Source organism: Caballeronia sp. GAWG2-1, from assembly GCF_023631405.1.
GTDB lineage: Bacteria > Pseudomonadota > Gammaproteobacteria > Burkholderiales > Burkholderiaceae > Caballeronia.
Genome location: NZ_JALQDD010000031.1, coordinates 346,030 through 403,429, shown reverse-complemented (window position 1 = coordinate 403,429; position 57,400 = coordinate 346,030). Strand labels below are relative to the sequence as shown.

Here is a 57,400-nt window from a genome sequence, read left to right as displayed (position 1 = left end):
TTGGAAAGCCATGTCGCGATGATCACGACCAGCAAGTTCACGCCGACCAGAAAATTCAGCTGGCGATCGGCGAGCCACTTCGATCCCTTCATCGCACCTCGCTCCTTTCGCCGAGCACAGCGTTGATTTCATCGAGACGCGGCATCGACGGAGCGGTGCCCGCGCGCGTCACCGAAAGGCTCGCCAGCGCGCAACCGAAGCGCACGGCAGCCAGCGCCGAATCGCCGCGTGCAAGCGCCGCTGCGAAGCCGCCTGTGAAGCCGTCGCCCGCGCCTGCGGTCTCGACTACACGGCCGCAGTCGAAGGCCGGCACGAGTTCGGATTTGCCGCCCGACGTATGCAGCAATGCGCCCTTTTCTCCGAGCGTGACGATCACCGCACGCGCGCCCTTCTTGAGCAAGACATCCGCTGCCCGGCGAGCGTCATCGACCGATTCGATCGCCACGCCCGTGAGCGCGGTTGCTTCCGTTTCATTGGGCGTGATGTAGTCGCAGAGCGGATAGATGTCGTCGGTGAGCGGAAGCGCTGGAGCGGGATTGAACACCGTTGTCACGCCATGCTTGCGCGCGAGTTCGAGACCACGACGCGCAGCGGGCAGCGGCTGTTCGAGTTGCGTGACGAACACGGATGCACGTGCGATATCCGCTTCGATCGCCTCGACGTCTTCGGGTCCAAGCGTGCCCGCAGCGCCGGCCGCCACGATGATCGCGTTGCCGCCCGTGTTTTCGTCGACGTAAATATGCGCGGCACCCGTGGCGATGTCGTCCAGCACGGTCGCACGCGATGCGATTCCTTCAGCCGCCCACGTTGCCTGTGCGATTTGGCCGAACGCGTCGTTGCCAATGCGCGTGCAGAAGATCACGTCAGCGCCCGCACGCGCGGCCGCCACGGCTTGATTCGAGCCCTTGCCACCCGGACCCATTGCAAACGCCGAGCCTGCCACGGTTTCGCCAAGCAAGGGCATGCGTTGTGCACGGAACGCGAGGTCGGTGACGTAGATGCCGAGAATGACCACGCTCATCGCGCTTCTCCTTCAGACGCGTCGGCAGCGAGCTGCACGCCCTTCTTGAAGATGAAGCAGCCATAACCGCGCGCTTCGCCCGTGGCTATCACGCAATACGCATTCTTGGCGCGTTCGTAGAACGCAAAACGTTCGATCGGCGCGAAAGCCTGTGCACGCCCTTCTGCGTCGTCCACTTCGCGTTGCGCCTCGCGTTGCACGGCAGGCAAAGTAGTTGCATTGCCAACTACTTCCATGCGGCCTGCCGGATCTTCGACGAACGTATCGAGCGGCAACACCGAAAGCACGGCACGCACCGCACGTGGCGCGCTCGCGCCATCCATGCGCAGCACCTTGCCTAACACCGTTTTCCGGGCCACCGAGTCAGCGGGAAAATGAGCATCGCAGATCACCACTTCGTCGCCATGTCCCATCGCGGCAAGCGCGTACAGGATGTCGGCATTCAATAGTGGATCGATATTCTTCAGCACAGCGTCTCCTCCATGCATGGGCGCGCTTCGTCCCGAAGTCTTCGCCCTTCAATTCTCACATGCGTACCGTCGATCAATCGCCGTACGGCACCCAGATATTCTTCACCTGCACGGCCTGCCGCAAGAACGGCAAGCCTTCGCTCGATGCATCGTGCCAGTCGAACACGCGACCGTTGTCGACGAACGTGCGTTTCAGATTACCCACCGACTCACGTTCGGCCAGCGTCGAAAGGGCCGCGCCGTGGAAGCACCAGAGCGCGTCGACATCGTCGTGCTGCGCGAGCGTTTGAGCTAGCGAGCGTACATCGCCCGTGACGATATTGAGCGCACCGCCTGGCACATCCGACGTTTCCGCGATCTGATAGAAGTCCGTCGCCATCAGCGGACACGTCTCGCTCGGCACCGCGACCACGCGATTACCCAGCGCAAGCGCAGGCGCCACCAGCGACACGAAGCCGAGCAACGGCGCTTCGTCGGGGCACACCACGCCGATCACGCCGAGCGCTTCGTGCATGGCGAGCGCCACACCGTGCAAAGGCGGCGCATGCACCGCTCCGTCGAATTTGTCGGACCATGCCGCATACGTAAAGAAACGCGCAATGGATGCTTCGACTTCGCGCTTCGCATCGCGGTCGCTGGACCCGGCACGCGTGACGAGTTGCCTTGCGAACTCATCGGCGCGCGCACTGAGATTCTCGGCCATGTAATACAGCACCTGCGCGCGATTATGCGCGCTTGCGGCCGTCCACTTCGTCATGCTGCGCGCAGCGGCCACCGCGTTGCGAATGTCCTTGCGATTGCCCTCGCCCACTTCGCCGACAATCTCGCCCGAAGGCGAACGCACGAGCCGCGAATAGCCGCTATCGGGCCGCGCTTGCTTGCCGCCGATAAAGAGCTTCGCCGTGCGGTCGATGGTGCTGACATTGCCCGTATCGAGCAACGCATCGGGCTGTGCCGGAATTGCCTTCGTTTCACCGCGAACCGGCAGCTTCGCCCAGGCACGCGGTTTCAGGTACTCGTAGATGCCTTCGCGTCCACCTTCGCGGCCAAAGCCCGACTCGCGATATCCGCCGAAGCCCACGGCTGCGTCGAAGAGATTGGTTGCATTGATCCACACGACGCCGCATTGCAGGCGCGGCGCAACGTCCAGCGCGCGGCTGATGTTCTCGCTCCACACGCTGGCCGCGAGACCATAGCGCGTGTTGTTGGCCAGTGCGACGGCTTCCTCGGGCGTGCGAAAGCTCATCGTCACGAGCACCGGACCGAAGATCTCCTCCTGTGCAAGCGTGCTTGCAGGCGCCACGTTGGTCACGAGCGTCGGCGGAAAAAACGCGCCGCCTTCGGGCAACGTGAGACGCGACGGTTGGAAGATGGCGCAGCCTTCGCTTTCGCCCTTGGCGACGAGCGAACGAATACGTTCGAGTTGCACGTCATCGACGATAGCGCTCATGTCGATGCCTTTATCGAGCGACGTCCCGACCCGCAGCGTCTCCATGCGGCGCTTGAGCTTGTCGACGAAAGCCGCTTCGATGCCTTCCTGCACGAGCAAACGCGAACCCGCGCAGCACACTTGTCCTTGATTGAACCAGATGGCGTCGACCACGCCTTCGACCGCGCTATCGAGATCGGCATCGTCGAATACGATGAAGGGCGACTTGCCGCCCAGTTCGAGCGTGAGCGATTTTCCCGAGCCCGCCGTCGTCGCGCGAATCTGCCGACCCACTTCGGTCGATCCCGTGAACGCAATCTTCGCGACACGTGGATGCTCGACGAGCGCCGCACCCGTGCGGCCATCGCCCGTCACGACATTGAGCACGCCTGCCGGCAAGCCCGCGCGATGCGCCAGTTCGGCGAAGAGCAACGCGGTAAGCGGCGTGTATTCGGCCGGCTTGAGCACCACGCAATTGCCGAGCGCGATAGCCGGCGCGATCTTCCAGGCAAGCATCAGCAGCGGAAAATTCCACGGCACGATTTGCCCGATGACACCGAGCGGCGCCCAGTCGGCGAACTCGCGATCCTGCAACTGCGCCCAACCCGCGTGATGCAGAAAATGCCTTGAAACAAGGGGGATATCGATGTCGCGCGACTCGCGAATCGGCTTGCCGTTGTCCAGCGATTCGAGCACGGCGAAGAGCCGCGCATGTCGCTGCACCATGCGCGAAAGCGCATAGAGATGCCGCGCGCGTCCCGCACCGCCAATCGCTTGCCAGCCTTCGAGCGCGGCTTGCGCGGCTGCCACGGCAGCCGCAACATCGGCATCGGTGCCTTGCGCGATGGATGCAAGTACGCGCCCTGTCGCCGGCTCGCGCGATTCGAAACGCTCGGCGTTGTCGTCATCGCGCCATGCGCCGTTGATGAAATGACCGAAACGGCCGGCGTGTTGATCGAGCCACGCGCGCACGGCGCGATCGTCTTCCGGTGCGGGTCCGTATTCCATCGAAGAAAAATATTCGGCTACGCTCATGAGGGCTGTCTGTTGGATGCGTGATGCGTGATTCAGGCGACGGGATGGCGATTGAACGACGAATACCGTCCGCTCACGTGATGTTCGAGTTGCCGCTCGATATCGGCGAGAAGGCTCGACGCGCCGATGCGGAACAACTCCGGTTCGAGCCATTCACGCCCGAGTTCTTCCTTCATGAGGATCTGATATTCGAGCGCGGTCTTGGCCGTCGAAACGCCGCCAGCAGGCTTGAAGCCGATGGCAACGCCGGTGCGTGCCAGATATTCGCGGATCATGCGCACCATGACGAGCGAGACGTCGAGCGTGGCGTTGACGCTTTCCTTCCCCGTCGATGTCTTGATGAAATCCGCGCCGGCCATCATGCAGATCATCGATGCCTTGGCGATGTTCGACAGCGTGCGGATGTCGCCCGTGCCGAGAATCGCCTTGACGTGCGCATTGCCGCAAGCGGCGCGGAAGTCGCGCATCTCGTCGTAGAGCGCCTTCCAGTTACCGGTCAACACGTACTCGCGGGTGACGACGATATCGATCTCTGCCGCGCCGTCCTTCACCGAGGCCTCTATCTCGCGCAACTTGAGTTCGTGCGGATTGAGACCAGCGGGAAAACCCGTGGAGACGGCCGCGACCGGAATGCCGCTGCCGTCCAGCGCGTTCACGGCGGCTTTGACATAGCGGTGATACACGCAAACCGCGCCTGTCCTGATCGATCCAGGCATCATGCCGAGCGCTTCGAGCAAATCGTCTCGCACCGGGCGACGCGCCTTTGCGCAAAGACGTTCGACGCGCGCGGTGGTGTCGTCGCCGCTCAACGTGGTGAGGTCGATGCAGGTGATCGCCTTGAGCAGCCACGCGGCCTGCGCGTCCTTCTTGACCGCGCGACGCGTGCCAAGCGTGGACGCGCGGCGCAGCACGGCGGACTGATTCACGCGCAGGCCATCGAGCCACGAGAGGTCGAAGGGCACGCCAGAATTACGATCGCTCACATGCCCGGCTTGGACTTTCCCGGGCCATGCGACGACGGACTTCGTTGCAGTTTCCAGCATGAGATCGAGGTGCTGCGGTCTTGTGCGACGCACAACATGTTTTGATAGATTGATCTCATTCTAAATCACATTTGTGAAGATCGTAACATAGGGAAAGTTCGGAGGCGCTACAGGAGGATTTAGGGCATGGGGCTTGCGGACGGTTTGCTTTCTCGTACGCTGGAGCCCCCATGCATATCATTTGCCACATGATGTCCTCGCTCGATGGCCGCAGCCTTACCGACGGCTGGCATCTCGACTTTGCATCGCCGTGTTATGAAGAAACCGCCGCGACCTTCAAGGCCGATGCCTGGGCGTGCGGCCGCGTCACCATGCAGGAAATCTCGCACGGCAAGGCCAAGGATTATCCGCGTGGCCTCGCCAAAGGTCCTATCGAACGCACGGACCATTTCGCCAAACGCGACGCAAGCCAGTACGCAATTTCAATCGACCCCAAGGGCCGCGTGACATGGAAGACGAACACGGCACTTGACTCGCATATCGTCGAAGTGCTCGCGGAAGACGTCGATGACGACTACCTCGCCTATCTGCAATCCATCGGCGCGTCCTACGTGTTCGGCGGAAAGAAGGATATCGAGCTCGCGCGCGTCGTGGAAACGCTCGAGCGTGAGTTGAAGATCGGCACGTTGATAGTCGAAGGCGGCGGGCATGTATCGGGCGCGTTCGTCAATGCGCAACTCGTCGATGAAGTCAGCGTGCTGATCGTGCCGCTCGTCGACGGCCGCGAGGCGCATCCCTCTTCATTCGAAGTGGCGATGGACAAATGGCAAAAGCCCGCTTATCTCAAGCTCGATTCGGCGAAGACGCTCGATAACGACATGGTGTGGCTGCGTTATAAGCGCAAGGACTAGGCTAGCGCATCCACGCGCGCGAGGAACGCCAGCAATTCGCCGACAATCGCTTCGGGCGCATCTTCCTGCATGAGATGCCCCGAGCACGCCACTCGCGTGAACCGCGCGCCCGGAATGCGCGAAGCTAATTCGACGCCGCGTTTCGCTGGAATCCACTGGTCTTCCTCGCCCCAAAGAACCGTCACGGGGCAACGCAAATCGCCAAAGCGTGCTTCGATTTCATCGGTATAACGCTGGTCCATCTGCGCGATCTGTCTGTAGAAAGCCGCCTGTCCCGGTTCGCCGATCCACGGCCGCGTGTAGATGCGCAGCACGTCTTCCGAAAGCGGCCGATGCGCCGCGCCTTGCACATAAGCATCGACCATGGCCCGATGTATGTAGGGCGGCACGCCCGCGAACGCACTCTCATGTTCACGAACGTGCAGCACGAAGGGCGATCCCCACGGCGACAGCGCGACAGGGTCGATCAGCATCAAGGAACGATAAACGCAGCCGTTCAGTAGCGCGGCCCGCAACGAAGTGGCGCCACCAAAGTCGTGCGCGAGCACGTCGGGCAACGCGCCCTTCCAGTCACGCTTCCAGTGATCGAGCAATGCCGCGAGCACGCGATTCTGCACGCCGAGCGATACGTCCTGCCCCTCGCGCTTGTCCGACTCACCGTATCCCAGAAGATCGAAGTAATGCACGCGATGCGTCCGCGCCATCACCGGCGCAATCCGCCGCCACACCTGCGATGAGAACGGCGTGCCGTGCACCATCACGAGCGGCGCGCCCTCGCCTATCGCGCCATAACGGATAGCCTGACCTTCAAAGTCGAAAACCTGGTCGAGCGGCAATGCGCCCGCTGATGAATCGCTCATGGCTCGCTGTCCGCGTTGGATGTGGTCCGACAGCATAAACCACGAACGCGAAATCGGCCGCAACTCTGTTTGCAACTCGTTTTGATGATACGAGTCGCGGCCGGTTAGTTTGCTTAACGCAGATTCGTGCGCGCCAGCTCGACGATTTCGTCGCCACGGCCGCTCAAGATAGCGCGCAGCATGTAGAGACTGAAGCCCTTCGCTTGCGATAGCTCGATGGTCGGCGGCATCGCCAATTCATGTTTGGCGGTGACGACATCGACGAGCGCGGGGCCGTCGTGCGCGAAGGCATCGCGCAATGCGCCCTCCAGTTGCTCCGACTCTTCCACGCGCACCGACCATATGCCCGCGCCCTTCGCAATCTGCGAGAAGTCGGTCTTGCTGAGATCGACATTGGTGTCGAGATAACCGCCCGCCTTGAGCTCCATCGACACGAAACCGAGCAAGCTGTTATTGAACACGACGACCTTGATCGGCAGCTTCAACTGAATGGCGCTCAAGAGATCGCCTAGCAGCATGGACAAACCGCCATCGCCCGACAGTGAGACCACTTGCCGTTGCGGATGCGCCGCTTGCACGCCGAGCGACTGCGGCATTGCGTTCGCCATGGAACCGTGATTGAACGAGCCATGCAACTGACGCTTGCCATTCATCGTGAGATAGCGCGCGGCCCACAACGTGGGCGTGCCGACATCGACGGTAAAGATGGCATCCTCGGCGGCGATGTCGTCGACGAGCTTCGTGAGATATTGCGGATGAATCGGACGGCCAGGCGCCGAAGGTGTCGCGTAGTGATCGAGATCCTTGCGTGCATCTGCATAGTGCTTGAGCGCGTTGTCGAGGAAGCGTCGTTCCGTCTTGCGCGTGAGCTTGGGCAAGAGCGCCGTGAGCGTCTCCTTGATGGTGCCGACAATACCCATGTCGAGCGGCGTGCGCTTGCCGAGCTGCGCCCCGCGCCAGTCTATCTGCACGACCTTCGCGTGCGGCGGATAGAACGGCCGATAAGGGAAGTCGCAACCGAGCAGCACGAGCGTATCGCAGGACATCATGGCGTGATAGCCCGAGCTGAAGCCGATCAAGCCCGTCATGCCGACATCGAAAGGATTGTCGTATTCGATGAATTGCTTGCCGCGCAACGCATGCACGACCGGCGCTCCGAGTGTATCGGCAAGCGCGACCACTTCGTCGTGCGAGCCCGCTACACCGCTGCCGCACATGATGGTCACGGCTTCGCAGCCGTTGAGCATGGCCGCGAGTGTGTCGAGTTGCGATTCGGCTGGAACGATTGCGCTCGGTTCGCTTGCGGTCCACCGTGGTTCGACTCCGGGTCCGTCGCTCAAGGCAACATCGCCCGGCAGCACGATTACCGCGACGCCACGTTGATCGAGCGCCGCGCGCATCGCACGTTCGAGCACGCGCGGGAACTGCGATGCGTTCGACACCAGTTCGACGAAGTGACTGCATTCCTTGAAGAGCTCTTGCGGATGCGTTTCCTGAAAGTATCCGAGGCCGATTTCCGTCGATGGAATATGCGCGGCAATGGCCAGCACGGGCTGTTGGTTACGATGACAGTCGTAAAGCCCGTTGATGAGATGCAGATTGCCGGGACCGCAACTGCCCGCGCAGACGGCGAGCTTGCCGGAAGAAGCTGCGTCCGCGCCCGCGGCAAAGGCCGCGGCTTCTTCGTGGCGAGTATGCATCCAACGAATAGACCCGACTTTATCGAGGCTGTAGGCAAGCCCGTTGAGGCTGTCGCCCGTCACGCCCCAGATGCGTTCGACGCCCGCAGCGGCAAGCGTCTTTGCCAGATAGTCGGCGATGGTGCTTTTGGCCATGTTCACTCCAATGACATACAGGGTTCGTTGGACGGTTGCACGTGTACTTAGACAGAAGAAATATCACAGTGCACGCTAACGCGTCGTAAACCGTGCTGTCATACCAAGGGCCCGGTCCGAAGACCAGGCCCCTGGTGAAGCGTTTTCCAAGGTCGTCGAGCGTTATTTCATCGACATCAGATGCGGCAGAAACTGCGGAATATGCGGGAAGAAAATGATCAACAGTAAGTCGATCACGAGCGCGAGAATGAAAGGCAGAATCGCACGCGTCGCCTTTTCGACCGATACACCACCAATGGACGCCGCCGTGAAGAGGCAGAAGCCAATAGGTGGAAGATTGATGCCGATAGCCGAATTGATCAGCACGATCACGCCGAATACGACGGGATCGATATGCATCTGCACGACGAGCGGCAGGAACACCGGGATTATCACCGCGATACTCGAAATGGTTTCGAGCACCGTATGCGCCGCGATCAGAAACAGGTTGATGAGAATGAGCAGGATGATCGCGCTCGTCGTGATAGCAAGGAAACTGTTCGCCACATGCAAGGGAATTTGCGCTTCGATCAGATACCGGCCGAGCACGAACGCAAGACCCAACAGGAACGACACGCGCGTCGTGTTCACCGACGTCTTGACGAGAATCTCCTTGAAATGCGAGAGCTTCAAGGTGCGAAAGATGAACGCGCTCACCAGCGTGACGTACACCGCCGCAACCACGCCTGCCTCGACCGGCGTGAAGATGCCGCCAAGAATGCCGCCCAGAATGATGATCGGCGTGAGCAAGGCCCAGAATGCTTCGCGAAACGTAGTCCACAACTTGCGTGCGCTGAACGGCTCGACCGCGCTGTAGTCGTTGCGCACGGCGGTCACGTAGTTCACGATCATGAACGAAGCGACCACTAGGAGCATCGGCAAAATACCGGCAATAAACATTGTGCCTACCGATACATTCGCCGTGTAAGCATAGACGAGCATGCTCATCGATACCGGCGAAAGCAGCCCGAGCGATCCCGCCGCCGATTGCAATGCCACCGCGAACGCACGCGAATAGCCCTTCTTCACCATGCCCGGAATCATCACGGAGCCGATCGCCGCCGTATCCGCCGTGGCCGATCCCGAGAGGTCCGCGAAGAACATGCTCGCGACAATCGTGACCTGGCCGATACCGCCACGCATGAAGCCGACGAGCGCTTGCGAAAACTCGATGATGCGTCGCGAAACGCCGCCCGAATCCATGATCGCGCCCGTGAGCATGAAGAACGGAATCGCGAGCAGACCCACGTTATTGAGGTTCGAGAAGAGCTGTTGCGGAATGACGAGCAGCGGCGTGCCATTGATCGACAACGCCAGCGTCGCCGCGATACCAATACAGATGGCCACCGGTACACCGAGGCCAAGCAGCCCTGCGCCTAGAGCGATTGCCCACATGATGTCTTTATCCTAGAGATGGTCGGACACGCCTTCGATCAAAGTGGCGTTGGTCTGCGTCTGCGGCGCGAGGTGCGACACGACGATGCGCACCAGCGAATGAAACACGAGCAACGCGCCGCACACGGGAATGGAAAGATACGGATAGACCATCGAGATGGGAATCGATGCGGCTGTCTCCGTGCCCATCAACGCGAGCATGTCCGAGCCATACGCGACGAACACGGCGCCGAGCGCGAGAATCGCGCAGTCCGTGAAGTCCTTGAGCAAGGGCGCGATCGCCGCCGGCACGCGATCGGCCAGCACGCGCACTTCGGGATGTGCGCGCAACTTGACGCCTGCCGCCGCACCCAGGCACGTGAGCCAGACGAAGAGATACGCCGCGGCTTCGTCGGACCACGAAAGCGAGTCGTGCAGCACGAAGCGGAACACGACCCCGAGACCGGCGACGATCACCGCTGCCAGCAAGAGGCAACTGCTGACGAACAGGTTCAGCTTCAGAACCATGTCGTCGATGAACATCAAGCCACGCGCGAGCTTTTCCATACGGGTTTCCTCCGGCACTTCCGGTGACAAAGACGTCATTTGGATGCCACGGACGAGGCCTGCTTGGCCGCGTTCATCTCGGCGTAGAGCGCGGCGCCATCCGGAATCTTCGCAACGAGTTCGTCACGCGCGGACTTCGTGGCTTCGGCCCACGGCGCAGTGTCGACCATCGTCACTTGAATGCCCTTGGCCTTCATCGTCGCGAGTGCGGCGTCGTATTCGCGCTTGTACTCCTTCAGGTCGAAATCGGCGGCGACCGCGGCTGACTCTTGAAAAGCCTTCTGGTCAGCAGGCGACAGCTTGGTCCAGGCGCTCTTGCTCATCGCGAGCACGACGGGCAGGTAGTTCACGTGCGTCACATAGAAATGCTTGGCGACGTCGGAGAACTTGTCCTGCACGAATTGCTCGGGCGATGTGTCCGCGCCATCGACGAGGCCTTGCGACAGCGCGAGGAACAACTGGTTATAGGCGAGCGGCGTGGGGTTCGCGCCGAGCGCCTTATAGCCCGCGATATAGCCGGGGCTTTGCATCACGCGCACCTTCAGGTCCTTCATGTCGGCAAGCGACGTGACTGGACGTTTGGTCGTGAAGAGATTGCGTTCGCCGACAGCAAGCCACGTGAGACCGACCATGTTGACCGGCTGCATCATGTCGAGATACTTGCGGCCGACGGGTCCTTGCAGCACCTTGTTCGCCTCATCCATGCTGCTGAAGAGATAAGGCATGTCGAAAATCTGCCATTGCTTGATCGTATTGTCGATCGGCGCTTGCGCGGAGATCATGAGTTCCTGCGTGCCAGTGCGCAACGCCTGCGCCATCTGCACTTCGCCCCCGAGTTGCGATTGGGGAAAGAGCTGAATCTCGACATGGCCATGCGTGCGTTGCGCGACTTCCTTGGCGAAGACCTGCGCGGTCAGTTGATAGTGATTGTCCGGTGCGAGCGTATGCCCAAGCTTCATCACGACCTTGTCCTGCGCCATCGCACTGCCTGTTGCGGCGACGCACAATGCGGCGAGCACGGCGCTCATCGTCACGCGCAACGAGCGATGCGCCTTGAAAAGCGAATTCATGTTGTCTCCTTCCCACGTTCTTTCACGATATGGACACCGCCTTCTGCCTCTTCTTATGCCTCATGTGTCGTGCATGTCGAAGAGCGACGGGTTGACGCAAGTATTTGTGATCGCGTCAACGGTGCGTTAGGACCAGGCTCCAGATTTCTTGTACTTTTTAACGCTGGTTTCCATGCAAACGCGACGTGACGCTAAAAAGTCCAAAAGATCGCGCGAACCGTCCTACCGCGTGAACCAAGCGCATCTTTAAAGTGACTTCCACGTTGACGGTGTGTCGCTCGCAAGCGATACGCCGTGTTTACCCCACCTAATACACTGGTTCGTCAACATGGCCAAACGCCCGCACATGGACTGTTATGCAATCGGCGATACCGCCGATTTCGCAAAGACCGTATCCGAATACGACATCTATGGATTTGCCGGGATAGTCGGCGACTTCTACGCCGTGCATCTGAACGAGGAGTTCGCCAAGACCACGCGCTTCGAGAAGCGCATTGCGCAAGGCTGTCTCTCGGTCGGCTTTCTTTCGACAGTGATGGGCCATATGGCGGCGAAGGCGCCGAGTCCGGGCGCGGTGTCGTATCGCTATGACATCACGTTCAATGCGCCGGTGTTTATAGGCGATACGGTCACTGCGCGTCTCACGCTCGAAGAGAAGGATGAAGAGCGCAACGTGTGCGTATTCGTCGCCGATGTCACGCGGCAAGACGGCGTAGTCGTGGCATCGGGCAAGACTTACCTCAAGGTGCTGTGACACGATGCTGATGAACACCTCGCCCGTCATAGCGGAACAGCACGGCGCGCTGCGTCTCCTGACGCTCAACCGCGCCGATAAACTCAATGCCTTCACGCCGGAAATGCTCGCGGCGCTCGAAGCAGGACTCGACGATGCACTCGCCGACGATGCAACGCGCGTTATCGCCATCACGGGTAGCGGTCCCAAGGCCTTCGCTGCCGGCAACGATATCGAGCGACTGGTCACGCTCGACAGCGCGGGCGCGTATCGTGACATGGTAGCCGGGCAGCGCGCGTTGTTGCGCCTGCATGAAAGCGCCAAGCCGACCATCGCAATGGTCAATGGCTTCGCGCTAGGCGGCGGTTTCGAATTGGCGCTTGCCTGCGACTTCGTGATTGCATCGACGAAAGCGAGCTTCGGGTTTCCCGAGATCACGCTCAATACCATGCCAGGCTGGGGTGGCACGCAACTCGCCGTCGCCAAGATGGGGCTCGCCTGCGCCAAGCGATTCGTGTTGAGCGGGCGGCGTCATACGGCTCAGGAATGCGCGTCGTTCGGCTTTCTGCACGAGATCGTCGAACACGATGCATTGTTCGATACAGTGCGCGAGTTCGCCGAAACACTCGCCGTCTACGACCCCTTCGCAATGGAAATGGCGAAGCGCGCGCTCAATCGCGCGAACGAAATGCCCTTGTCCGCAGGACTCGACTTTGAAGCAGCGCAATACGCGGTGAATTTCACGAGTGAAGGCGCGCGCGCGGGCTTGAGGCAGTTCATGGAAAAGCGCCTTGCACGGCGCGCCTCGACCGTGACGGTGACTGAATGAGCACGATACATCGTTTGCCTCACTGGCTCGGCGAAGAGCACGCCATGATTCGTGAAGCCGTTCGCCGCTTTGCCGACAAAGAGATTGCACCGCATTCCGAGGAGCTCTGGGAGCAAGAAGCCTTTCCCTACGATATCTGGCGTCAAGCCGGCGAGCTTGGCTTCACCGGCCTGCCTTATGCGGAGCAATGGGGCGGTGGCGGTGGCGACTGGCTTTCGTTTGTCATCGTGCTAGAAGAACTGGCGCGCGTGGATTGCGCGGTCGCGAACGCCTTGATGGCCAATTCGACTGTCGCGAGTCTCTTGTCGAACTACGGCACCTCGACGCAAAAGGACCTTTATTTAAGGCCTATTCTCGAAGGCCGCCAGATCGGTTCGATCGGTTTGTCCGAGCCCGATGCGGGATCGGATGCGGCCAACATCGCCACACGTGCGCGCTTCGATGGCGAGCGCTGGGTCATCGATGGCGCGAAGACTTTCATCAGCAACTCGGGCACTGAACTCGGCGGGCCGGTGGTAATCGCGGCTGTGACCGGTACGCGTGCCGATGGCAAGAAAGAGATTTCGAACTTCATCGTGCCTTCGGACACTACTGGCTATCAAACGGGCCGCAAGCTGCGCAAGATCGGCTGGCGCGCTTCGATCACGCACGAGTTGTTCTTCGAAAACTGCGCGATTCCCGCAGAGAATTTGCTTGGTGAACGCGGCGCGGGTTTGCGTCAGACGCTCGCGCAGATCAGCACAGGCCGCATTTTAATCGGCGCGCTTGCGCTTGGCATCTTGCAAGGCTCGCTCGAACGGTCCGTCGAATACATGAAGACGCGCCGCGCGTTCGGCCGCGCGATAGCGGAGTTTCAAGGCCTGCAATTCAAGGTCGCCGACATGGCGACGCATGCGCATGCCGCACGTCTCATGCTTTACGACGCCGCCACATTGAAGGACAGCGGCGCGCCGTTCGACATGCAGGCATCGCAAGCCAAGCTCTTCGCCTCGGAACAGGCGATGCACGCGGCGCATCAGGCATTGCAGATACACGGCGGTTACGGCGTGATGGCGGAGTATCCGGTAGCGCGTGCATTCGGCGACGCCAAGGTGCTCGAGATCGTCGAAGGGACATCCGAAATACAACGCATGATCATCGCGCGTGCGGCGCTTGCCTGATAACGCGCGGACGAAGGGGGAGTTTATGCTGGAAGGCATCAAGGTACTGAGTTTCACCCATTTTCTGCAAGGGCCCGCCGCCGTGCAGATGCTCGCCGATGTCGGCGCGGATGTCATCAAGATCGAGCCACCGGGCGGCGCATTCGAGCGAAGCTGGACCGGCGCGGACGCTTTCGTCGAAGGCGTGAGCGTGTTCTTTCTGCTGGGCAATCGCAATCAGCGCAGCATCTCGCTCGACTTGCGTGAGGAAGCCGCGCGTGAAATCGTGTGGCGTCTGATCCGCGAAGCCGACGTATTGATAGAGAACTACCGCCCCGGTGTGCTCGACAAGATGGGCTTCGGCTATGCGCAAGTGCACGAGGTCAACCCGCGTCTCGTGTATTGCTCGTGCACGGGTTATGGATCGTCGGGTCCCTATCTCAAGCGCCCGGGACAAGACCTGCTATTACAAGCGATGAGCGGCATGACCATGCTTTCAGGTGAAGCCGATTCGCCGCCGACGCCTGTAGGCTCCGCTATCGTCGATCAACATGCAGCGGTGCTGGCAGCGTTTGGCGTGGTTGCTGCACTTCAGTCGCGCGAACGCACGGGTGTGGGTACGCGTGTCGAGAGCAATTTGCTGAACGCGGCACTGGATTTGCAGATCGAGCCTTTCACGTACTACATGAACAAGGGACCGCTCTGGCAGCGCACCCAGCCGCCAACGGGTAGCCGCTTTCATCCTGCGCCCTATGGCGTCTATAAAACGCTCGACGGTTATATCGCGATCTCGCTTACACCGACGCAGAAGCTCTCCAATGCGCTCGATGTCCCCGCGCTCGCCGAGTTCACGCATCCGAAAGACAACGTGCGACGTCGCGATGAAATCAATCGACTGGTCTATGACGCGTTGACCAGGCGCACGACAGAAACATGGATGCGCGTCTTCGAGGAGCACGATATCTGGTTCGCGCCGGTCAACGACTACGAGCAGGTCGAGGTCGACCCTCAAGTCGCGCATAACCAGATGATCATGTCGTTCGAACACGAAGAGGCGGGACCGATACGCGTACTTGCGCATCCGGTGCGCTATGACGGCGAGGCGCCGCCCATGCGACGGCATCCGCCGCGACAGGGCGAGCACACACGTGAGGTGCTGGCCGAACTGGGTTATGACACTACGCGGATCGACGAACTAGTCGATGCCGGCATCGCGCTGACTTCGAGGAGAAATGCATGAGCGCCCAACTACACGCTGCTCCCGCAGCACCCGAACTGCTGCGCTTCGACGATGTGGAAATCGGCCGCTCGCAGGTGGACGTCCACACCGTGGTCGAATCGGCGGTCAATGCGTTCGGTCATCTGTCGGGCGATCTGAATCCCCTGCACATGGAGCAAGCGTTTGCGGAGCGCTCACCGTTCGGAAGACGCGTCGTGCACGGCCTGTTGACGGCCTCGCTCGTCTCGGCCGCACACACGCGACTGACCGGTCCGGGCTTCGCTTATGTCGGACAAGAACTGCGTTTTCTGGGGCCAGTGTTCATCGACGACACCATCACCATCAACGTGACTGTGGTGGAGAAGAAGGACGCCAAGCGAATTCTCGTGATGGACACCATGGTTCGCAATCAACGCGGCAAGGTCGTGCTGAGCGGGCTTTCCGCGCTAAAAGAACTCAAGTTCGAATGAGACGCGTCGGGGAATCCGCCAGTTACGGGCGGCGCATGCATTCGTTAGACTTCGATGCAGCGCCGCGAAAACGAGCGCAGCACGAATGAAGCGCCGCCCGCAGGAGACGAAAGTTGAGTACCGCATGTGGTTGCCACGTTCCGGTCATCAAGATCGAGAACTACGAATATGGCGCGCACGTCAAGTCGATGGACTTCCACTTTGCGCCACTCGAAGTCATGAAGTCGACACTGCCTTATCCGCATCGGCATGACTTCTATCACATCGCCTGGGTGGTGACGGGCACGGGTCATCATGTCATCGACTCGGTGCGTTACGAGGTGCGTCCGCAGTCGCTGTTTTTCATGGCACCAGGCCAGATACACGATTTCGTTCTATCCCCCGATACGGTCGGCTGGTCGATCAGCTTCTCATCCGAGTTCTTTTCGTTTCGCGTGCAGAACCGGCATTCGGAAACCGAAGTGCCGGTGCACGACTTCGATCAGCTTGCCGCAGCGGTCTATCTGAACGACGCGCAAGCGCATGAAATGATGCGTCTCATCGACGGCATGATGGACGAGTATCGCTCGGAACTGCACGGCCATCAGGATGCAATCTGGGCTTATCTGCGTATCTTTTTGCTCAAGGCCGCGCGCATGAGCAGCGCGGCGGCGGTCACGGAGTCGGGCACGTCGCGTAACGTGTTGTTGTCGCGCCGCTTCAAGAGCCTTCTGGAGAAGCATTTTCGCTCGATGAACGATGCCGCCGACTATGCGCGTCTGCTCAACGTGACCGAGCGCGCGCTCAACGAAGCCACGCGCGCGGCGCTCGGCAGCACGGCTGCAAAGCTGATACGCGAACGCGTCATGCTCGAAGCCAAGCGCTTGCTGCTGCATTCCGAAGTGAACGTCGCGGAGATCGCATCGCAACTCTCTTTCGACGACCCCGCTTATTTCAGCCGGTGCTTTCGCAAGCACACAGGCCGCTCACCGATCGACTATCGCCGCAGCCTCGACAAGTTGCATATTTGAACGCGCATTCGGTATTCCATGCAGAAATGTCCAACAGATCCCGCGTTTCATCCTAACGTCGCGTGAGCATGGGTTTTTAGAATCGACGTGCGTGTTCAACGTATTCTGCAACCCACTTGCATGAGACAAGCGCGATGCATTAAGCGCGTCCGCTCTTGTCCACAGGAGACAAAGTGTCGAACGCTACAACCCCGCTTTCCGATATCTATTCACTCACGCAGGACCAGACGCGGCTCTTTCGCGAAACGCTCGACCGCACGGCTGTAAAAGTCGCGGCCGATGAATTGAGTTTCGGTGTCGATTTTCCGCAAGTCACGGGTCCCGATGGCGAATGGGTGCGTCTGCCCGCTTCGCTATCCGCCGGCTATGACGGCGACGCCTGGAGTCACGGCAACTGGTTCTGTGGCTTCTGGGTAGGCCTTTTGCTCACGTCGCATCTTCATACCGGTGACGCGAAATTTCTCGAATGGGCGCGTGCGCGCATGCTGCTCGTCGAACAACGCGCGGACGATCCGAACACGCATGACATCGGCTTCATCTTCGACAGCAGCGCGGTGCCCGGTCATCACATCACGGGCGATGCACGCTTTGCCGATATCGCGTTGAAGGCGGCGGACAAACTGCGCGCCCGCCTCGTCACCACGCGCGATGGCGCTTATCTCGCGTCATGGGGACCGCTCGCCGATCCGCGCGGCAGAAGTGCATCCGCAATCGATACGATGGCCAATCTCTCGCTGCTCTACTGGGCGGCGAATCATGCCGATGACGGCAGCTATCGGCATGCAGCGGACGCGCATGCCGCGATGACTGCACGCGCCTTCGTGCGTCCCGACGACTCGACGTATCACGCCGTCGAATACGATCTCGAAACGGGCGCGCGCAAACGTGGCTACACTTTTCAAGGCGCATTCGACGAGTCTGCATGGAGCCGCGGTCAGGCCTGGGCGATCTACGGGTATGCGAATTCCGCGCGCGAAACGGGCAAGCTCGCGTACATTGAACTCGCCGAGCGTCTGGCCGAATACTATCTGCGCCGTCTCGATGGCCGTCAGATTCCCCCTTGGGACTTCGACGCAACCGGCAGCGATGCCGACATCAAGGACACGGCCGCCGCCGCTATCGTCGCATCGGCTTTGCTCGAACTGGCGCGCATTCATCCATCGGCGGATGCCGCGGCAAAATGGAGCCGTCACGGAGTCGCGATGCTCGAAGCGTTGTGCCGCGATGAGTTCACCAAGGACGGCGAACACGGCCTGCTGCACAACTCCTGCTATTCGAAGCCGCACAACATTGGCGTGGATGGCGCGACCATGTTCGGCGACTTCTTCTTTGTCGAAGCCTTGTGTCGTGTCGTGCATCCGGGCAAGCTGCGCCCGCTCGACGCACCGCGCATTCCTCTAGCGTAAAGAACAATGCCGGCGACATACGCATGTCGCCGGCATTCGTTCAGCCCTTGCGGACGGCGTCGGGCAGATCGCGTCCGTGGAACTTCTTGTAGATCGCGTTGAGGTTGCCGTTCTTCTGGTTCGTGCTGACCCACTTGTCCACCCACTCTTTCAGAGCCGGTTGATCCTTGTTCATCGCAATGCCGAGATCGAAGTTCTTCTGTTCGAACTTGAGTTCGATATTGCGTGCGGGCGCACGTTTCTGCATTTCCTGAAGGTTCGACGGCGTGCTGGAGAAGATGTCGATCTGACCCGCGACCATCGACGTGATGAGCGTGGCGTCGTCTTCATAGCGCTGAATTTGCGCGCCCTTCGCTTGCTGCGTCGTCAGCGTGTCGTTGACCGTTGCACGCGTGAGCCCGATGGTCTTGCCATCGAGGTCCGCATAGTCCTTCACCTTGATGCTCTTAAGCCCACCCACGATGATGGTGATCACCGCATAGGGAATCGAGAAATCGACGACCTTTGCGCGCTCCGGCGTGATCGACAAGTCGGCGATCACGAGGTCGGCGCGCTTTGCCTGCAAGGTCGGAATGCGCGCGGCGTTAGTGATCTGCACGAGTTCGAGCTTGACGCCGAGATCTTTTGCGAGCGCGGCGGCGGTATCGACATCCGAGCCTGCGGGCTTGAGGTTCTCGTCGGCGTAGCTGAAGAGCGGCGTGCCCATTGCGATGGCAACGCGCACGACGCCGGCCTTCTTGATGTCATCAAGCTGATCGGCCATTGCGCTGTGAATGGCGCCTGCCATCATCAATGCCGCCACGCATGCGCGTGCAATGTGTTTCTGTGCTTTCAAGTGATGTCTCCGTCTTCTTGGATTGAAAAAATGCCGTTCAAAGGCCGTTGTTCAAAAACGCTCGCAATTCGGTCGTGCGTGGCGCATCGAGCATGCTGCCATCGCCCACTTCCCACACCTTGCCCTGATGCATATAGATGATGCGGTCCGCCACGCGCTTGGCGAACGCCATTTCATGCGTGACGAGCAGCATGGTCATGCCATCGGCCGCGAGGTCTTCCATGACACGTAGCACTTCTCCCGTGAGTTGCGGATCGAGCGCGGAAGTCACTTCGTCGAACAACATGACCTTGGGGTTCATCGCAAGCGAGCGTGCGATCGCCACGCGTTGCTGTTGTCCGCCCGACAATTGCTCGGGATAGGCATCGGCCTTCTGCCCAAGCCCGACTTGTTCGAGCACGTTGAGCGCGACGCGTCTCGCTTCGTCACGCGATAACTTCTTCACGTGCCGCAATGCGAGCATGATGTTTTCTTCGACCGTTAGGTGCGGAAAGAGGTTATAGCTTTGAAACACGATGCCGACTTCGCGCCTCAAGAGATGCAGATCCACCTTCGGATCGTCCACGCGAATGCCGCATACCTCTATCTGCCCTTGGTCGATAGTTTCCAACCGATCGATACAGCGTAACGCCGTGCTCTTGCCGGAACCGCTCGCACCGATCACGGCGATCATCTCGCCCTTGTTGACATCGAACGAGACGCCTTTCAGCACCTGATTGGAGCCGAAGCTCTTGTAGACCTCGTCGACCTTAACGATTGCTGACATTGAGCTTATTCTCCATCGATTGGCTCCAGCGCGAAAGCGGATAGCACAGGACGAAATAGAAAGCGCCGACCAGTCCGAAGATGAGGAACGGCTGAAAGATCGAGTTGTTGATGATCTGCCCTGCGCGCGTGAGTTCGATAAAGCCGATCACGGAGGCGAGCGAAGTCATCTTGATGATCTGCACGAGAAAGCCCACCGTGGGCGGCAAGGCAAGCCGCATCGCCTGCGGGATGATGACGAGCCTCAGACTCTGCCAGCGCGACAGCGACAGGCACTCGGCGGCTTCCCATTGCGGCTTGGGCATGGCTTCGACGCAGCCGCGCCAGATGTCGCCGAGATAAGCGCTCGAATAAACCATCAGCGCAAGACCCGCCGCAACGAGCGCGGGTACCTGATAGCCATACACGGATAACCCGAAGTACACGATGAAGAGCAGGATCAGCAACGGAATGCCCTGAATCGCCTCGATAAACACGATGGCTGTGCGCGCGAGCCAGAGGCGCGGCGAGATGCGCGCCAGCATGACGAGGAATCCGCCGATACCGCCGAGCACGAACGCAAGCATGGAGAGCACCAGCGTCCAGCCGATCGATTGCACGAGGTACACAAAATGCGATGCCGTGAATCCGCCGCTCATGCCGCACCTCCGGGAATGACGGTATCGATGCGCGGGGAGTCCGGCGGCGTCTTGCCCGCGCGTTTTGCGGCAAGACGGATGGCGCGGCGCCGCTTGAACAGATGCTCACCGACAGCCCATGCAATGAGCTTGATGATGAGCGACAGCCCGAGATAGAGCAGCGCGACGACGATATAGGTTTCGAGCGAGCGGAAGGTATCCGACTGCACGGTGTTGGCAACGGCGGTCAGTTCCTCGGCGGAGATTTGCGAAGCGATTGCCGAGGCTTGCATCATCAACAGGAACTGGCTCGTGAGCGCCGGATAAACCTTCTCGATAGAGGGCTGCAACATCACATTCCAGCCGATGCGCCAGCGCGAAAGACCCAGGCACTCTGCTGCTTCGATCTGCCCGCGTGGCACCGATTCCAGACCCGCGCGAATGATCTCGGCGGCATAAGCGCCGATGTTGATGGTCATGGCGAGCGCAGCCGCGGCAAAGGTCGGCATGCGCAAGCCTATACTCGCCAGCCCGAAATACAGCAGGAAGATCTGCACGAGAAACGGCGTGTTGCGCACCGCCTCGATATAGATGATGCAAAGGCGCGTCAGCACCGGCACCTTCGCGCGCTTGGCAAATGCCACGAGCATGCCGAGGATGAGGCCAAAGAACACCGCCACGCACGTCATCTTGAGCGTGAGCCACGCGCCTAAAAGGAACGTCGGCCAGTACGGCAACAACGGAGCAAAGTCGAGAGAGAACATGGCGGTCGTGCCTCAGTTCGAAGGAGCGAGTCAGACACTTCTGGATGTATGACGACTGACTACGCGAGTTCGGCATTCTGTATGCCGCATGCATTACACCGAATCGAAAGGACCCGTCACCGTGAACACGCCGCCCTGATACACCGCAACTGGATCGGTCGGTGCGGGCGCCGGCGTGGCTTCGACCTTGTCGCGAAACCGCTCGGACGAGTCGCGCGGCTCGAAGCCGAGTACCGACGCGTCACGGTTGTCCCACCAGGTATGCGCATTTGCCGACATGCCGAAAACGATCGTGTGTCCGACGCCCGGCGTGAACAGCGCGCGGCGCAGCAGATCATGGAAGTCGTCGTAGCTCATCCAGCTCGCCATCATGCGGCGGTCCTTGGCCTCGGGAAAAACGGAGCCGATGCGGATGCTCACCGTCTCGATGCCATAGCGGTCGAAGTACAACTGCGCCATGTCCTCGCCGAACGACTTCGACAAGCCGTAGTAGCCATCGGGACGCTTGCGCGCGCTGGCATCGATTCGTTCGTCTTGCCGATAAAAGCCTGTGACGTGATTCGAGCTCGCGAATACGATGCGCTTTACGCCGTTGAGCCGCGCCGCTTCGTAGAGGTTGAAGACGCCCTTGATGTTGGCTTCGAGGATCTCTTCGAACGGACGCTCCACCGATACGCCGCCGAGATGGACAATGGCGTCGCAATCGGCGGCGAGTGCATCGACTGCTTGACGGTCTGCCAGATCGCACGGCGCGATTTCTTCGTGAGGCGCTGCATCGCCCGACAATACGCCGGGCAGATCCGACACTCGCACATGCTCTGCAAACTCTGCGACACGATGCCGAATGGCTTTACCGATACCGCCCGCCGCACCCGTGAGCAGCAAGCGGTCGAAGCGCAATTCGGGTTCGAGGGTGCCCTGCAACGGCAATGCGTCCGTCTGTGATTCCATGAGTTTTGTCTCCTGCGTGCAATGCTAGGGATTACCCTGCGCGCATTTCTTGTACGTTGTCATATCACTCTATGCCGCATATCATCATTTGCAGAATGATTTGTCAACGTGTTGAAAGACCGATTCCCAGAACCTCTGGAAAACACTAAGAGAGCGCTGTGACACTAACGCCCGAACCTTCCGTCGACGTGTTCAATGTATCCGCATCCATGGATGTCGCCGCCCCTTCTCACGGCACACGCCGCAGTCTGACCACACAGCTCGTCGATGCACTGCGCGCACAGATCGACGCGCGGGAATTGCGAGCAGGTTGCCGAATCGCGACCGAGGCGGAGATGGTGCAACGCTTCGGCGTGAGCCGCACCGTGGTGCGCGAGGCGTTATCGCGACTGCAGGCCGCGGGCCTCGTCGAGACGCGTCATGGCATCGGTACGTTCGTGTGCGAAGCGAGTACCTCGTCGCTATTGCAGCTCGATCCCGCCGACGTCGCCGGCTCCATGGATGCACTCGCGATCCTCGAATTGCGTATCAGTCTGGAAACCGAATCGGCGGGCCTTGCTGCCATGCGTTGCGATGCCGGCAGACTAGCGACCATGCGCGCGGCGCTCGCGGAGTTTGCGCGCGGCGTGGGTCAGGAAGATGGCACCGTATCGCCGGACTTTCGCTTTCATCTAGAAATCGCGCATGCCACGGGAAATCGCTATTTCGTCGAGATCATGGAGCATCTTGGTTTAAGGATGTTTCCAAGGACACGGCTAACCGCGACCGCCATTCCACACGACCATTACGCCGATTATCTGGTTCGCGTGAATCGCGAGCACGAGCAGATTGCCGATGCGATCGAACGCGGCGATGCGGACTCGGCGCGCACGGCAATGCGCTTGCACTTGATCAACAGCAGGGAGAGATTGCGAAGAGCTCAGGCCACGGCGTGAATCCAGCCGCAAAATTAAAAAGGGCCGCCGAAAATTCAGGCGGCCCTTAAGCGTTTTACCTTGCCAGATTCGGCTCGGCATCGACTTCGTCGTGCGGATCGATACTCTCAAGCGCCGGGTCGTGATGCAGCAGCAATACCGCCGCGACGCCCACCATCCCCGCGCCGGCCAGGCAAAGCAGACCTGCACCAAAGCCGCCCGTGCTGTCCTTGATCCAGCCCATTGCATAGGGCCCGAAGAAGCCCGCGAGATTGCCAAGCGAGTTGATTGCGGCAATACCGCCAGCCGCCGCCGCGCCCGAAAGGAACGAAGCGGGCAAGGTCCAGATAATCGGCAGACAGCCGAAGATACCGAAGCCGGCGATGGAAAGCGCAATCATCTTTGCTACCGGATTATCCAGGCCAGCTGAAGCCGCGATACCGCCTGCCGCTACCATCAATGCAATGGCCACGTGCCAGCGACGCTCGAGCTTGCGGTCCGAGTGGCGACCCCACAGCACCATGCTGATCACACCGACCGCGTAAGGCATGGCCGTGACAAAGCCAGTCTGCAAATTCGTCAAGCCGAATGCCTTGACGATCTGCGGCAAGAAGAAGCTCAAGCCGTAATTGGTTGCGTTGGCGCCGAAGTAAATCAAGGCAATGGCAAGCACGCGCGGATTAAAGATCGCTTCCTTCACGCTAAACGCATGAACCGACTCGCGATGCGCGCGCTCATGCGCCTGACGTTCGACGAGCCACTTGCGTTCGTCTTCAGCGAGCCAATGAGCGTCGGAGGGCTTGTCGGTCAGATAAAAGAACACCACGAATGCAAGCACCAATGCGGGCAGCGCTTCGATCAGATAAAGCCATTGCCAGCCTTGCATGCCGGCCAAGCCATCCATTTGCAGCAAGGCGCCGGAGATAGGCCCGCCGATCACGGTCGAAAGCGGAATCGCGGCCATGAAGTAGCCCACTACTCGCCCGCGATACTTAGCCGGAAACCAAAGCGTTAGCAGGAAAATAATGCCGGGGAAAAAGCCCGCTTCGGCGATGCCAAGCAAAATGCGCAAGCCATAGAACACATAAGCGTTCGACAAGCCCGTTGCTTGAGCGATGTGCGGAATCCACGCCATCAAGGCCGCAAGAATGCCCCACGTGAACATGATGCGCGCGATCCAGCGGCGTGCGCCGAAACGTTCAAGCAGCAGGTTGGAAGGGACCTCGAAGAAAAAATAGGCAATGAAAAAGATACCGGCGCCAAAGCCAAACATACTCGCCGAAAAGCCGAGCGCCTTGTTCATCTGCAAGGCGGCAAAACCGACATTGACGCGATCGAGGTAAGCGATGAAGTAACACAGAATCAGGAACGGCACGAGACGAAACATCACGCGCTTCATGGTGCGAGTTTCAAGCTCCATCTATGTCTCCTCCGAATTGAATAATCGGTAGTTGGCTGGCATACGTTGGGATACTCGCGCAGCCTACTCTTTAAGCGGAGACGACAGAAGTGGTGTTTAGCCTGCCTCACGAACTTTCGTTCGCTTTAGCGCTAAATATTTGCGCGCCATTGCGGTGCGGCGCGCATTGCTAAAGGTGCGGAGCGGACTTGCCGCTCCTTGAGGCCGTCGTTATGCGACCGGTAACATCGCACCGTATGCCGGTTCGGGCAGGCCTTTGACGCCGGGATTCAGCGCGAAGACGCAGCCGTCGTTTTCGGTGGCGTTCGCACCGGGGCGAATCGACGTTACGTAGAGCGTCGAGAGGTCGCTGCCGCCGAACGCGCACATCGACGGCTTGCTGGCCGGCAACGCGATTTCACGGTCAAGTTCGCCTCGCGGCGTGAAACGCAAAAGGCGGCCGGCGTCGTTGGCGCAAGTCCAGTAACAGCCGTCGGCGTCCACGGCCGCGCCGTCGGGACGGCCCGCATAGTCATGCAGATCGGCGAAGACGCGGCGGTTACGCGGTGTGCCCGTGTCGAGATCGAAATCGAATGCCCAGATCACACGCTTGGTTGGATGCGAATCCGACAGATACATCGTGCGGCCATCCGGCGACCAGGCGAGACCATTCTGGGTGACGAGGCCATCGACGATAGGCTCCGACAGCACGCCGTCCGTATCGAACCGGAACAGCGCGCCAGCCGGACTTGCGAGCGACATGTCCTGCACCATCGTGCCGGCCCAGAAGCGGCCCTGACGGTCGCAGCGGCCGTCGTTGAAGCGCATGCCCGGCGCGGGAAAACTCGGTGCGGCCAGCTTCGATGGTCGAATGTCTTTTGTCGACTGCATGCCGAATGCAAACAGGCCGCTCTCCATGCCCGCCACGACAGTTCCCGTCGGATCGAATGCAAAACACGCGATCTGCTCGGGCAACGTCCACTCGCTGCGCTCGCCGCTCGCGACGACGAGACGCACGAACTTGCGCGCCGGAATATCCACCCAGTAGAGCGCGCCCTCTTCCGCGCGCCACACCGGGCACTCGCCGACCGCCGCGTGTCCCGCCGCTTCGAGGCGCTCCACGCTCGCCATTACTTGCGCTCCAGCGGTTCGCCGAGGACGTATGGACCGCCTTGAAAGCGTTGTGCAGGGTCGTCGCGGTCGGCTGTCGGCGCGGTTGTGGGGAAGAGTCCGTTGAACTGTTCCGAACTGTCTTGCGGACGGAAGCCCAAAAACGCCGCGCCCGAGTTGTCCCACCACTTCACCGGATTGTTGGATGCGCCGTACACCACCGCATGGCCGACGCGGTTGGCGAAGAGCGAGCAACGCACGAGCTCGATGAAGTCGCGGTAGCTCAGATAAGTCACCAGCATGCGCGGATTCTTCGGCTCCTCGAACGACGAGCCAATGCGCAAGTTGACCGTCTCGATGCCGAAGCGATCGAAGTAGTAGCGCGACAGCGACTCGCCGAAACACTTCGTCACGCCATAGAGACTGTCCGGGCGATGCGGCGAATCCGTGTCGAGCACCTCGGTGACCGGATGAAAACCGATCGCATGATTCGAACTCGCGAACACGACGCGCTTCACGCCATGCCGGCGCGCCGCTTCGTAGATGTTGTAAGTGCCGCGAATGTTCGCTTCGATCAGATCGTCGAAGGGCGCGTCGATGGAGATGCCGCCGAGATGCACGATCGCATCGACGCCTTCCACCATGCGCATTACCGCGTCGCGGTCCGCGAGATCGACCGCGCTGACTTCCTCGTGGGAGGCTGCGTCATCGAGCGGTGCGATGTCCGAAACGCGCACGACATCGGCCCATTGCGCGAGCGCGGGCCGCAACTGGCGCCCGAGATTGCCGGCCCCGCCGGTCAGAAGCAGACGCTTGAACGGTTTGCCCGTTGCGGATGGCTGGTTCATCGAAACTCCTTGAGATACGTGAGATAAATTGAAAGCTCTATGGAAGAAAACGTTTTCGGCTTTATAGTGATGCCGATACGGCCACAGCGAAGGCGCTCCTCATCGATTTTATCGATGCGATGTTTCCCGAACCGACGTCAAAATCCGTTAACATTGGAAAAAGCCAAAGTAAACGTTACCCTCCGAATGAAGAAAACTTCTACGACCATTCGCGATGTCGCCGCCGCAGCGGGCGTCTCGGTCGCGACGGTGTCCAAATACATCAACGGCGCGCAGCGCTTTTCGGCACCCGTCGAGGCCAAGCTCAAGGCGGCGATCGAAACGCTTGGCTATCGTTCGAACCCGCTTGCGCGCTCGATGATCACCGGCCGCACGCGCACTATCGGCCTCACGATTCTCGACATCAGCAACCCGCACTTCACCAACGTCGTGAAAGGCGCGAACCGCATTGCGCTCCGGCACGACTACACGCTCTTGCTCGTCGATATCGACGAAACCCAGGCCCGCGAACGTCCGCTGATCGAAGCCCTCGCGCAACGCGTGGACGGTCTGATCGTCAGTTCGCGGCTACCCGACGAAGAAGCACACTGGATGCTCGATCTCGGCAAGCCCGTCGTGCTTCTGCGCAACGCGGAAGCGCTGCCGATTCCAAGCGTCGGTATCGACAACCGCCTCGCCGCCCATATGCTCGCGCGGCACCTGCTCAACCTCGGGCACCGGCGCATTGCATACCTCGGCTTCGGCCAGGCGCGCATCAACGACGAGCGGATTCGCGGCGTGCGCGAGTGTCTCGAAGACGTGGGCCTCGAACTCGATGTCCACGACGCCCACGCGCCCACTTCGCTTGCCGGCGAACACGCCTGCTCGCGCGTGATGCTCGGCCCGAGGCGTCCCCAGGCGGTCATCTGCTACAACGACCTGATCGCGCTCGGCTTCATGAAGGAAGCCGCAACCCTCGGCATTCGCGTGCCAGAGGACGTCTCCGTCACCGGCATCGACAACGTGCCGTACGGCGCTTACGCCGCGCCCGGACTCACCACCGTCGATATCCAGAGCGAGAAGATGGGCGAACTCGCAATGCAGAAGCTCATCGATTCCCTCGCCGGTCATCCCGACCCCGGTAATTCCATGTTCGAGCCGCGCCTGATCGTGCGTGAATCGACGGCTGCGGTGACTGCTACTGCATGATGTATTCATAACGCAATATGCCGCCGGCATCTTTCGAGTGTCGGCGGCATTTTGCATGCGATCAGGATTCCAGCTTGGCCGGCGTCATTTTTGGCGTGAGCACGTGCATGATGGCGAACGCGATCAGGTAAGCCGATGCGCCGATGGCGAACAGCGCCCAATACTGACCGGTGCGTTGGAGCACTTGGCCGATCACTTCCGAGAACAGCACGCCGCCGATCGAGCCGGCCATGCCGCCGATACCGACCACTGCACCGACCGCGCGCTTCGGGAACAGGTCCGACGCCGTGGTGAACAGGTTTGCCGACCAGCCCTGGTGCGCCGCTGCAGCGAGACCGACGATAGCGACCGCGACCCACAGATTCTGCGCCAGCGAAACGAATGCAATCGGCAAAACACAACATGCACAGATGAACATGGCCGTCTTGCGCGCCGCGTTCACGCTCCAGCCCGCGCGCATCAGCGCCGATGAAATCCAGCCGCCGCCGATACTGCCCACCGTAGTGATCGCATAGATCACGACGAGCGGCAGACCGATATGCTGCATGTCCATGCCACGCGATTCGTTGAGCCACTTCGGCAGCCAGAACAGGTAGAACCACCACACCGGATCGGTCAGGAACTTGCCGATCAGAAACGCCCAGGTTTCACGCTTCTTGATGAGCACCTTGAAGCCGGGAGCGCCTGCGTGAGCGTTGGCGGCATCGGCGATTTCGGTGTCGTCGCGTTCGATATCGTCGTCATGCGCGCTCGCGTCCGGTTGGCGATACATCACGAACCACACCACGAGCCACACGAGACCGATCGCACCGATCATCACGAACGCCGCGCGCCAGCCGAAGGCAACGGCGAGCGCCGGGATGATCGCCGGTGCGAACACCGCACCGATGTTCGCGCCGGAATTAAAAATACCAGTAGCGAGCGCGCGTTCGCGACGCGGGAACCATTCGGCCGTCGTCTTGATGGCCGCCGGGAAGTTGCCGCCTTCGCCGATACCGAGCAGCGCGCGCACCATGGCAAAGCCCATGACCGAGCCGACCGCCGCGTGCAGCATGGCGGCGATGCTCCAGACGAACATGGCGAGGCCGTAGGAGATGCGCGTACCGAGCCAGTCGACGATACGCCCGAAGCACAACAGTCCGATTGCATAGAACGCCGAGAACGCGATCACGATGCGCCCGTACTGAACCTGCGTCCAGCCGATGTCATGCTGCAGAACCGGTGCGAGCAGACCGAGAATCTGCCGGTCCATGTAGTTGATGACGGTGGCGAAGAAGAGCAGCGCACACACGGTCCAGCGATAACGGCTGGCTGCGCGCACGACGCCTACGACGGCTGTTTGCATGAATGTCTCCGTACGCGGCGGCGCTCGTCGTGCCGCGTGACTTGTTGCATTGACGGCGACGAGCGCCGTGGGCTTCGGCTTATCGCGTGACTAGAACGCGCTTGCCGGCCAGGTTTTGGAAAACGTTTTTTGAAGAATAATGGCTTCAGTGCGTGTTGCCTATCCCTGTACTTTCCCTAATCCCGCCAGAGCCGCTCCACATAAGGCCCCGCTGCTAAACGAAATGTAGTTGAAAGATTGAGTTAATCGTTTTCTGCGTTGTTTCCAACAAAGCTTGGCTCCCACGCCGGTTGAATCTGGTGTTTTGCATTCAGTCATGCGGCATCTTGTCTTTTGCATGCCAAACGCGCCGCGAAACGCTAAAGGCAGGTGGCTTCGCTGCCGATAACCGTCACTTACGTCTTTCACATCGCCCAGTGCTCTCCATGCTTCGTATTCGTCTAGCCCGCTTGAACGTCGGCACCAAATTCGCCGCGCTGGCGTGTTCTCTCGCGGCCGTCGTCGTCGCCACCCTCACACTTGTCGTCACCCGCTCGGCCGGCGAGCAAGTCGATGCGCACGCGCTCGCACGCGTCGAAAGTGAGAATCGCTCGATCGCATCGATGATCGGCCTCTACAACACGGCCGTGAGCGCCGAAGTCTCGCGCTTCATGACGATGTTCTCGAATCGCCTGCCTGCTGCCTTCTCGCTCGACGAATCGCATACGGTCGACATCGGCGGCGTTGCGACGCCTGCGATCAACGCGGGCGACAAGCCACTCAACGGCGATTTCGCCATTCCCGATGCGTTTCTCGCGGAAAGCGGCGCAATCGCGACCGTTTTTGCGCGCACCGGCGACGACTTCGTGCGTGTGACGACCTCGCTCAAGAAGCAGGACGGCACGCGCGCCATCGGCACGCTGCTGGATCGCAAGGGACCGGCTTATGCACCGATTCTCGCGGGCAAGTCGTACATAGGCGTGGCGGCGCTGTTCGGCAAGCAGTACATCACCGAATACAAGCCCGTGACGGATACATCGGGCCGCGTCGTCGGTGCGCTGTTCGTGGGCGTCGATGTTTCCGCGGAAATCGCGGCGTTGCAGGACAACATCCGCAAGCTCACGATCGGTGCGACCGGCTATCACTTCGTCGTCGACGCTTCGAATGGTGCGAACCGCGGCAAGCTTCTGGTGCATCCGGACGCGCAAGGCGAGATGGCCGATGAACGCGTTGCGCCGTTCAAGGCGATGCTCGACAAGCTGGAAGGCCAGCGCGATTTCGAAGGCGCCACAATCGCGGGCGCGGATGCGCGCGTGCATGGCGGCGCGAAGGAAATCGTCTTTATGACCGTGCCGCAATGGAACTGGATGATCGGTGGCATTGCATATCGCGATGAACTGCTCGCCGATGTGCACGCAAGTCGCAACCGCTTCTTGCTGATCGGCCTCGTGGTGATCGCGGCGCTAGTCGGCGTCTTGCTCTATGCCGTGGCGAAGCTCGTCAGCCGGCCGCTCGACGACGTCACGCATGCCTCGGAACGTATCGCCGCTGGCGATCTGACCGTTCGTATCGATACTACGCGCGAAGACGATATCGGCCGCCTGATGCGCGCCATCGACGGCGTTGCGCGCGGACTGGCGGGCATCGTCGCGCAGGTTCGCAGCGCATCATCCGACATGAGCGATGGCACCGCTCGCATCGCATCCGGCAGCACGGATATCGCATCGCGCATCGCGACGCAGGCTGCAAGCGTCGAGGAAACGGCCGCGAGCATGGAACAGATCACCTCGACCGTGCAGCAGAACGCGGCAAATACGGCGCAGGCGGGCACGCTGGTCGCGTCGGCATCCGAAGCTGCACGTGCGGGCGGCGAAGCCGTGGGCCGCGTGGTTTCGACGATGGGCGAGATCGATGCATCGTCACGACGTATCGCCGATATCACGGCGACCATCGAAGGCATCGCCTTTCAGACGAATATCCTTGCGCTCAATGCTGCCGTCGAAGCGGCGCGCGCGGGTGAGCATGGCAGAGGCTTCGCCGTGGTGGCATCGGAAGTGCGCGCGCTTGCGCAACGCAGTGCGGGCGCGGTGAAGGAAATCGAAGTGTTGATCAGCGAATCGGCGGGCAAGGTATCGCACGGCTACAGAATCGCCGAGGAAGCCAGCAGCACGATGAACGGCATCGTCGAACAGGTGACGCGCGTAAACGCTATCGTCGATGAGATCGGCGTGGCATCGCGGGAACAGGCGAGCGGCATCGAGCAGGTGAACATGGCCGTCATGCAGATTGGCGAAGCCACACAGCAGAATGCGGCGCTCGTCAGCGAAGCGGAACACTCGACCGTCGAGTTGCGCGATCAGGCCGAGCGCCTTGCACGCGTGGTCAGCATGTTCCGCGTTTGAGGCATCGGCGCTTCAGATCTCCACGAAGATGCGTCCGTCCTGCACTTTCGCGGGGTAAGTCTGCAAGTTGATGCACACGGGCGCACCGAGCGCGCGGCCGTCGCGAATATCGAATTGCCCGTTGTGCTTCGGGCATTCGATCACATGGTCGAACAAGAAGCCCTCGCTCAGATGAACCTGTTCGTGCGTGCAGAGGCCGTCGCTTGCAAACACCTCGTCGTTCACTCGATAGATCGCGAACGTGCGGCCATCGTGATCGAAGCGTTTGACGTCTTCATCGTCGATGTCGTCCAACGCGGCGGCGTCGATCCATTGCGTCATGGGGCATGTCTCCTTTTTATACTCAGCTTTGCGTGGCGGTGGGCACCGGCCTCTCGACGTGATACGACGGGTCCCGCGTCTGCCGCATGAGCGCCGGGATGATCTCGGCATAAGCCGCGATGGAACTCGTGTAAGGCGGCGGCATGTCGTGCTTGACGGCATCGTGCAGATCCGGCAGCGCGTGATACGGCACCATCGGGAACATGTGATGTTCGACGTGATAGTTCATGTTCAGATAAAGAAAACGAAGCACGGGATTCATCATCACGGTGCGGCAATTCTTGCGATGATCGAGCACGTTCTCCGGCATGCCCGCATGTTGCGTGAGCCCGAAGTACAGATAAAGCCATGCGCCGTAAAGACTCGGCAAGCCGATATAAAGCAGCGGCAACACACTGCGAAACGCAATGCATGTCACGATCACTGCTGCATAGATCGCGAGCCAGATGCGCGCCTCGCGCACGACCTTCGGCCATTCCGTCTCAGGCACGAAGGTCTTTTCTTCTTCACCGATATTGCCGAACGCAGACGCCACGACCTTGGGCAATTCGTTCGCCACGTGCTTCAGCGCGAAGACGTTCAGCACCAGCGCAAGCCAGTCCGTCGGCAATTGCACACCGATTTCGGGATCGCGGCCCACTACCAAGGTATCGGTGTGATGGCGCGCATGACTCCAGCGCCATACGGTCGGTCGCCGAAACACCTGAAAGGACGCCACTTGATAAAGCGCCTTGTTCATCCACGCGGTCTTGAATGCGGTGCCATGTCCGCTCTCATGCCAGCGCGAATCGGCGGGGCCGCAGTAAAGCGTCCCGTAGAGCAGAAACGCGGGGATGGCCCATAGCGAATGCGCCTGCCATGCGAACCAGGCAAGGACGCCGCTCGCGACGATGGCTGCGTACCAAAGAACGGTGTCGCGAATGGCTCGCGCATCACTGCGTTGCGTGAGTTGCTTGAGCACGGGGCGCGGCAAAGGGCATCTATACCAAGTGCCATTGGCAAGGCCCGCGGCTTTCGCCTCTTCGCCTGCCCCGCCTATCAGCCGATAGCGCCGCCGCTGCGTCTCCTCCAATTCCATCATGTCACCTCATCCGATGATTGGAATACATCATTTATTTTTATTGAAGTCGATGATATGAGCGAGCCCGTGCGTGCGCAAGGAACGCATGAATTTGCTATCTTTAAGCATCATTGCGTGCCCTCGCAAATCCATCATTTCCATCAAAATGACCAAGCGTCCCACGCTTCAGTCGGTGGCGGAAGCCGCTGGCGTCAGTTCGGCCACGGTGGATCGCGTGTTCAACGGACGCCTGACCGTGCGCGAAGGCACCGCGTTGCGCGTGATAGAAGCGGCAGAGCGCATCGGCTATCACGGTGCTCAACTGATGCGCGAACGCATGCGCGCTCAACTAGGAGCCATCGATGCCCCGCGCACGCTCGGCTTCTGTCTGCAGAAACGCGCCGACCCGTTTTATCAGGCGTTCGCGCGCATTCTGACGGAGACGGTCACGCGTCACGAACCCGAACGTTGCAAGGCAGTGATCGCGTATATGGACGAACTCGATCCCGCGTCCATCGCGCGTACGTTGCTGTCGCTTGGAGAAGAAGCGGATGCGCTCGGCGTCGTGGCGGTCGATCATCCGCATGTGACCGCGGCCATCGAAACCTTGCATGCAGCGGGCAAGCCAACGGTCACGCTATTGTCCGACCTGAGCGCGCCATTGCGTGCAGGTTATATCGGCGTGGACCCACGCAAGAGCGGCCGCACTGCCGCGTGGGCCGTGAGCAGGCTCACGCATCGCAAGGCAGGTACGGTTGGCGTATTCGTCGGCACGCCCCGCTATCTGGGACAAGAAAGCTGCGAAATCAGTTTTCGCTCTTACCTGCGTGAACATGCACCCCGGCTGCGAGTGCTCGACACGCAAATCAACCTGGAAGACAAGCAACTGGCCTATGAAGCGACGCTTGCCATGCTTGCGCGGCATGACGATCTCGCTGGTCTTTACATTCCAGGCGGCGGCGTGGGTGGCGTGATACGCGCACTGCGCGAGGAAGCAATAGAACGACGCATCGTCACCGTTTGCTCCGATCTCATGCCCGACCGTCACGACGCGCTCGTGGACGGCATCATCGATCTGGTCATCGATACGCCATTGCAACAGATCGCTCAGACCGCAGTGCTTGCCATGCTTCGCGCGTTGAATAGCTTGCCTGGAGAGACAGCGCAAGCAAGCCAATATCCACTTCCGGCGCAACTTTTTACGTCCGAGAACGTCTGACCGTCCTTGCATGGCATTCGCCTTGCTGAAGAGGTCATGCTTAGTGAGCTTCTCAGAGCGTTCGCCAAGCACCGAATCTTTCAATCTGCTTTAGGTTACTTAAACAAGCGGTATCGCATGGGCGCATACGCGTTTCATAGACGCATCAACTTATATTTTGATGTGCTTAAGCGCACGGAGCGCAGCAATATGAAGGACAAACATCGATGAGATTGCAAACGAATGAGATGACTAGCGCTAAAGCGCCTGAACAAAACCGACAGGTAATCGCTGCAGCTTCTTTGAAGAATGCATCGCAAGTCTGTTGGAGTCACTGCGTCGACTAACCGACATGTCATTGTCATTACATTGTTTTTTTGACCCGGTAATATGCAGCAGAACCCGGTCCGAAACTTGGGCCTTCCTCTCTGCCCAAGCCGACAATCACAGCTTGCGGGAACCTGCTTCAATCAATCTGATCTACTGCGATTGCTCTTCGCATCGCGCACAGCAAGCCGAAGCCAATGAGCCTCGGGAGTCCGGCCAAACAGGCGTGCAAATCGACACGCCGGCCGCCAGAAGGAGACCGCGTAATCAGGCCAGTGCATTGGCATGCACGGCCACGCCCCTGAGCCCCTTCATCCGACGGAGCATCCGATATGCCGTTTGAAAGTGACTCTTTGCGAGACACAGAACCGCTACTGACCATCGTGGTCGCGGCGTACAACATCGAGGGATACATCGAGGAAGCACTCGAGTCCCTACTGTCGCAACCCCATATCGACGCCATGCGCATCATCGTGGTGGACGACGGTTCTCGCGACGAGACCTATGCGGCCGCGGAAGCGATCGTGGAGCGCGATGGCGGCCGTCATATTCAGCTCATCAAGCAGCGCAATGGCGGTCTGAGCGCGGCACGCAATACCGGGCTTGCGGCAGTGCGAACGCCCTACGTCGGCTTCCTTGACGGCGACGACATCTATCTCGAGAATTTTTCGAGCAGCGTTATTCCCGCACTCAAGGAACGCGTGTGGGACCTCGTCGAATACAACGTGAAGATCATCGACGACGACGGCCGCCATATCGACGGCATCGATCTCGTCATGCATCACGCAAGCGGCGGTCACGCGATGAACCGCGCCGCGCTTCAGCACTTCGCGGACGGCTTCCATACCTTCGTCTGGGCGCGTATCTATCGCACGGACATGTTCAACGGCACGCAGTTCCCAGTGGGCCGGCACTACGAAGACATGGCGGTCGTGCCGTCCATGTACCTTCGCGCAGGTAGTATCTATCGCATTGCAGACCCGTTGATCGGTTATCGCCGACGTTTTGGCAGCATCACGCAGAAAGCGACGCTCACCGACATGAAGGACCTCCGCACGAACGGGCTCGAAGCGCTCGCGCGTTGCGACGGCGGCGAGATGGACGATTACTGGCTCACGATCTTCGACAAGGCGTTTCATCGCGCATGTCATGTGTGCGCGCGGGTGGATCGGGGACAATTCAAGGCGGCATCGGAGACACTGGCGGCAATGGCGGTGGATCATCGCAGAACTCGCGCCAAGCTCTCGGAACGCAACGGTCGCGAAGTCGTCGCACTCAAGCCGTTCGATTTCAACGTGCGCGCCGATCGCTCGATCTACTTCATCAAGGGCCTGCTGAAGAAGATGCTGCGCCGCAGTCTCGACCATCATCAGCGCGAGCGCCGGCATAGTCCGACGAATCAGTTTAGCGGCTAGAAACACGCGCCCAGGCCCGCCCGCGAAGCGCTTTGCGTTTCGCGGTAAACTGTTTGCATGGAAAAATGTCCTTACTGCGAGAGAATTCGCGATGAGTGGGACTGCCATGGACAGACCTGTCGCACGTTCATCGCGCGTGCCCTGCGCCGCCAGCGCCTGGGTCTGCCCATGGTGCCCAAGGTCATTCGCAACGAGATTCCGGCCGGCGCGAGCACGGGCGAGGTCATTACGCAGCTGTCGAAGCAGCGACTGCGTGCACGCCGCGCCAACGAAGCGCGACGCGAACGCAAGGCCGCAGACGATCTCGACGAAGGCGCTTGAATCTCAGGCGTTTGCAGGCGGGTCCATCGACGAAGAGCCTTCATGCCGCCATTGACGCCGCGATTGCCGCATCTTCGCTATCGCCATGCGCGCCACCTTGAGCCAGCCATACGGACGTGGATCGGCAACCATGCTAAGCGCACGCGCATAGTCGAGCGTGAGGCCAGGCGTCCAGGCCATCGTCACTGCACGCTTTCGGATCTGCGCGGCCACCCATAGTTCGGGCGTCACCAGCATACGAAACAGCGCGGCCCAGCCCGCCCGCGCGCCATAGAGCCGCCCAGCCGCCCCTTCGAGCGCCGCCTCCAGTGCGCGCGAGACGCTGCTCGAACAGTTGCGATGCGTGAGGTTGTACGTCGTGTCCTCGCGATACGTGCTCCAGAAGCGCGCTAGCCGCGTTGGATCGTAATTGCGAATGCGCACTCGCGTGGTCGAAGGACACCATGTCTTCGACTCGATCGGGTAGCTCGGCTGAAACACGCCTGGCACGTCGTTATCGCTCGTGGCACGCAAGAGGCGCGCAAAGTCATCGGGCGAGCGGTCTATCTCGACTGCCGGATAGAGGCTCACATATACGCCCTCAGGCGATTCGAGCGCGGCATGTCCCGTCGATATCACGCCATTGCGATCCACCGCCGCAATGTACCGGTCGACGATCAGATGCCGTTGCACCTCCCCCTTCGATGTACCCACGGGCGTCCACACATGCACGGTCAATGCGGGCTCGTTGTCCGCGGGCGGCCCGTCCCATTCGCTTGCCGGCAAGACGACTGGCGTACCGTCTTTCGTATCGCTCGCTGCGCTCGCGGCCTCGGCGCTTGCATCGCCCCAGACTGCCGGATTGCTGTTCAGCTTGCGTACGCGCGACGCGATCATCACGAGATTCCAACCTGCGAACATGAAGAGCACGCCCACGCAATACACCACGGTGCTCTTGTAATGCGTCGGGTACGGTTGAATGACGAAGACCGCCAGCAATATTTCGAAGATCGCAAAACCAAGCGCCACGCGCCAGCGTCGATATCGCACGACAACAGCGGATGCGGCTTGCAAGAGGCCATCCGAGAGAAAGGCCGCGCCAATGAACAACGAAAGAATGAAGTTGGCGTGATGACGCGGCCCCTGAAGCACCAGCACGGCCGCAAGGACGAACACGATACCCTTCGAATAGCGCAACCTGCGTTGCCCGCCGACGCCGGCCCATGCAACCGCAAGCGTCAGCGCGCCTTCGATCAACAACAACCAGCCAACGAGTGGAATCGGAAAGCCGAGCGAACCGTCGAGTGCATCGATGAATATGCCCAAGCCAACGACCAGCAGCAGCCATCCTGTCACCATCAGACTGCGCCAACGTCCGCGCAAATAGTCCACGCCCAGCAGGATCATCATTAACTTGACCATGGATTTGCCTTTCGTGTTGTTGCATGAGCGCAGAGAAGCCTCGCGCATTCATGTTAGTGCAGTGCGGGCCTTAAATGAAATCGCTCTGTCCGCTTCGTTAAGTACGACCATTCGATTCGGCATGCACGATGTGCCATACTGCCAACGCCCTTTCCACGTAGCGAGGCTGCCATGTTCGACCAATGTCAGTGGATCAACGAGCCCGCGCAATGGCGCATTGAAGACGGCACGCTGTTCGTCACCACGGACGCCAGCACGGACTTCTGGCGCAAGACGCACTACGGTTTCATCCGCGATAACGGCCATGTTTTCGCCGCGAGCGCGAACGGTGATTTCAGCGCCGAAGTCACCGTCGATGGCGATTTCTCCGCGCTCTACGACCAAGCGGGCCTGATGGTGCGCGAGAGCGCCGAGCGCTGGGTCAAGGCAGGCGCGGAGTACAACGACGGCGCGCTGACCTTCAGCACCGTGCTGACCAATGATTTCTCCGACTGGTCGCTTGGTTCGCCCGCCAGCGGCAACCGCTTCAGGCTGCGCATGACCGTCGCCGATGGCGTGCTCAAGATGCAGTGCAGCGCGGACGAGCGTCATTGGACCCTCATGCGTATCGCGCCCTTCGCGTCGACTACCGCGTCGCCTCACTGGCTCGTCGGACCCATGTGCTGCACGCCCGAGCGCGGCGGCCTCACCGTGCGCTTCTCCGACTTCAAGATCGGGCCGCCTATCGTGAAGGACCTGCACGATACCTCTCTGTAGCGCGGTAGCGTGCTCCGTACAAGTACTCACTTGCCCCGTTTGCGAACGCTTTCTAGAATTCTGAAACGTTTCAAAAAAAGACGGCAAAAGCACTCGTGGACTCACGTAAAAAGACTGCCAGCACCTTGAAGGATGTCGCCAGTGCGGCGGGCGTCTCGCTTGGCACGGCGTCGAAAGTGCTGGCAGGCGCCGAAGGCGTAAGCGAACTGCGACGGCAGCAAGTATGGGAAGCCGCGCGAGCGCTGGGTTATCGGCGCAACAGTCTTGCGGCGGAATTGCGCAGCAATCGTTCGACGTCCATCGGCTTCGTCGTGCCGGATCTCACGAACTCGTTCTTTATCGAACTGCTATGCGTGGTGGAGGATCATGCGCTGGCAAGCGGTTATCGGCTGCTGCTCGCGCATGCGCAGGAAGACCCCGAGCGCGAGGCCGAGCGCATACGTTTCGTGTTGTCGCGTCAGGTGGCGGGCATGATCATCATTCCGTGTCATGGCTATGCACATGCCATCGACGAATTGCGCGAATGCGACGTGCCGCTCGTGATGGCGGACCGCGTGGACAACAGCTTTCCGGCGAACACGGTGACGACGGACAGCCGCCGCGCCGCGAGCGATGGCACGGAACATCTCATCGCGCTCGGGCATCGGCGCATTACATTCATCGTCAATGCGCTCGATCTCGTGAATAGTCGCGAACGCGCGGACGGCTATCTCGACGCCATGAAACGCGCCGGTCTTACGCGACATGCGCGCGTGGTGGTATGCGGCATGACGGATACGGAAAGCCACGCGGCAACGCTCGGGCTTTTGTCTGCAAGCGAGCGCCCCACCGCGCTTTTTACCGGTGCGAACGTGGCCACGCTTGGCGCACTGCGTGCCATACGCGATGCCGAATTGCGCCTGCCTGGAGAGGTTTCCTTGCTCTCTTTCGACGACGCCCCGTGGATGTCGGTGCTTCATCCGCGTATCAGTTCGATACATCAGCCGGTAGAAGCCGTGGGGCGTGCGATCTGGCAGTTGCTCCACAAGCAGTTGCAAGGTGAAACCGGCGAGCATGTGCATCTGCGCATGAAGGCCGATCTGCTCGTGCGTGAAAGCACGGCGCCTCCGATGAAAGCCATCGATCAAGCTGCTCGAAAGCGAACGCGCAAATCCGCCACGCTATAACGTTCTATTCGCCATGCAGGGCCCGCAACCATAAGACGAAGGAGAGAGACAAAATGGACAGCAAACGACGCATCGTTACCGCAAGTCTTCTCGCTATACCGCTAGCCGGCGCAGTGGGAACGTTCTCCGCACTCTTCACGCAAACCGCATTCGCGCAGCAGAAGAAGTACCGTTTCGGCTTTTCTCAGGTCACGACCGTCGAGCCGTGGCGCGTGCAGTTCAACAAGGACATGCGAGCGGAAGCGGCAAAGCATCCGGAAGTCGAACTCATCATAGCCGACGCGGGAGACCGTACCGATAAGCAAAACGCCGACATGGAGAACTTCATCGCGCAGAAGATGGACGCGATCTTCATTTCGCCCAAGGAGTCCGCGGGGCTGACGGGCGTCGTCGAAAAAGCCTTCAAGGCGGGCATTCCCGTGTTCGTGCTGGACCGCGAAGTGAACGGCGATCAATACACGGAGTTCATCGGTGGCGACAACGTACAGATCGGTCAGGAAGCGGGCAACTTCATTGTCAAGGTGATGGGCGGGTCTGGCAAGGCGCAAGGCAATCTCGTCGAGATATGGGGCGGCTTCGGTGCGCAGCCCGCGCACGATCGTCACGATGGCGCGGACAAGGCCATCGCGCCGGAGAAAGGCATCAAGCGCGTGGGCGAACGCGTGGATTGCGACTGGAAGCAGGACAAGGCGTACGACTACATGAAGACCGTGTTGCGCGTGCAGCCGAAGATCGACGTGGTCTATGCGCATAACGACCCGATGGCCTACGGCGCATATCTCGCCGCGAAGGATGCGGGACGCGAGAAGAACATCAAGTTCGTGGGTATCGACGGCTTGCCGCAAGAAGGCGCGACGTGGGTCGAACAAGGCCTGCTCGCGGGCACCTTCATGTATCCGACGCCAGGCGCGGAAGGCATCCGTCAATCGCTCAAGGTGCTGAAAGGCGAGAAGGTGGAAAAGAAGCTGACGTTGCCGACGCAAGGCATCTTCAAGGACAACGCGAAGCAATATATCGCCACTCACTGAGTTCGATCGATGGCCACCGTAGCCACGCCGCTCATCGAAGCCGAAGGCCTGTCGATATCCTTCAACGGCAGCGCCGCGCTGTCGGGCGTCGACTTCGATGTCGCGGCGGGCGAGATACACGCGCTCGTCGGCGAAAATGGCGCGGGCAAGTCGAGCTTGATGAAGATCCTGGGCGGCCTCTATACGCCGGACGCGGGCAGCATCCGCGTGCGCGGCGAAGCAACACGTCTTGCCAGCGTGAACGATGCGGCGCTCGCGGGCGTCGCCATCATTCATCAGGAATTGAATCTGGTCGACACCTTGTCGGCGGTCGACAACATCTTTCTTGGCAAGGAACTGCGTACACGTTTCGGCTTTCCGGATCGGCGCGCGATGCATGCGGCGGCAACTAAGGTCCTCGCGCAACTCGGCTTTCGTGTGCCGCCGAGTGCGCTCGTGGGCACGCTGCGTGTAGGCGAGAAACAACTCGTCGAGATTGCGAAGGCTTTGCTTGCCGATGCTCGCGTGCTCATCATGGACGAGCCCACGTCCGCGCTATCCGATACCGAGACGCAGGCGCTGCTCACCCTCACACGCGATCTGCGCGAGCGCGGCATGGGTATCGTGCTGATCAGCCATCGGCTTGGCGAAGTATTCGCGGTGGCGGATCGAGTGACCGTATTGCGCGATGGCCGGCGCATCGCGACCTTGCAGATGCCACAGGTCGAATCGTCGGCGGCGCTGGTCTCGACGATGATCGGCAAGGACTTCGCGCCGCCCGAGCGCAGCGAAGCCGAAGCGCCGCGTGAGCGCGCGTGCGCCCTCGATGTGTGCAACCTGACGCTCTGGAATGCGGCTCGCGCGCTCGTGGCGGACGTGTCGTTCGCGGTGCAGGAAGGCGAGGTGTTCGGCATCTCGGGGCTGCTCGGCGCGGGCAAGACCGAGATACTGGAAGCGATCTTCGGTGTGTCGCCGTATCGTCGCGATGGAGAGATACGCGCAGCCGGTCATGCTCATGCATTCGATTCACCCGATCGCGCGGCCGCGGCGGGGCTGGCCTTCGTCACCGAAGACCGCAAGAAAGACGGCCTCGTGCTCGATCAGTCGCTCGAGGCGAACCTGCTGTTGCCCTCGCTTTCGCGCGCACCGGGCTTTCCGTTTTATCGACGCGGCAAGCTACATGCATGGGCCGATGCGCAGGCGCACGCTTCGAACGTCAAGCATCGCAGTCTCGCGCAGGATGCGAGCACCTTGTCGGGCGGCAATCAGCAGAAGCTCATCATCGGTAAATGGCTGATGACGAAGCCGCGTCTTCTTTTGCTCGATGAACCGACGCGTGGCGTCGATGTAGCAGCGAAAGCCGAGATCTATCGCCAGATTCTCGCCGCCGCGCGCGAAGGCGTCACGGTGATCGTGGCGAGTTCGGAGATCGACGAACTCATGCTGCTTAGCGACCGCATTCTCGTCATGTGCGAAGGACGCGCTCGCGGAATTTTGCCGCGCGAGCAATTTTCAGTCGATGCACTCGTCAGGATGGCGTCGCCCTGACGGCATTTTGAATGCCAAATGCTGGGATGCCGAATGCAAAACGCAACATGCAAAACGGAGAAGGACACCATGCTGCACGCCCGGGACCAAATCGCCGAGCCGGTGACCACCGCGCGCCAGCGGCGCCTGAGCGCATTGCTGACTTACCTCAAGTATTACCTCGGTTTGATTGTGTTGCTCGTGGTCGGTGCGTTCACGTCGCCTCACGCGGCCGATGGCAGCAATATCTTTTTGTCCAGCGCGAACATCTCCGACGTGTTTCGCCAGGTGGCGAACGTAGGCGTGATTTCCATCGGCATGACGCTCGTCATCATCACGGCGGGAATCGATCTCTCGGTGGGCGCGATCATGGGTCTCGGCAGCGTGCTCACGGCCATGCTGCTCACCACGGACGCCTGGAATCGCGCGGTGTCGGCATCCATAATTTTGAATGCAATCGCGGTCTTTGCGATCGCGCTCGCCGCGATGAACGTCGTCCGCGGCTTCAGGCGTGCTCGCGGCGCGCCCGCCACGCAGGCACCGCTCACGATGGACCTCGGCATAGCGCTCGTCGTGGCGGCTTTTGCATGCGCCTATATTGCGTTACATGGCGGGCATCGCATGCCGCTTATAGCCGTGCTCTGGATCGTGCCGCTCGCGGGCTTCACGCTCGGCGCGCTCAATGGCTGGATCATCACGCGTGGCCGCATGCAGCCGTTCATCGTCACGCTCGCCGCGATGGTCGGTGTGCTAGGCGCGGCGCGGCTTATCGCCGGGCAAGACACCGCCGTGTATTCGATTTACAGCGGCAGCAATGCCACCACCGATATCGAAGCGCTGCGCGCGCTGCTCTTCGACATCGTTCCCGTGCCCGGGCTGTTTTTTTTGGCGATCGCGCTGGTCGTCGGCTTCGTGATGAATCGCACGATCTTCGGCAAGTATTTGTATGCAATCGGCGGCAACGAGAAGTGCGCCGTCGTCTCCGGCCTGAACGTGGGACGCCACAAGATGGCGGCGTATGCCATCTCGGGCATGCTCTCGGCGCTCGTTGGCGTTTTGTATGCAGCGCAGTATCGACAGGGCAAGGCCGATGCCGGAATGGGCTGGGAACTGGATGCAATCGCCGCCGTTGTGATAGGCGGGACGAGTCTTTCGGGCGGCGTAGGACGCGTCTCGGGCACCGTGGCGGGCGTGCTGATTTTCGGCTTTTTGAGCAACATCCTTCTGCTCAATAGCATCGACAGCAACACACAGCTTGTGCTGAAGGGCTTGATTATCGTGATCGCGGTATTTTTACAACAGACCGACGTCGGGCGGCGGCGCGGCTGGCTTAAGCGCCTCGTGCGCCGGTCTTGAATACTGCGCTCAGATGTCGAACGCAATACCCCGCGCCCGCAATTGCCGCATGCCGCTCGCCAGATGCGCCCGCGCGCTCTGCGCATCGCCCGCGCGCATTTGCTCGTAGGCGGCCTGCGCTACCTCATGCGGCACGGGCTTGAGCGGGCGCTGCGTGTTCATCGCACGGAGCTGCACTTCGGCCGCGCGCTCGAGGTAGTAGAGATCGTCCCAGGCCTCGGCGATGCTCGCGCCCGCCACCATCACGCCATGATTCTTGAGGAAGAGGATGTCCGCGTTGCCCATTGCCGCGGCGATACGGTCGCCCTCCGTTGCATCGAGTGCGAGGCCGTTGTAGTGCTCATCCACGGCCGTGCGGCCGTAGAACTTCAGCGCCGTCTGCCCAAGCCACAGGAGCGGCGGCCCTTCGAGTAGGCAGAGCGCGGTCGCGCTCGGCATATGTGTGTGGAATGCGGCCTTCACGCGCGGCATCAGCCGATGCAGCCTCGCATGAATAAAGAATGCAGTTGCCTCGGGCTGGCCTTCACCTTCGATCACGTTTCCGTCGAAGTCGCAGATCAGCAGATGCGACGCCGTGATCTCGCTAAAGGCATAACCATAGGGATTAACCAGAAAAAGGTCGTCGTGCCCTGGCACTGTCGCGGAAAAATGATTGCATACGCCCTCCTCCAGCCCATGCAGCGCGGCTAAGCGGAAACACGCCGCGAGTTCGCAGCGAGCTTCGGCGATAGCGGGTGCATCGAGCCGATGCGCAGACGCTAAAGCGGCTGTACCGGTGACAAGCGTATGAGCCATTGCATGTGGTCTTCTGTCTGAACGTTTTCTGCCTATAAAAACGGCAGTTCCTTAAGCAACATCGGCAAATTGGTCCGTATGCGAAGGGCGATCAGGAAAAATCGCCCGTTATGACGCGCGTATGACCATACCTTAGCAAAAACGCGTATTGGAAAAAAACTCTTTGGCGTGGTAAAAATCTATGCCGCTCGAAATTAAGGGCGCATTTTCAACGTAACTTGTCTCAATAGGGTTTGGACAAATGGCAACAGGTACTGTTAAGTGGTTCAACGATGCAAAGGGTTTTGGTTTCATCACGCCGGATGACGGCGGCGAAGACCTGTTTGCACATTTCTCCGAAATCCAGTCAAAGGGTTTCAAGTCGCTCCAGGAGAACCAGAAGGTGAGCTTCGAAGTCAAGCAAGGCCCTAAGGGCAAGCAAGCTTCGACGATCCAGCCGCTGTAATAGCGGCTGATCTCGCCTTAGCGCAGGAACGGCCCTTCGGGGCCGTTTTTCATTGGAAACGCCACAAAATCTTAGGCGCGTCGCCGTCAGTTTTCTTAATAACTCAGTAGAATCAGCGCCAGCCGACGCGAGCCTTGGAAGTTCGCCTCATCTGCCCAAAAAACCATCCTCGTTACTTGCGTGAACTCGCGAAGCAATCGACAAATCGGACGCGTATCGACGCGGTACACAACAAATGCATTGCTCGCGCTGCTGTGGTTTTTGACCGCAAGCGCCTACGCCGAAGGCTATGTGCCAAACGCTCGCGCCGCGCGCTTCGTCAATGCAATCGTCATGAACGACTTCCATACCGCGCAGGCAGGCGGCGGATATGTGTTTTCTTACGACAAGCAGGACACGGAAGCCACACTCGAAGCAAAGCTCGACCGATGGCTGTCGGGCGCCGATCCCAATGCCATCGGCATGGAACCGGCCGAGAAACAGACGCTCTTCAGCTTCTATTGGGCCGCAAGCATGATGCCCGCGAACGGTGCCTGCTTCACCGACATGGCAAACCCCGCCTGCGGCACGGATTTGTCGAAGTGGATGGCGCGCGAACTCGGCGACGATCCGCGCTTCGTGCGTGCTTATGAAGCCGCGAAGAAACCGCTCGGCCTGCCGCCGCTTCAAACTGGCGGGCATTGAGCGGCTTTGACGGCGCTGATTGCAGAGCGTGCGCGCGCGCGTCACCCGCCCACGCGATTTTTGCCGCCACGCTGGCCAGCACCGAAAGCGCTCCCAGGGTTTCGAGCAAGGCATCGATCATGGCGGCTCTCCCATCGAGTAAACGGACGCATCAGGCCCGATGCGCCAACATCGGGCCGTACGTTCGTATAAAGAATGCGATCGTGATGCCAGCGCTCACCAGCATCGTACCGGCGCGAATCACAGCGGGCGGCGCGCGGCGTCCCACTTGCGCGCCGCCGTATCCACCTGCAATGGCAGCGACGAGCATCGCGATCGTTTCCGGCCAACGCACCGCTTGTGCCGCCGCGAAGGTCAGCACCGCGACCGAATTCGCCGCGCTCACGAGCAAAGTGCGTGGCGCATTGAGGCTTTTGAGGTCGCGCGAGTCGAAAAGGCCCCACACAGCCATCATCATGATCCCCACTGCGCCGCCAAAGTAGCCGCCATAGACGCCAAGCACGAATTGAATCGACAACACCGCACCCGCGCCGATACGAAACCGCTGCCGCAATACCTCACCGAATTTGCGGCCGAATGCCAGCGCAAGGCTCGCGCACAACAAGAGCCACGGCAGGACAAACGAAAAGGTTTTGGAAGAGGTACAGAGCAAGAGCGCCGCGCCCGCCAAGCCGCCGATAAGCGTCACGACGAGCATCTCGCGGATCGCGACCGAGCCGACTGGCGCGAGGCCATCACGATACGCCCACGCGCTCACCAGGCCGCCTGGAAACAGCGCGACCGTGGACGACGCATTCGCCTGAACCGGTGGCAAGCCCGCGGCGATCAGGGCGGGCAGACTGACGAACGAGCCGCCACCGGCAAGCGCGTTCATCGCTCCCGCCAGAAAGCCCGCGCCAATGACGATGAGAAGAGGTTCCATCGCCCGATGCTAGCGTCGCGTGAGCGCGCATACAATCTGGCTTTTCCAATGAGAGACTTCGGCTCAACCGAAGCGACCGGAGACAAACATGCGCTTCGACCTGACCGACATGCGGCTTTTTCTGACTGTGATCGAGCGTGGCAGCATTACGGCGGGCGCGCAGGCCATGCATCTCGCGCTGGCATCGGCGAGTGAGCGCATCGCGGGCATGGAGTCCGCGCTCGGCGCGTCACTCTTCGAACGCAATCGACGCGGCGTGCAGACCACTGCCGCAGGCGATGCCTTCGCGCGCCATGCACGGATGATCCTTGCTCAAGTCGAGCAGATGCGCGGCGAGTTGCGCACTTATGCAACAGGTCTCAAAGGACGCATCAGGTTGCTGTCGAATACCGCTGCGCTCGCGGCGTTTCTGCCGCCGCGGCTTGCGCGCTTCCTTGCGGCTTATCCCGATCTCTCCATCGATCTCGATGAACGGCCTAGCGCCGAAATCGTGCAAGCCATAGCGGAAGGACGTGCGGATTTAGGCATCGTCGCGGACTTCACGGACCTCGGCAATCTGCAGACGCATCTCGTGGCGGAAGATCAGCTTGTGGTGATGATGAACCGTGCGCATCGCATGGCGAATGAGCACGCAGTGGCCTTTGCGGAGATTGTCGGCGATGCATATGTCGGTCTTGCCGATGCCGCGCTCGAAATGCATCTCGCCGAACGCGCGTCGCGGCTCGGACGCCAGCTTGAATACCGCATTCATATGCGCAGTATCGACAACGTGGCGATGCTAGTGGAAGCGGGCATTGGCTTGGCGATTCTGTCGCAAGCATCCGCAGAGCTCGTTCGAAGGCCGGGTCTTGCCGTCGTGCCGCTTTCCGAACCGTGGGCAACGCGGCGCCTGCATCTGTGCGCACGCGCCTTCGATGCGCTCACGCCGCACGCGTCACTTCTCGCGCAGCAACTGATGTTGCATACGTAATGCATTAACCTAGGCGCAATCCTTGCGCATGCTAGCAGTAGGTTGTCTGATTCTTGCAGACAGCCGCTTGAAGGAGGTCATCATGAGAAATCATCGCAACGGTATGCCGTGGCGCATTGCAATGGCGTTTGTTGTCGGCACGGCAAGCCTTGCCCTCACCACAGCCGCGCAGGCCGACAATCGCGCGGCGCAGAAGCTCGGGCAGATCGGCGTTATCAATCAGTCGCTTCAGCCGAAGCAGCCGAAGTCGTCGCCGGGATATTCGAACGGGCAAGCGAATTCCGCGAATGCCGCAAACGCGGCAAATACCGCTAATACGCCCACTCCTGTCACGGGCGGACCACATGTTCTGCCGGGTACGGGTGGCACGCCGCCGTCCAGATAATTGCAAGGCACATTTCCCGGGCTCTCAATGCGGCTCCCCTTTATCATGAGCGATGCCATTAATCGGAAGCGGGAGCCTGGGGAGCCTTTTTGCAATGAATCTACGGGGACTGCAATGCTTTATCGTGCTAGCTGAAGAACTGAACTTCAGCCGCGCGGCCGAGCGTTTGCATATCGCGCAGCCTGCGTTAAGCCAGCAGATTCGCGCGCTAGAGGAACGCCTTGGCAGTCAGCTCGTCGATCGTGGAAGCCGTCCCTTGCGGCTTACCGAAGCGGGCAGTTATTTTTATACCGAAGCGCGCCAAATTCTCGACCATTGCGAACAAGCGACGCAAGGCGTGCGGGCGATCGATGCCGGCACGCATGGTTGGCTCTCCGTCGGCTTTACGCGTTCGGCGATGTACAGCGTCTTGCCGCCCGCGTTGAAGGCCTTCCATGCGGCTTATCCGAAAGTCGAACTCAAGCTCTTCGAGATGCTCACCGAGGAGCAAGCCGATGCACTGCGCGATGCACGCATTCATATCGGCATTGGCAGACAAGCACCCGAACGTCCTGGCTGCACGAGACGCATCCTGCTGCATGAGCGCGTGATGGCGGTTCTGCCCGTCGATCATGCGTTCGCCGAACGTGATAGCGTGCGCGTGGATGACCTCGCGACATCGCCGCTCATTGTCTATCCGAAGCATCCGGCTGCGCAGTTTCCGCGCTTCATCGCCACGCTCTATCGCGACGCCGGCATCACGCCCATTGTCGGACACGAAGCCTACGAGATACAGACCGCGATTGCACTCGTGGCCGCGGGCCTTGGCGTAACGTATGTCGGTGAATCGGTGGCGCGGCATGGGCGCGCCGACGTCGTCTGCAAGCATCTCACGGGACCGGGCGCGAGTCAGATCACATCGTTGACAGCGAGCTTTCGTGAAGATGACAGCTCGCTGCATCTGCAAGCGTTTCTCGCTTGCCTGCCGAACGAAGCTCACGCTGACAGCGCGCTATAAGCTAAAACGCATAGAAGCATGCGCAATCCGTGTTGGACGGAGGACGGCTCACGTCCCTATCATGTCCCTTGCGTTCTGCAAACAGGAGCGCGGATTGCAAAGACGCCTGCATCGAGCAAGCGCGGCATGGAGACGACATGATTCAGCCAACGAACGCAGCAATAGCCACGAGCGACTCCCCTATAGCGAAAGCGACCATGGCCAAGGTGTATCGCCGCCTGATGCCGTTGCTCTTCGCGATGATGTTCTTCAACTATCTTGACCGCATCAACATCGGCTTTGCAGCGCTCGATATGAATCGCGCGCTGAACTTCAGTCCAGCGGTTTTCGGCTTTGCGGGCAGCGTGTTCTTCGTCGGCTACATGCTGCTCGAAGTGCCAAGCAACTTGCTCCTGCATAAGGTCGGCGCGCGACGCTGGCTTGCACGTATTCTGATCACATGGGGCGCGGTCGCGGCGGCCACTGCGTTCGTCTTCAACGATACGACCTTCTACACCGTACGTTTTCTGCTCGGCGTGATGGAAGCAGGTTTTTTGCCGGGCGTCGCCGTGTATTTGACCAAGTGGTTCCCCGAACGTTATCGGGCGCGTGCAGTGGGCGGCTATATCATCGCAGGCTCGCTTTCAGCGGTGCTGGGTGGACCGATCTCGACGACGCTCATGACCTACGGCAACGACATTCTCGGTCTGCAAGGCTGGCAGTGGATGTTCATTTGCGAAGGCGTGCCCGCCATTCTTCTCGGCATCATCACGTTGCGCGTGATGCAGGAACGTCCCGCCGACGCCGACTGGCTCACCGCTGAAGAAAAGCACTGGCTCGAAGGCACGCTCGAAACGGAACGCGCGGCGCTTGGTGGCAGCGGTCATGTTTCGATGTGGCGTGTAGCCGCCGATATTCGCGTGTGGAGCCTTGCATGTCTCTTCGGCTGCGCGCTCGTTGGCATCTATGGACTCTTTCTTTGGCTGCCGCAAATCGTGAAGAGCCTCGGCCATCTGTCGAATATCGAAGTGGGCTTTCTTTCTGCTGCACCTCCGCTCTTCGGCGTGCTCGGCACCTTTCTCATCAGCCGCAGTTCTGACCGCACGGGCGACCGCAAGAAGCATCTAGCCTTCGTCTATGGCATGAGCGCCGTCGCTATTGCAGGGAGCGCTTACGCGCCCTCGCCGATCGTTGCTTATACGCTTCTGTGCGTGACTGGCCTCTTCATCTATGCGGGCAATCCGTTGTTCTGGAGTCTCGCTGCTTCGTTTCGCACGGGTGCGGCAGGCGCGGCGACCATTGCGCTCATCAATACCATCGCGCAGTTTGGCGGTCTCGTGGGACCGTGGAGCATCGGGCTCGTGCGCAACGCAACGGGCAGCTTCAAGTTCGCGCTCGTCACCATCGCCGCGTTTCTCGTGGTCGCGACGATCATCGCGCTCGTGATGCGTGTACGTCCGCCAGAAGACGAAGCCAGTACCACGCCTCGCCGCGCCCAACAAACGCTTTAAACATCGCGAGACTCATTCCATGATCATCGATTGTCACGGTCACTACACCACGTCACCGCCAGAACACGAAGCCTGGCGTACGAAGCAGATCGCCGCGCTGAAGGACGGCGTGCCCGTGCCGCCTCGTCCATCGATCAGCGACGACCAGATACGCGAAACCATCCAAAACGGGCAATTACGCGTGCAGGGCGGACGCGGTATAGACCTCACGATTTTCTCGCCGCGTGCGGCCGGCATGGGCCACCATCTCGGCGATGCAAGCGCCAACGAAGCATGGTCGAAGGAATGCAACGACCTCATTCATCGCGTGGTGTCGCTGTTCCCGCGGCAATTCATCGGCGTATGTCAGTTGCCTCAGGCACCGGGCGTCGATCCTGCAAATTGCATTGCCGAGTTGCGACGCTGTGTCGAAGAGATGGGCTTCGTCGGCTGCAATCTCAATCCCGATCCTTCGGGTGGCCACTGGTCCGGTTTGCCGATGACCGACCGCCACTGGTATCCGCTCTACGAAGCGCTCGTCGAACTCGACGTGCCTGCGATGATCCACGTGTCGTCATCGTGCAATCCCAACTTTCATGCGACGGGCGCGCACTACATCAACGGCGATACCTCGGTGTTCATGCAGTTGCTGGCGGGTAATCTCTTCAAGGACTTTCCGACGCTGAAGTTCATCATTCCGCACGGCGGCGGCGCGGTGCCGTATCACTGGGGACGTTATCGCGGGCTGGCGCAAGACATGAAGCAGCCGCGTCTCGATGAGCATTTGCTCAACAACGTGTTCTTCGATACCTGCGTTTATCACCAGCCTGGCGCCGAGCTGCTTGCCAAGGTCATTCCGGCGAAGAACATCCTTTTCGCTTCGGAGACGATCGGCGCGGTGCAGGGTATCGATCCAGAAACGGGTCATCACTACGACGATACGCGCCGCTATATCGACGGCATTCCATGGCTCGCGGATGAAGACCGGCAGCGTATCTTCGAGCACAACGCGCGCACTGTTTATGCGCGTCTCGATTCACAAATCGCACGTCAAAGCTCACGGCAAGGAGTCTCGCAATGAACGCCCCCGGATGGCGGCAGAATGAATCTGCCGCGCAGGCAAGTCCCGAAGTGCTCGCGGCATTGAAGTCGCTTGCGGTATCGCTTCTCTCCGACAGCATGGCTCGCAGTTCGGGCACGATAGGACTCACGCCTTATCATCGGCCAAACTCGCTGGCGGGCACGGCTGTCACGGTGCGCACGCGACCCGGCGACAATCTGATGATTCATCGCGCGTTCGACTTTTGCCGCCCCGGCGACGTTCTCGTGATCGACGGCGGCGGAGAACTCACGCAAGCGTTGATGGGCGACATCATGTCGAGCTATGCAGAGAGCATCGGCATTGTGGGCCTCGTCATCGACGGCGCGATCCGCGATGTCGCTTCATTGCGTTCGCGCGATTTTCCAGTGTATGCACGCGGCGTGACGCATCGTGGGCCTTATAAGAACGGACCCGGTGAGATCAACGTGCCGGTGACGGTGGGCGGCATGGTCGTGTGTCCGGGCGATATCATCGTCGGCGATGAAGACGGCGTGCTCGCCATCGCACAAGCCGATGCAGCCGATGTGATCGAGCGCGCGCGTCAGACCGAGCAAAAAGAAGCACAGGCTTTGCGATCCATCGCTGAAGGCACGTTCGACCGAAGCTGGATTGCCGCGCAACTCGAACGGTCGATGAAGGGCTGAAGTAACCGGTCGCGATCTTCTATACTCGGGCTCAAGGCCGCCTCATCGCGAAGGCGTCACGTCATGAGTCCATGAAAAAGATCAAACCTGCACTGGCACTGGAACTCGTCGCCAACCTGCTGCTGCCGTGGGTTGCATATCGCCTCGCCCTGCCGCATTGGGGCAACGTCGGCGCGCTCTATGCGTCCGCCGCGCCACCACTTGCATGGAGCCTATTCGAGTTCACGCGCTCACGGCGCGTCGATGCGGTCTCCGCGCTGGTGCTGTTCGGCATTGCTCTCTCTATCGTTTTGCTCGCGCTCGGCGGTAGTCCGCGCATCCTGCTCGTGCGCGAATCGCTTGCGTCGGGCGCGACGGGCGTCGTATTTCTCGTGTCGATGCTGTTCGAGCGTCCACTGATCTTCTATCTCGCGCGCGCGACCGTCGCTCGCCAACAGAAAGGCGGCGCCGAACATTTCGAGGGTTACTGGCGCGACAGCGCAACGCTGCGCGACTCATTGCGACTCATGACGCTCGTCTGGGGCGTTGGACTGTCCATCGAAACGGCGTTGCGGTTCTGGTTAGCGTGGAACTGGCCCGTCGAACGCTACCTCGTCGTCTCGCCTTTCATCAGCTACGCAATCTATGGCGGTCTGCTCGCATGGACGTTCTGGTTTCGGGGACGACTCGTCAATCGGCAGCGTGGAGGCGATCCGTCGCGGGATGGCTTGCTTGGCTGAACGTGCTCGCGCCTGGCATTTTGCATGCCGAATGCAGCATGCCGGTACCATGCATGCTGCATGCAAAACACGATTCTTCCTTTTTACCGATGCCCGGACAAACCGCCATCAAGATTTTTCCTATGGCTGCCGTAAACATGTCGGATAACCGCGCACGACCCCGTACACGCCAGGCCCGCCCCTCGACGGTCTCCTCCGAAATGGCACGATAAGATACGGCAGCGTTCAGAACAGAACCCCGGCCTGCGCCATTGGCACTCGCTTAAACGGAGATTCCGGCGTGTCCAGTCGCCAATCCCTCACTTTCAGGATGACGGCCTTCATCGTGGCCGTCTGTGTCCTGCTGATCGGCACCGACGTGTGGCGCAGCGTTGCCGCACGGCGCGTGCAGCTCGAAGAAATGACCACGGCCACGGCCAACCTCGCGCGCGCCATGGCGCAGCATGCAAACGACACCTTCAAGGAAGCCGATACCACGCTCATTGGCATGGTCGAACGTGTCGAGCAGGAAGGCACCGAACCGGCCGCGCTCGAACGGCTGCATCGCTCGCTCGTGACGCGGGTCGAACAGTTGCCTCAACTCAACGGTCTTTTCATCTACGACAAAAACGGCGCGTGGCTCGTCAACTCGCGCCCGGCGCTCAGCCAACGTTTCAACAATGCCGACCGCGAGTATTTTGAATACCATCGCACGCACACCGGGCGCGGGCCGCATATCGGCTTGCCGGTGAAGAGCCGCTCGTCCGGCAAGTGGATCGTGCCGATATCGCGGCGCATCGATGCGCCCGACGGCAGCTTCGCCGGCGTGGCGCTCGCCACCATCGACGTGGCCTTCTTCTCGCGCTTCTACGACAGTCTCGACCTCGGCCAGGGCGGCGCGGCGGCGCTGGTTTCGAATGACGGCGCGATGATCGTGCGCCGACCGTTCGAGGACCGTTTCGTCGGTAAGAGCATGGTCGACACGACGCTCTTTCGCATGCATCGCGCCGATAGCCGCTCAGGAAGCTTCATAACCAGTTCGTCGCAGGACGGCGTCACGCGTCTGAACAGTTACCGCGAGCTCGAGGATTACCCGCTTTTCGTGGCGGCGGCGCTCTCGCGTGACGAGATCATCGCGCCGTGGTGGCGCGACACGCTTTGGCACGCGGCGGTCACCGCATTGCTGGCACTTGCGCTCGCGCTGTTCGGCTTCAAGATCGTGCGGCAGATTACGAGCCGCATCAAGATCGAGCAGGAGCTCGCGCGCAGTCTTGCCACTACCCGAACCGTACTCGATACGGCGATCAACCCGATCATCACCGTCGACGAACGCGGCGCGATACGCTCGTTCAACACGGCGGGAGAGAAGGTCTTCGGCTATGCCGCGAGTGAACTGATCGGACAGAACATCCGCTTGCTCGTGCCGCCGGCCTGGATCGAAACGTATAACGAATACATAACGCAATTCACTACGGGCACCGGCGTGCCCACGGCGAATGGCGAACTCGCCGGGCTTCGCAAGGACGGCACGTCGTTCCCCGCTCATGTCTCCACGGGCGCGATGCAACTAGATGGCGCTTTGCATTTTGTATGCGTCATTACGGACATCTCGCGGCAAAAGAAGGAGCGCAGTGAACTCGCCGATGCGCGCGACCAACTGTTGCTCGCGGCCGATATCGCCGAGCTCGGTATCTGGTCATGGGACATCGTTACCGGGCGGCTGCACTGGACGCCGCGCATGTTCGAGATTTACGGCTATCCGCCCGAACTAGTCGACCATGGATTGAATATCGAGCACTGGCAGCAGCGCATCCACCCTGACGATCGCGACGCGACGCTGCAAAGTCTGCAGGCGGCCATCGACGGAGCGCCTGTCGTCATGCCGCCCTTTCGCATCGTTCTGGCGAATGGCGCGATCCGGCGCATTCAGAGCGGACTGCGCATTCAACGCGATGCGAGCGGCCGCGCCGTCTCGATGACCGGCGTGAATTACGACGTCACCGATCAATACGAACTCGAATACCACCTGCGTCACGCGAAGGAACAGGCCGATGCAGCGAGCGCGGCCAAATCCACCTTCCTCGCCAACATGAGCCACGAGATCCGTACGCCGATGAATGCGGTCCTCGGCATGCTGCATCTGGTGCAACTGACTTCGCTCAATCGTCGTCAGCAAGACTACGTCAGCAAAGCCGAAACCGCGGCCAAGTCGCTCCTCAACCTGCTCAACGACATTCTCGATTATTCGAAGATCGAAGCAGGCAAGCTGCAACTCGACAGTCATCCGTTCGAGCCTGAAAAGCTGATGGAAGAACTCGGCGTCGTACTCTCCGGTAATCAAGGCACGAAGGACGTGGAAGTACTGTTCGACCTCGACCCGGAATTGCCCGACACGCTCTTGGGCGACGGCTTTCGCCTGCAGCAGGTGCTCATCAACCTTGCGGGCAACGCGCTCAAGTTCACGACGGCCGGGCAGATCGTCGTGAGCGTGCACGGCATCGAAGCGGTCAAAGACGCGTCGGTGCGCGTGCGCGTGGCGGTTAGCGATAGCGGCATCGGCATCAGCGCGCTTCAGCTCGAACGCATTTTCGAAGGCTTCACGCAAGCGGAAGCATCGACTACACGCCGTTTCGGCGGCTCCGGGCTCGGACTCGTGATCTGCAAACGGCTCGTCGCGATGATGGGCGGCGAACTGCAGGTAGAGAGCGAAGTGGGCGTGGGCAGCCGCTTCTGGTTCGATATTGAATTCGGCATTCAATCGGATGTACACAAAATACAAACGGATGACATCGACTTCGATCATCCGGTGCGCCTCCTGATCGCCGACGACAACCCCATCGCGGGCGAAATCCTGTTGCGCACGGTGCGCTCGCTGGGATGGCACGCCGATGTGGTCGAGAGCGGCATCGAAGCCGTGGAACGCATCGGCGATGCGGCACGCGACAACCAGCCTTACGACATCGCCCTGATGGATTGGCGCATGCCAGGGCTCGACGGTTTGAATGCCGCACGCCTGATCCACACGATGAAAGGCCGCGCCGCGCCGCCGCTCGTGTTGCTCGTCACCGCTTTCGGACGCGAAGTGCTGAGGGAAACGCAAGAAGGCGGCGCGCCGCCCTTCGCCGGCTTTTTGACCAAGCCGGTCACGCCCAAGCAGCTCGTCGCCGCGATTCGCGTGGCAAGATCGAATGCAAACGACAAAGAGGCACCGCCTGTCCCGGCAAGCGCACCGCGCAAGCGGCGTCTCGCCGGACTCGAACTGCTCGTAGTCGAAGACAATGCGCTCAACCGGCAAGTCGCGGAAGGTTTGTTGCGCGCGGAAGGCGCCACCGTGACGCTTGCGGAAAGCGGACGTGAAGGCGTGCATGCCGTGCTCCAGGGCAACGCGCGCTTCGACGCCGTTCTGATGGACGTGCAGATGCCCGACCTCGATGGACTCGAAGCCACCCGACTGATACGTGCGGATGGCCGCTTCGGCGCGTTGCCGATCATCGCGATGACGGCGAATGCATCGAATGCGGATCGCGACACCTGTCTCGCTGCGGGCATGAACGATCACGTCGGCAAGCCGATCGATGTCGAGCGGCTGGTGGCAGTGCTCAGTGCACGAGCCGTCGTGGAAGACGCGGCATCGAGTCATGCGGAAGACGATGACATCGTCGAGCCATCCGCGTCGCTGCTCGCGCGATTCGGCGGCAATCATGATCTGATTCGTAACGCGATTGATGGCTTTGGACCGCAGACCGCCAAGCATCTGACGCGGCTTGTTGCACGGCTTGCCGCGCGCGATGTTCAGGGCGTGGCATCGGTACTGCATACGCTTAAGGGTAGCGCGGGCACTGTTGGCGCATCGGCATTGGCAAAGCTCGCTGCGCGGCTCGAAGACGATCTCAAAGCCTCGGACGATACGGCGCGCGCGCTCGCCTCCATCGACGCACAACTCGCGCGCATGCAGCAGTTGCTTGCAACGAGCGTCGAGCGCCTCACGCAGGCATTCCCGCAAAGGCATGCAAGTACGCAAGAGAAGCCGCAAATACAGCCTCTTGCCGACGAAGACTGGCGCGCGCGCCTCAACGACATTGTTGCGTTGCTCGATTCATCGAATCTTCAAGCGATTGCAATGTCCGAGAGTTTGTGGCCGCAAGCGCCGGATGACCAGCGCGTTGCCTTTGAACAATTGCTTGCGCGTATACGCGCTCTCGACTTTGAGCGCGCATCAAGACTTGCGCGCGACATGCTGGAGCAAAACTGATATGGAAGAGCTTGAGCAATGGCTCATGCATGTGCACCGTCGTCCCAAGCTTGTAATCGCGGACGATCAGCCTGTCAATATTCGCGTGCTGTATGAACTCTTTCGCGACACGTGCGACATCTTCATGGCGACGAGCGGCGCGCAAGCTATTCAAGTCGCGCAAAACGAACTGCCCGATTTGATTCTGCTCGATGTCGTGATGGACGATCTCGACGGACACGAAGTATGCCGCCGCCTCAAGTCCGATCCGTTGACGCGCGATACACCCATCATCTTCATCACCTCGCAGGATCACGAAGACGACGAAGTCAAAGCGCTCGAACTCGGCGCCGTTGATTTCATCACTAAGCCGATCAATCCTGTCATCACGCGAGCACGAGTGCGCACGCATCTGACGCTCAAGCTGCAAGGCGACCGCTTGCGCGCAAGCGCCCTGCTGGACGGTCTTACCGGTGTCGCTAATCGACGCAAGTTCGATGAAGACTTGCTTGCGGACTGGCGGCATTGCGCACGTGAGAATTCGCCGCTTTCGTTGATCCTGTTGGATGTGGATTACTTCAAGCGCTTCAACGATCACTATGGCCATCAGGCCGGCGATGCTTGTTTAAAGACGATTGCCAAGACTTTGGGGAAGAGTCTGCGCAGGCCCTATGACAAGCTTGCGC

The 57,400-nt window shown here is 60.4% G+C and carries 54 protein-coding genes (2 of these 54 running past the window's edge); 30 read left to right on the top strand and 24 right to left on the bottom strand.

From position 1 onward, the window contains the following. The 5 genes from NCR98_RS22120 to deoC all read right to left on the bottom strand — a co-directional run. A protein-coding gene (locus NCR98_RS22120) for an ABC transporter permease (protein WP_250527283.1) crosses the window boundary here: on the bottom strand, positions 1–92 show its start. It extends 952 nt beyond the left edge of the window; the window shows 92 of its 1,044 coding nt (coding positions 1–92); it begins with the start codon at positions 90–92; its stop codon lies beyond the left edge, outside the window. Next, complete coding sequence (gene rbsK, locus NCR98_RS22115; RefSeq protein ID WP_250527282.1) at positions 89–1,021, bottom strand: ribokinase; 933 nt, start codon at positions 1,019–1,021, stop codon at positions 89–91. Before rbsK ends, NCR98_RS22120 begins: the two co-directional genes overlap by 4 nt. Beyond that, entirely contained in the window at positions 1,018–1,491 is a 474-nt protein-coding gene (locus NCR98_RS22110; protein WP_244831365.1) for an RbsD/FucU family protein, read from the bottom strand. The genes rbsK and NCR98_RS22110 overlap by 4 nt, the downstream gene beginning before the upstream one ends. A 73-nt stretch (positions 1,492–1,564) precedes the next feature. Continuing rightward, a complete protein-coding gene (locus tag NCR98_RS22105) occupies positions 1,565–3,955 on the bottom strand; it encodes an aldehyde dehydrogenase family protein (protein WP_250527281.1) in 2,391 nt (796 codons plus the stop codon). A gap of 32 nt (positions 3,956–3,987) precedes the next feature. Continuing rightward, positions 3,988–4,998: a deoxyribose-phosphate aldolase gene (deoC, locus tag NCR98_RS22100; RefSeq protein WP_250527280.1), complete on the bottom strand. Its 1,011-nt coding sequence runs from the start codon at positions 4,996–4,998 to the stop codon at positions 3,988–3,990. Between the two features lie 170 nt (positions 4,999–5,168). Between deoC and NCR98_RS22095 the strand changes: the two genes are divergently transcribed. Next, positions 5,169–5,849, top strand: coding sequence for a dihydrofolate reductase family protein (locus NCR98_RS22095; RefSeq protein ID WP_250527279.1), 681 nt, complete (start codon positions 5,169–5,171; stop codon positions 5,847–5,849). Here the strand turns inward: NCR98_RS22095 and NCR98_RS22090 are convergent. The 5 genes from NCR98_RS22090 to NCR98_RS22070 form a co-directional block, all read right to left on the bottom strand. Further along, positions 5,846–6,709, bottom strand: a complete 864-nt coding sequence (locus tag NCR98_RS22090) for an alpha/beta fold hydrolase (protein WP_244831361.1) — start codon at positions 6,707–6,709, stop codon at positions 5,846–5,848. The genes NCR98_RS22095 and NCR98_RS22090 overlap by 4 nt on opposite strands. Before the next feature lie 113 nt (positions 6,710–6,822). Then, the gene (gene poxB, locus NCR98_RS22085; protein ID WP_250510572.1) at positions 6,823–8,544 is read right to left on the bottom strand and encodes a ubiquinone-dependent pyruvate dehydrogenase; all 1,722 of its coding nucleotides are present in this window, start codon (positions 8,542–8,544) and stop codon (positions 6,823–6,825) included. 162 nt (positions 8,545–8,706) lie between these two features. After that, complete coding sequence (locus NCR98_RS22080) at positions 8,707–9,978, bottom strand: TRAP transporter large permease (protein ID WP_244831359.1); 1,272 nt, start codon at positions 9,976–9,978, stop codon at positions 8,707–8,709. Between the two features lie 12 nt (positions 9,979–9,990). Beyond that, positions 9,991–10,563 (bottom strand): TRAP transporter small permease, encoded by a 573-nt coding sequence (locus NCR98_RS22075; RefSeq protein WP_250527278.1) that lies wholly within the window; start codon positions 10,561–10,563, stop codon positions 9,991–9,993. Continuing rightward, positions 10,560–11,594: a TRAP transporter substrate-binding protein gene (locus NCR98_RS22070; RefSeq protein ID WP_244831357.1), complete on the bottom strand. Its 1,035-nt coding sequence runs from the start codon at positions 11,592–11,594 to the stop codon at positions 10,560–10,562. The genes NCR98_RS22075 and NCR98_RS22070 overlap by 4 nt, the downstream gene beginning before the upstream one ends. A gap of 328 nt (positions 11,595–11,922) precedes the next feature. On the opposite strand from NCR98_RS22070, the gene NCR98_RS22065 reads away from it, so the two are divergent. From NCR98_RS22065 to NCR98_RS22035, 7 genes are all read left to right on the top strand, one after another. Next, positions 11,923–12,348, top strand: coding sequence for a MaoC family dehydratase (locus tag NCR98_RS22065; RefSeq protein ID WP_244831356.1), 426 nt, complete (start codon positions 11,923–11,925; stop codon positions 12,346–12,348). A 4-nt stretch (positions 12,349–12,352) separates the two neighbouring features. Further along, complete coding sequence (locus NCR98_RS22060; protein ID WP_244831355.1) at positions 12,353–13,156, top strand: enoyl-CoA hydratase/isomerase family protein; 804 nt, start codon at positions 12,353–12,355, stop codon at positions 13,154–13,156. Then, positions 13,153–14,316 carry an acyl-CoA dehydrogenase family protein gene (locus tag NCR98_RS22055; protein WP_250527277.1) on the top strand — a complete coding sequence of 388 codons (1,164 nt, stop codon included), beginning with the start codon at positions 13,153–13,155 and terminating at the stop codon, positions 14,314–14,316. The genes NCR98_RS22060 and NCR98_RS22055 overlap by 4 nt, the downstream gene beginning before the upstream one ends. A gap of 25 nt (positions 14,317–14,341) precedes the next feature. Continuing rightward, complete coding sequence (locus tag NCR98_RS22050) at positions 14,342–15,535, top strand: CaiB/BaiF CoA transferase family protein (protein ID WP_250510570.1); 1,194 nt, start codon at positions 14,342–14,344, stop codon at positions 15,533–15,535. Continuing rightward, on the top strand, positions 15,532–15,984 hold the full coding sequence (locus tag NCR98_RS22045) for a MaoC family dehydratase (protein WP_244831352.1): 453 nt from the start codon (positions 15,532–15,534) through the stop codon (positions 15,982–15,984). The genes NCR98_RS22050 and NCR98_RS22045 overlap by 4 nt, the downstream gene beginning before the upstream one ends. Before the next feature lie 113 nt (positions 15,985–16,097). Continuing rightward, positions 16,098–16,994: a helix-turn-helix domain-containing protein gene (locus NCR98_RS22040; RefSeq protein WP_244831351.1), complete on the top strand. Its 897-nt coding sequence runs from the start codon at positions 16,098–16,100 to the stop codon at positions 16,992–16,994. Between the two features lie 173 nt (positions 16,995–17,167). After that, positions 17,168–18,400 carry an AGE family epimerase/isomerase gene (locus tag NCR98_RS22035; RefSeq protein ID WP_250494042.1) on the top strand — a complete coding sequence of 411 codons (1,233 nt, stop codon included), beginning with the start codon at positions 17,168–17,170 and terminating at the stop codon, positions 18,398–18,400. 40 nt (positions 18,401–18,440) lie between these two features. Here NCR98_RS22035 and NCR98_RS22030 read toward each other — a convergent pair whose 3' ends face one another. From NCR98_RS22030 to NCR98_RS22010, 5 genes are all read right to left on the bottom strand, one after another. Beyond that, positions 18,441–19,235, bottom strand: a complete 795-nt coding sequence (locus NCR98_RS22030; RefSeq protein WP_244831349.1) for a transporter substrate-binding domain-containing protein — start codon at positions 19,233–19,235, stop codon at positions 18,441–18,443. Positions 19,236–19,272: 37 nt separating this feature from the next. Beyond that, positions 19,273–20,001: an amino acid ABC transporter ATP-binding protein gene (locus NCR98_RS22025; protein WP_250527276.1), complete on the bottom strand. Its 729-nt coding sequence runs from the start codon at positions 19,999–20,001 to the stop codon at positions 19,273–19,275. After that, entirely contained in the window at positions 19,985–20,638 is a 654-nt protein-coding gene (locus tag NCR98_RS22020; protein WP_244831347.1) for an amino acid ABC transporter permease, read from the bottom strand. The genes NCR98_RS22025 and NCR98_RS22020 overlap by 17 nt, the downstream gene beginning before the upstream one ends. Next, entirely contained in the window at positions 20,635–21,381 is a 747-nt protein-coding gene (locus NCR98_RS22015; RefSeq protein WP_250468002.1) for an amino acid ABC transporter permease, read from the bottom strand. Before NCR98_RS22015 ends, NCR98_RS22020 begins: the two co-directional genes overlap by 4 nt. 93 nt (positions 21,382–21,474) lie before the next feature. Continuing rightward, entirely contained in the window at positions 21,475–22,332 is an 858-nt protein-coding gene (locus NCR98_RS22010) for an NAD-dependent epimerase/dehydratase family protein (protein ID WP_250527275.1), read from the bottom strand. Positions 22,333–22,490: 158 nt separating this feature from the next. Here NCR98_RS22010 and NCR98_RS22005 point away from each other — a divergent pair, with 158 nt between their 5' ends. Continuing rightward, positions 22,491–23,267: a FadR/GntR family transcriptional regulator gene (locus NCR98_RS22005; protein ID WP_404989398.1), complete on the top strand. Its 777-nt coding sequence runs from the start codon at positions 22,491–22,493 to the stop codon at positions 23,265–23,267. A gap of 55 nt (positions 23,268–23,322) precedes the next feature. On the opposite strand, the gene NCR98_RS22000 is transcribed toward NCR98_RS22005, so the two are convergent. The 3 genes from NCR98_RS22000 to NCR98_RS21990 form a co-directional block, all read right to left on the bottom strand. Continuing rightward, positions 23,323–24,666, bottom strand: a complete 1,344-nt coding sequence (locus NCR98_RS22000) for an MFS transporter (RefSeq protein WP_244831343.1) — start codon at positions 24,664–24,666, stop codon at positions 23,323–23,325. 210 nt (positions 24,667–24,876) lie between these two features. Beyond that, positions 24,877–25,776 (bottom strand): SMP-30/gluconolactonase/LRE family protein, encoded by a 900-nt coding sequence (locus NCR98_RS21995; RefSeq protein WP_250527274.1) that lies wholly within the window; start codon positions 25,774–25,776, stop codon positions 24,877–24,879. Further along, complete coding sequence (locus NCR98_RS21990; protein WP_244831341.1) at positions 25,776–26,603, bottom strand: NAD-dependent epimerase/dehydratase family protein; 828 nt, start codon at positions 26,601–26,603, stop codon at positions 25,776–25,778. The genes NCR98_RS21995 and NCR98_RS21990 overlap by 1 nt, the downstream gene beginning before the upstream one ends. Before the next feature lie 186 nt (positions 26,604–26,789). On the opposite strand from NCR98_RS21990, the gene NCR98_RS21985 reads away from it, so the two are divergent. Next, positions 26,790–27,791 (top strand): LacI family DNA-binding transcriptional regulator, encoded by a 1,002-nt coding sequence (locus tag NCR98_RS21985; protein WP_309847794.1) that lies wholly within the window; start codon positions 26,790–26,792, stop codon positions 27,789–27,791. A 61-nt stretch (positions 27,792–27,852) separates the two neighbouring features. Here the strand turns inward: NCR98_RS21985 and NCR98_RS21980 are convergent, their stop codons facing one another. Then, the gene (locus NCR98_RS21980) at positions 27,853–29,136 is read right to left on the bottom strand and encodes an MFS transporter (protein ID WP_244831339.1); all 1,284 of its coding nucleotides are present in this window, start codon (positions 29,134–29,136) and stop codon (positions 27,853–27,855) included. 425 nt (positions 29,137–29,561) lie between these two features. On the opposite strand from NCR98_RS21980, the gene NCR98_RS21975 reads away from it, so the two are divergent. Further along, a complete protein-coding gene (locus NCR98_RS21975) occupies positions 29,562–31,517 on the top strand; it encodes a methyl-accepting chemotaxis protein (protein ID WP_250527272.1) in 1,956 nt (651 codons plus the stop codon). A gap of 12 nt (positions 31,518–31,529) precedes the next feature. Here NCR98_RS21975 and NCR98_RS21970 read toward each other — a convergent pair whose 3' ends face one another. Continuing rightward, positions 31,530–31,838, bottom strand: a complete 309-nt coding sequence (locus NCR98_RS21970) for a non-heme iron oxygenase ferredoxin subunit (protein ID WP_244831337.1) — start codon at positions 31,836–31,838, stop codon at positions 31,530–31,532. Positions 31,839–31,860: 22 nt separating this feature from the next. Then, entirely contained in the window at positions 31,861–32,919 is a 1,059-nt protein-coding gene (locus tag NCR98_RS21965) for a fatty acid desaturase family protein (RefSeq protein ID WP_250527271.1), read from the bottom strand. Positions 32,920–33,064: 145 nt separating this feature from the next. On the opposite strand from NCR98_RS21965, the gene NCR98_RS21960 reads away from it, so the two are divergent. The 3 genes from NCR98_RS21960 (at position 33,065) to NCR98_RS21950 (ending at position 36,159) form a co-directional block, all read left to right on the top strand. Continuing rightward, positions 33,065–34,117: a LacI family DNA-binding transcriptional regulator gene (locus NCR98_RS21960; RefSeq protein ID WP_250527270.1), complete on the top strand. Its 1,053-nt coding sequence runs from the start codon at positions 33,065–33,067 to the stop codon at positions 34,115–34,117. A gap of 638 nt (positions 34,118–34,755) precedes the next feature. Next, a complete protein-coding gene (locus tag NCR98_RS21955) occupies positions 34,756–35,838 on the top strand; it encodes a glycosyltransferase family 2 protein (protein WP_250527269.1) in 1,083 nt (360 codons plus the stop codon). A gap of 57 nt (positions 35,839–35,895) precedes the next feature. Next, positions 35,896–36,159 (top strand): hypothetical protein, encoded by a 264-nt coding sequence (locus NCR98_RS21950; protein ID WP_244831333.1) that lies wholly within the window; start codon positions 35,896–35,898, stop codon positions 36,157–36,159. Between the two features lie 3 nt (positions 36,160–36,162). Here the strand turns inward: NCR98_RS21950 and NCR98_RS21945 are convergent, their stop codons facing one another. Beyond that, entirely contained in the window at positions 36,163–37,560 is a 1,398-nt protein-coding gene (locus NCR98_RS21945) for an HdeD family acid-resistance protein (RefSeq protein ID WP_250527268.1), read from the bottom strand. Between the two features lie 171 nt (positions 37,561–37,731). Here NCR98_RS21945 and NCR98_RS21940 point away from each other — a divergent pair, with 171 nt between their 5' ends. The 5 genes from NCR98_RS21940 to NCR98_RS21920 all read left to right on the top strand — a co-directional run bounded on the left by NCR98_RS21940 (position 37,732) and on the right by NCR98_RS21920 (position 43,372). Then, positions 37,732–38,316: a DUF1349 domain-containing protein gene (locus tag NCR98_RS21940; protein WP_244831331.1), complete on the top strand. Its 585-nt coding sequence runs from the start codon at positions 37,732–37,734 to the stop codon at positions 38,314–38,316. Between the two features lie 95 nt (positions 38,317–38,411). Continuing rightward, positions 38,412–39,482: a LacI family DNA-binding transcriptional regulator gene (locus tag NCR98_RS21935; protein ID WP_244831330.1), complete on the top strand. Its 1,071-nt coding sequence runs from the start codon at positions 38,412–38,414 to the stop codon at positions 39,480–39,482. A gap of 53 nt (positions 39,483–39,535) precedes the next feature. Further along, positions 39,536–40,510, top strand: a complete 975-nt coding sequence (locus NCR98_RS21930; protein ID WP_250467991.1) for a substrate-binding domain-containing protein — start codon at positions 39,536–39,538, stop codon at positions 40,508–40,510. Between the two features lie 9 nt (positions 40,511–40,519). Beyond that, entirely contained in the window at positions 40,520–42,037 is a 1,518-nt protein-coding gene (locus NCR98_RS21925; protein WP_250527267.1) for a sugar ABC transporter ATP-binding protein, read from the top strand. Positions 42,038–42,106: 69 nt separating this feature from the next. Further along, complete coding sequence (locus tag NCR98_RS21920) at positions 42,107–43,372, top strand: ABC transporter permease (protein WP_250527266.1); 1,266 nt, start codon at positions 42,107–42,109, stop codon at positions 43,370–43,372. Positions 43,373–43,381: 9 nt separating this feature from the next. On the opposite strand, the gene NCR98_RS21915 is transcribed toward NCR98_RS21920, so the two are convergent. Beyond that, on the bottom strand, positions 43,382–44,167 hold the full coding sequence (locus tag NCR98_RS21915; protein WP_250494031.1) for an aldolase: 786 nt from the start codon (positions 44,165–44,167) through the stop codon (positions 43,382–43,384). A gap of 241 nt (positions 44,168–44,408) precedes the next feature. Here NCR98_RS21915 and NCR98_RS21910 point away from each other — a divergent pair, with 241 nt between their 5' ends. Continuing rightward, on the top strand, positions 44,409–44,612 hold the full coding sequence (locus tag NCR98_RS21910; RefSeq protein ID WP_008347993.1) for a cold-shock protein: 204 nt from the start codon (positions 44,409–44,411) through the stop codon (positions 44,610–44,612). Between the two features lie 240 nt (positions 44,613–44,852). Further along, positions 44,853–45,296: a hypothetical protein gene (locus NCR98_RS21905; protein ID WP_250467987.1), complete on the top strand. Its 444-nt coding sequence runs from the start codon at positions 44,853–44,855 to the stop codon at positions 45,294–45,296. Positions 45,297–45,447: 151 nt separating this feature from the next. Here NCR98_RS21905 and NCR98_RS21900 read toward each other — a convergent pair whose 3' ends face one another. Then, entirely contained in the window at positions 45,448–46,218 is a 771-nt protein-coding gene (locus tag NCR98_RS21900; protein WP_250467986.1) for a sulfite exporter TauE/SafE family protein, read from the bottom strand. 88 nt (positions 46,219–46,306) lie between these two features. On the opposite strand from NCR98_RS21900, the gene NCR98_RS21895 reads away from it, so the two are divergent. From NCR98_RS21895 to NCR98_RS21855, 9 genes are all read left to right on the top strand, one after another. Further along, the gene (locus NCR98_RS21895; RefSeq protein ID WP_250527265.1) at positions 46,307–47,188 is read left to right on the top strand and encodes a LysR substrate-binding domain-containing protein; all 882 of its coding nucleotides are present in this window, start codon (positions 46,307–46,309) and stop codon (positions 47,186–47,188) included. Positions 47,189–47,270: 82 nt separating this feature from the next. Beyond that, entirely contained in the window at positions 47,271–47,573 is a 303-nt protein-coding gene (locus NCR98_RS21890) for a hypothetical protein (RefSeq protein ID WP_244831322.1), read from the top strand. A 94-nt stretch (positions 47,574–47,667) separates the two neighbouring features. Beyond that, positions 47,668–48,570, top strand: coding sequence for a LysR family transcriptional regulator (locus NCR98_RS21885; protein ID WP_250527264.1), 903 nt, complete (start codon positions 47,668–47,670; stop codon positions 48,568–48,570). Positions 48,571–48,707: 137 nt separating this feature from the next. After that, entirely contained in the window at positions 48,708–50,060 is a 1,353-nt protein-coding gene (locus NCR98_RS21880) for an MFS transporter (RefSeq protein WP_250527263.1), read from the top strand. A 19-nt stretch (positions 50,061–50,079) separates the two neighbouring features. Continuing rightward, positions 50,080–51,120 carry an amidohydrolase family protein gene (locus NCR98_RS21875; RefSeq protein WP_250527262.1) on the top strand — a complete coding sequence of 347 codons (1,041 nt, stop codon included), beginning with the start codon at positions 50,080–50,082 and terminating at the stop codon, positions 51,118–51,120. Continuing rightward, positions 51,117–51,785, top strand: coding sequence for an RraA family protein (locus tag NCR98_RS21870; protein WP_250527261.1), 669 nt, complete (start codon positions 51,117–51,119; stop codon positions 51,783–51,785). The genes NCR98_RS21875 and NCR98_RS21870 overlap by 4 nt, the downstream gene beginning before the upstream one ends. Positions 51,786–51,856: 71 nt before the next feature. Continuing rightward, on the top strand, positions 51,857–52,504 hold the full coding sequence (locus tag NCR98_RS21865; protein ID WP_250527260.1) for a VC0807 family protein: 648 nt from the start codon (positions 51,857–51,859) through the stop codon (positions 52,502–52,504). 310 nt (positions 52,505–52,814) lie between these two features. Further along, a complete protein-coding gene (locus tag NCR98_RS21860) occupies positions 52,815–56,735 on the top strand; it encodes a response regulator (RefSeq protein ID WP_284503913.1) in 3,921 nt (1,306 codons plus the stop codon). A 1-nt stretch (position 56,736) separates the two neighbouring features. Further along, positions 56,737–57,400 carry the 5' portion of a diguanylate cyclase domain-containing protein gene (locus NCR98_RS21855; RefSeq protein ID WP_250527258.1) on the top strand. Its footprint extends 278 nt past the window's final position, so only the first 664 of its 942 coding nucleotides appear in the window; it begins with the start codon at positions 56,737–56,739; the stop codon falls past the right edge of the window.

What these genes read in the sequence shown, in the direction of transcription:
- NCR98_RS22055 (WP_250527277.1), top strand. Translation starts at nt 13,153, where the DNA reads ATGAGCACGATACATCGTTTGCCTCACTGGCTCGGCGAAGAGCACGCC.
- NCR98_RS22095 (WP_250527279.1), top strand. Translation starts at nt 5,169, where the DNA reads ATGCATATCATTTGCCACATGATGTCCTCGCTCGATGGCCGCAGCCTT.
- NCR98_RS21960 (WP_250527270.1), top strand. Translation starts at nt 33,065, where the DNA reads ATGACCAAGCGTCCCACGCTTCAGTCGGTGGCGGAAGCCGCTGGCGTC.
- NCR98_RS21910 (WP_008347993.1), top strand. Translation starts at nt 44,409, where the DNA reads ATGGCAACAGGTACTGTTAAGTGGTTCAACGATGCAAAGGGTTTTGGT.
- NCR98_RS22050 (WP_250510570.1), top strand. Translation starts at nt 14,342, where the DNA reads ATGCTGGAAGGCATCAAGGTACTGAGTTTCACCCATTTTCTGCAAGGG.
- NCR98_RS22075 (WP_250527278.1), bottom strand. Translation starts at nt 10,563, where the DNA reads ATGACGTCTTTGTCACCGGAAGTGCCGGAGGAAACCCGTATGGAAAAG.
- deoC (WP_250527280.1), bottom strand. Translation starts at nt 4,998, where the DNA reads ATGCTGGAAACTGCAACGAAGTCCGTCGTCGCATGGCCCGGGAAAGTC.
- NCR98_RS22020 (WP_244831347.1), bottom strand. Translation starts at nt 20,638, where the DNA reads ATGAGCGGCGGATTCACGGCATCGCATTTTGTGTACCTCGTGCAATCG.
- NCR98_RS21930 (WP_250467991.1), top strand. Translation starts at nt 39,536, where the DNA reads ATGGACAGCAAACGACGCATCGTTACCGCAAGTCTTCTCGCTATACCG.
- NCR98_RS21865 (WP_250527260.1), top strand. Translation starts at nt 51,857, where the DNA reads ATGAAAAAGATCAAACCTGCACTGGCACTGGAACTCGTCGCCAACCTG.
- NCR98_RS22045 (WP_244831352.1), top strand. Translation starts at nt 15,532, where the DNA reads ATGAGCGCCCAACTACACGCTGCTCCCGCAGCACCCGAACTGCTGCGC.
- NCR98_RS21955 (WP_250527269.1), top strand. Translation starts at nt 34,756, where the DNA reads ATGCCGTTTGAAAGTGACTCTTTGCGAGACACAGAACCGCTACTGACC.
- NCR98_RS21925 (WP_250527267.1), top strand. Translation starts at nt 40,520, where the DNA reads ATGGCCACCGTAGCCACGCCGCTCATCGAAGCCGAAGGCCTGTCGATA.
- NCR98_RS22070 (WP_244831357.1), bottom strand. Translation starts at nt 11,594, where the DNA reads ATGAATTCGCTTTTCAAGGCGCATCGCTCGTTGCGCGTGACGATGAGC.
- NCR98_RS22060 (WP_244831355.1), top strand. Translation starts at nt 12,353, where the DNA reads ATGCTGATGAACACCTCGCCCGTCATAGCGGAACAGCACGGCGCGCTG.
- poxB (WP_250510572.1), bottom strand. Translation starts at nt 8,544, where the DNA reads ATGGCCAAAAGCACCATCGCCGACTATCTGGCAAAGACGCTTGCCGCT.
- NCR98_RS22090 (WP_244831361.1), bottom strand. Translation starts at nt 6,709, where the DNA reads ATGAGCGATTCATCAGCGGGCGCATTGCCGCTCGACCAGGTTTTCGAC.
- NCR98_RS21965 (WP_250527271.1), bottom strand. Translation starts at nt 32,919, where the DNA reads ATGATGGAATTGGAGGAGACGCAGCGGCGGCGCTATCGGCTGATAGGC.
- NCR98_RS21885 (WP_250527264.1), top strand. Translation starts at nt 47,668, where the DNA reads ATGAATCTACGGGGACTGCAATGCTTTATCGTGCTAGCTGAAGAACTG.
- NCR98_RS21995 (WP_250527274.1), bottom strand. Translation starts at nt 25,776, where the DNA reads ATGGCGAGCGTGGAGCGCCTCGAAGCGGCGGGACACGCGGCGGTCGGC.
- NCR98_RS21985 (WP_309847794.1), top strand. Translation starts at nt 26,790, where the DNA reads ATGAAGAAAACTTCTACGACCATTCGCGATGTCGCCGCCGCAGCGGGC.
- NCR98_RS22015 (WP_250468002.1), bottom strand. Translation starts at nt 21,381, where the DNA reads ATGTTCTCTCTCGACTTTGCTCCGTTGTTGCCGTACTGGCCGACGTTC.
- NCR98_RS21895 (WP_250527265.1), top strand. Translation starts at nt 46,307, where the DNA reads ATGCGCTTCGACCTGACCGACATGCGGCTTTTTCTGACTGTGATCGAG.
- NCR98_RS22025 (WP_250527276.1), bottom strand. Translation starts at nt 20,001, where the DNA reads ATGTCAGCAATCGTTAAGGTCGACGAGGTCTACAAGAGCTTCGGCTCC.
- NCR98_RS21875 (WP_250527262.1), top strand. Translation starts at nt 50,080, where the DNA reads ATGATCATCGATTGTCACGGTCACTACACCACGTCACCGCCAGAACAC.
- NCR98_RS21990 (WP_244831341.1), bottom strand. Translation starts at nt 26,603, where the DNA reads ATGAACCAGCCATCCGCAACGGGCAAACCGTTCAAGCGTCTGCTTCTG.
- NCR98_RS21900 (WP_250467986.1), bottom strand. Translation starts at nt 46,218, where the DNA reads ATGGAACCTCTTCTCATCGTCATTGGCGCGGGCTTTCTGGCGGGAGCG.
- NCR98_RS22105 (WP_250527281.1), bottom strand. Translation starts at nt 3,955, where the DNA reads ATGAGCGTAGCCGAATATTTTTCTTCGATGGAATACGGACCCGCACCG.
- NCR98_RS21915 (WP_250494031.1), bottom strand. Translation starts at nt 44,167, where the DNA reads ATGGCTCATACGCTTGTCACCGGTACAGCCGCTTTAGCGTCTGCGCAT.
- NCR98_RS21920 (WP_250527266.1), top strand. Translation starts at nt 42,107, where the DNA reads ATGCTGCACGCCCGGGACCAAATCGCCGAGCCGGTGACCACCGCGCGC.
- NCR98_RS21975 (WP_250527272.1), top strand. Translation starts at nt 29,562, where the DNA reads ATGCTTCGTATTCGTCTAGCCCGCTTGAACGTCGGCACCAAATTCGCC.
- NCR98_RS21970 (WP_244831337.1), bottom strand. Translation starts at nt 31,838, where the DNA reads ATGACGCAATGGATCGACGCCGCCGCGTTGGACGACATCGACGATGAA.
- NCR98_RS21940 (WP_244831331.1), top strand. Translation starts at nt 37,732, where the DNA reads ATGTTCGACCAATGTCAGTGGATCAACGAGCCCGCGCAATGGCGCATT.
- NCR98_RS21870 (WP_250527261.1), top strand. Translation starts at nt 51,117, where the DNA reads ATGAACGCCCCCGGATGGCGGCAGAATGAATCTGCCGCGCAGGCAAGT.
- NCR98_RS21860 (WP_284503913.1), top strand. Translation starts at nt 52,815, where the DNA reads ATGACGGCCTTCATCGTGGCCGTCTGTGTCCTGCTGATCGGCACCGAC.
- NCR98_RS21950 (WP_244831333.1), top strand. Translation starts at nt 35,896, where the DNA reads ATGGAAAAATGTCCTTACTGCGAGAGAATTCGCGATGAGTGGGACTGC.
- NCR98_RS21880 (WP_250527263.1), top strand. Translation starts at nt 48,708, where the DNA reads ATGATTCAGCCAACGAACGCAGCAATAGCCACGAGCGACTCCCCTATA.
- NCR98_RS21980 (WP_244831339.1), bottom strand. Translation starts at nt 29,136, where the DNA reads ATGCAAACAGCCGTCGTAGGCGTCGTGCGCGCAGCCAGCCGTTATCGC.
- NCR98_RS22080 (WP_244831359.1), bottom strand. Translation starts at nt 9,978, where the DNA reads ATGTGGGCAATCGCTCTAGGCGCAGGGCTGCTTGGCCTCGGTGTACCG.
- NCR98_RS22010 (WP_250527275.1), bottom strand. Translation starts at nt 22,332, where the DNA reads ATGGAATCACAGACGGACGCATTGCCGTTGCAGGGCACCCTCGAACCC.
- NCR98_RS21890 (WP_244831322.1), top strand. Translation starts at nt 47,271, where the DNA reads ATGAGAAATCATCGCAACGGTATGCCGTGGCGCATTGCAATGGCGTTT.
- NCR98_RS22000 (WP_244831343.1), bottom strand. Translation starts at nt 24,666, where the DNA reads ATGGAGCTTGAAACTCGCACCATGAAGCGCGTGATGTTTCGTCTCGTG.
- rbsK (WP_250527282.1), bottom strand. Translation starts at nt 1,021, where the DNA reads ATGAGCGTGGTCATTCTCGGCATCTACGTCACCGACCTCGCGTTCCGT.
- NCR98_RS22065 (WP_244831356.1), top strand. Translation starts at nt 11,923, where the DNA reads ATGGCCAAACGCCCGCACATGGACTGTTATGCAATCGGCGATACCGCC.
- NCR98_RS21945 (WP_250527268.1), bottom strand. Translation starts at nt 37,560, where the DNA reads ATGGTCAAGTTAATGATGATCCTGCTGGGCGTGGACTATTTGCGCGGA.